General features: G+C 57.9%; 45 protein-coding genes, 3 tRNA genes and 1 pseudogene (1 of these 49 running past the window's edge). 11 read left to right on the forward strand and 38 right to left on the reverse strand.

Annotated elements, in window-relative coordinates:
• The coding region (locus tag FQ185_RS22755) for an IS3 family transposase (RefSeq protein WP_149419500.1) at positions 1 to 79 on the forward strand (79 nt) is incomplete at its 5' end.
• Positions 80 to 455: 376 nt separating this feature from the next.
• The gene (locus FQ185_RS22760; protein ID WP_149419397.1) at positions 456 to 1,619 is read left to right on the forward strand and encodes a type III PLP-dependent enzyme; all 1,164 of its coding nucleotides are present in this window, start codon (positions 456 to 458) and stop codon (positions 1,617 to 1,619) included.
• A gap of 43 nt (positions 1,620 to 1,662) precedes the next feature.
• Here the strand turns inward: FQ185_RS22760 and FQ185_RS22765 are convergent, their stop codons facing one another.
• The 4 genes from FQ185_RS22765 to FQ185_RS22780 all read right to left on the reverse strand — a co-directional run bounded on the left by FQ185_RS22765 (position 1,663) and on the right by FQ185_RS22780 (position 6,636).
• The gene (locus tag FQ185_RS22765) at positions 1,663 to 2,541 is read right to left on the reverse strand and encodes a hypothetical protein (RefSeq protein ID WP_149419398.1); all 879 of its coding nucleotides are present in this window, start codon (positions 2,539 to 2,541) and stop codon (positions 1,663 to 1,665) included.
• A 46-nt stretch (positions 2,542 to 2,587) separates the two neighbouring features.
• The gene (locus FQ185_RS22770) at positions 2,588 to 4,807 is read right to left on the reverse strand and encodes an alpha-xenorhabdolysin family binary toxin subunit A (protein ID WP_149419399.1); all 2,220 of its coding nucleotides are present in this window, start codon (positions 4,805 to 4,807) and stop codon (positions 2,588 to 2,590) included.
• 396 nt (positions 4,808 to 5,203) lie between these two features.
• A complete protein-coding gene (locus FQ185_RS22775) occupies positions 5,204 to 5,959 on the reverse strand; it encodes a tetratricopeptide repeat protein (protein WP_149419400.1) in 756 nt (251 codons plus the stop codon).
• Entirely contained in the window at positions 5,956 to 6,636 is a 681-nt protein-coding gene (locus tag FQ185_RS22780) for a Fe2+-dependent dioxygenase (RefSeq protein ID WP_149419401.1), read from the reverse strand. The genes FQ185_RS22775 and FQ185_RS22780 overlap by 4 nt, the downstream gene beginning before the upstream one ends.
• Positions 6,637 to 6,842: 206 nt before the next feature.
• On the opposite strand from FQ185_RS22780, the gene FQ185_RS22785 reads away from it, so the two are divergent.
• From FQ185_RS22785 to FQ185_RS22795, 3 genes are all read left to right on the forward strand, one after another.
• Positions 6,843 to 9,104 (forward strand): TonB-dependent siderophore receptor, encoded by a 2,262-nt coding sequence (locus FQ185_RS22785; RefSeq protein WP_149419402.1) that lies wholly within the window; start codon positions 6,843 to 6,845, stop codon positions 9,102 to 9,104.
• Between the two features lie 130 nt (positions 9,105 to 9,234).
• A complete protein-coding gene (locus FQ185_RS22790) occupies positions 9,235 to 11,763 on the forward strand; it encodes a sulfite reductase flavoprotein subunit alpha (RefSeq protein WP_149419403.1) in 2,529 nt (842 codons plus the stop codon).
• Between the two features lie 224 nt (positions 11,764 to 11,987).
• Positions 11,988 to 12,422, forward strand: a complete 435-nt coding sequence (locus FQ185_RS22795) for an endonuclease domain-containing protein (RefSeq protein ID WP_149419404.1) — start codon at positions 11,988 to 11,990, stop codon at positions 12,420 to 12,422.
• A 96-nt stretch (positions 12,423 to 12,518) separates the two neighbouring features.
• Here the strand turns inward: FQ185_RS22795 and FQ185_RS22805 are convergent, their stop codons facing one another.
• Positions 12,519 to 14,060, reverse strand: a complete 1,542-nt coding sequence (locus FQ185_RS22805) for an alkaline phosphatase (RefSeq protein ID WP_149419405.1) — start codon at positions 14,058 to 14,060, stop codon at positions 12,519 to 12,521.
• Between the two features lie 268 nt (positions 14,061 to 14,328).
• Between FQ185_RS22805 and FQ185_RS22810 the strand changes: the two genes are divergently transcribed.
• Positions 14,329 to 15,654 (forward strand): S-type pyocin domain-containing protein, encoded by a 1,326-nt coding sequence (locus FQ185_RS22810; RefSeq protein ID WP_149419406.1) that lies wholly within the window; start codon positions 14,329 to 14,331, stop codon positions 15,652 to 15,654.
• Between the two features lie 7 nt (positions 15,655 to 15,661).
• Positions 15,662 to 15,916, forward strand: coding sequence for a bacteriocin immunity protein (locus FQ185_RS22815; protein ID WP_149419407.1), 255 nt, complete (start codon positions 15,662 to 15,664; stop codon positions 15,914 to 15,916).
• Between the two features lie 142 nt (positions 15,917 to 16,058).
• Here FQ185_RS22815 and FQ185_RS22820 read toward each other — a convergent pair whose 3' ends face one another.
• From FQ185_RS22820 to ptsP, 3 genes are read right to left on the reverse strand one after another with little or no spacing between them, the layout of a single operon-like run.
• A complete protein-coding gene (locus tag FQ185_RS22820; RefSeq protein ID WP_149419408.1) occupies positions 16,059 to 17,798 on the reverse strand; it encodes a PTS fructose-like transporter subunit IIB in 1,740 nt (579 codons plus the stop codon).
• 11 nt (positions 17,799 to 17,809) lie between these two features.
• Positions 17,810 to 18,751, reverse strand: a complete 942-nt coding sequence (pfkB, locus tag FQ185_RS22825) for a 1-phosphofructokinase (RefSeq protein WP_149419409.1) — start codon at positions 18,749 to 18,751, stop codon at positions 17,810 to 17,812.
• A complete protein-coding gene (gene ptsP / locus FQ185_RS22830) occupies positions 18,751 to 21,612 on the reverse strand; it encodes a phosphoenolpyruvate--protein phosphotransferase (RefSeq protein WP_149419410.1) in 2,862 nt (953 codons plus the stop codon). The genes pfkB and ptsP overlap by 1 nt, the downstream gene beginning before the upstream one ends.
• Before the next feature lie 302 nt (positions 21,613 to 21,914).
• Here ptsP and cra point away from each other — a divergent pair, with 302 nt between their 5' ends.
• Together cra and FQ185_RS22840 are read left to right on the forward strand one after the other, a co-directional pair.
• Positions 21,915 to 22,910, forward strand: a complete 996-nt coding sequence (cra, locus tag FQ185_RS22835) for a catabolite repressor/activator (RefSeq protein WP_149419411.1) — start codon at positions 21,915 to 21,917, stop codon at positions 22,908 to 22,910.
• A gap of 3 nt (positions 22,911 to 22,913) precedes the next feature.
• Positions 22,914 to 23,690, forward strand: a complete 777-nt coding sequence (locus FQ185_RS22840) for a TatD family hydrolase (RefSeq protein ID WP_149419412.1) — start codon at positions 22,914 to 22,916, stop codon at positions 23,688 to 23,690.
• Positions 23,691 to 23,808: 118 nt separating this feature from the next.
• Here the strand turns inward: FQ185_RS22840 and FQ185_RS31145 are convergent, their stop codons facing one another.
• The 5 genes and pseudogenes from FQ185_RS31145 to FQ185_RS22860 form a co-directional block, all read right to left on the reverse strand.
• Entirely contained in the window at positions 23,809 to 24,738 is a 930-nt protein-coding gene (locus tag FQ185_RS31145) for a methyl-accepting chemotaxis protein (RefSeq protein WP_371926666.1), read from the reverse strand.
• A pseudogene (locus tag FQ185_RS31150) lies at positions 24,715 to 25,806 on the reverse strand (methyl-accepting chemotaxis protein); the annotation flags it as partial. The pseudogene FQ185_RS31150 and the gene FQ185_RS31145, both read right to left, overlap by 24 nt.
• Positions 25,807 to 26,136: 330 nt before the next feature.
• On the reverse strand, positions 26,137 to 26,976 hold the full coding sequence (gene ampE / locus FQ185_RS22850; protein WP_149419414.1) for a regulatory signaling modulator protein AmpE: 840 nt from the start codon (positions 26,974 to 26,976) through the stop codon (positions 26,137 to 26,139).
• On the reverse strand, positions 26,973 to 27,533 hold the full coding sequence (ampD, locus tag FQ185_RS22855; RefSeq protein ID WP_149419415.1) for a 1,6-anhydro-N-acetylmuramyl-L-alanine amidase AmpD: 561 nt from the start codon (positions 27,531 to 27,533) through the stop codon (positions 26,973 to 26,975). Before ampD ends, ampE begins: the two co-directional genes overlap by 4 nt.
• A gap of 64 nt (positions 27,534 to 27,597) precedes the next feature.
• Positions 27,598 to 29,802, reverse strand: coding sequence for a DUF1631 domain-containing protein (locus FQ185_RS22860; protein WP_149419416.1), 2,205 nt, complete (start codon positions 29,800 to 29,802; stop codon positions 27,598 to 27,600).
• Positions 29,803 to 30,106: 304 nt separating this feature from the next.
• Here FQ185_RS22860 and nadC point away from each other — a divergent pair, with 304 nt between their 5' ends.
• The gene (gene nadC, locus FQ185_RS22865) at positions 30,107 to 30,955 is read left to right on the forward strand and encodes a carboxylating nicotinate-nucleotide diphosphorylase (RefSeq protein WP_149419417.1); all 849 of its coding nucleotides are present in this window, start codon (positions 30,107 to 30,109) and stop codon (positions 30,953 to 30,955) included.
• 51 nt (positions 30,956 to 31,006) lie between these two features.
• Here nadC and FQ185_RS22870 read toward each other — a convergent pair whose 3' ends face one another.
• The 17 genes from FQ185_RS22870 to rlmE all read right to left on the reverse strand — a co-directional run bounded on the left by FQ185_RS22870 (position 31,007) and on the right by rlmE (position 46,965).
• The gene (locus FQ185_RS22870) at positions 31,007 to 31,312 is read right to left on the reverse strand and encodes a DUF6388 family protein (protein ID WP_149419418.1); all 306 of its coding nucleotides are present in this window, start codon (positions 31,310 to 31,312) and stop codon (positions 31,007 to 31,009) included.
• A gap of 136 nt (positions 31,313 to 31,448) precedes the next feature.
• Positions 31,449 to 31,521 (reverse strand) — tRNA-Thr (locus tag FQ185_RS22875).
• A 139-nt stretch (positions 31,522 to 31,660) separates the two neighbouring features.
• Positions 31,661 to 33,766, reverse strand: a complete 2,106-nt coding sequence (gene pnp / locus FQ185_RS22880) for a polyribonucleotide nucleotidyltransferase (RefSeq protein WP_149419419.1) — start codon at positions 33,764 to 33,766, stop codon at positions 31,661 to 31,663.
• Between the two features lie 197 nt (positions 33,767 to 33,963).
• A complete protein-coding gene (gene rpsO, locus FQ185_RS22885; protein ID WP_140681637.1) occupies positions 33,964 to 34,233 on the reverse strand; it encodes a 30S ribosomal protein S15 in 270 nt (89 codons plus the stop codon).
• Positions 34,234 to 34,350: 117 nt separating this feature from the next.
• Positions 34,351 to 35,268 (reverse strand): tRNA pseudouridine(55) synthase TruB, encoded by a 918-nt coding sequence (truB, locus tag FQ185_RS22890; RefSeq protein ID WP_149419420.1) that lies wholly within the window; start codon positions 35,266 to 35,268, stop codon positions 34,351 to 34,353.
• A 3-nt stretch (positions 35,269 to 35,271) separates the two neighbouring features.
• The gene (gene rbfA, locus FQ185_RS22895; protein ID WP_008149016.1) at positions 35,272 to 35,673 is read right to left on the reverse strand and encodes a 30S ribosome-binding factor RbfA; all 402 of its coding nucleotides are present in this window, start codon (positions 35,671 to 35,673) and stop codon (positions 35,272 to 35,274) included.
• A 159-nt stretch (positions 35,674 to 35,832) separates the two neighbouring features.
• A complete protein-coding gene (gene infB / locus FQ185_RS22900; protein WP_149419421.1) occupies positions 35,833 to 38,361 on the reverse strand; it encodes a translation initiation factor IF-2 in 2,529 nt (842 codons plus the stop codon).
• Positions 38,362 to 38,388: 27 nt separating this feature from the next.
• Entirely contained in the window at positions 38,389 to 39,870 is a 1,482-nt protein-coding gene (nusA, locus tag FQ185_RS22905; RefSeq protein WP_008024459.1) for a transcription termination factor NusA, read from the reverse strand.
• Positions 39,871 to 39,917: 47 nt separating this feature from the next.
• On the reverse strand, positions 39,918 to 40,376 hold the full coding sequence (gene rimP, locus FQ185_RS22910; protein WP_010463487.1) for a ribosome maturation factor RimP: 459 nt from the start codon (positions 40,374 to 40,376) through the stop codon (positions 39,918 to 39,920).
• A gap of 138 nt (positions 40,377 to 40,514) precedes the next feature.
• A tRNA-Met gene (locus FQ185_RS22915) sits at positions 40,515 to 40,591 on the reverse strand.
• 96 nt (positions 40,592 to 40,687) lie between these two features.
• Positions 40,688 to 40,773 (reverse strand) — tRNA-Leu (locus tag FQ185_RS22920).
• Between the two features lie 22 nt (positions 40,774 to 40,795).
• On the reverse strand, positions 40,796 to 41,179 hold the full coding sequence (gene secG / locus FQ185_RS22925) for a preprotein translocase subunit SecG (RefSeq protein ID WP_010463489.1): 384 nt from the start codon (positions 41,177 to 41,179) through the stop codon (positions 40,796 to 40,798).
• 4 nt (positions 41,180 to 41,183) lie between these two features.
• Positions 41,184 to 41,939, reverse strand: a complete 756-nt coding sequence (gene tpiA, locus FQ185_RS22930) for a triose-phosphate isomerase (RefSeq protein ID WP_149419422.1) — start codon at positions 41,937 to 41,939, stop codon at positions 41,184 to 41,186.
• Positions 41,940 to 42,005: 66 nt separating this feature from the next.
• Positions 42,006 to 43,343, reverse strand: a complete 1,338-nt coding sequence (gene glmM / locus FQ185_RS22935; RefSeq protein ID WP_149419423.1) for a phosphoglucosamine mutase — start codon at positions 43,341 to 43,343, stop codon at positions 42,006 to 42,008.
• Between the two features lie 16 nt (positions 43,344 to 43,359).
• Complete coding sequence (folP, locus tag FQ185_RS22940) at positions 43,360 to 44,211, reverse strand: dihydropteroate synthase (protein WP_149419424.1); 852 nt, start codon at positions 44,209 to 44,211, stop codon at positions 43,360 to 43,362.
• An 8-nt stretch (positions 44,212 to 44,219) separates the two neighbouring features.
• Entirely contained in the window at positions 44,220 to 46,133 is a 1,914-nt protein-coding gene (gene ftsH / locus FQ185_RS22945) for an ATP-dependent zinc metalloprotease FtsH (protein WP_149419425.1), read from the reverse strand.
• A 202-nt stretch (positions 46,134 to 46,335) separates the two neighbouring features.
• Complete coding sequence (gene rlmE, locus FQ185_RS22950) at positions 46,336 to 46,965, reverse strand: 23S rRNA (uridine(2552)-2'-O)-methyltransferase RlmE (RefSeq protein WP_020299918.1); 630 nt, start codon at positions 46,963 to 46,965, stop codon at positions 46,336 to 46,338.
• A gap of 105 nt (positions 46,966 to 47,070) precedes the next feature.
• On the opposite strand from rlmE, the gene FQ185_RS22955 reads away from it, so the two are divergent.
• Positions 47,071 to 47,379, forward strand: a complete 309-nt coding sequence (locus FQ185_RS22955; protein WP_008005472.1) for a YhbY family RNA-binding protein — start codon at positions 47,071 to 47,073, stop codon at positions 47,377 to 47,379.
• Between the two features lie 9 nt (positions 47,380 to 47,388).
• On the opposite strand, the gene FQ185_RS22960 is transcribed toward FQ185_RS22955, so the two are convergent.
• From FQ185_RS22960 to grpE, 8 genes are all read right to left on the reverse strand, one after another.
• On the reverse strand, positions 47,389 to 47,766 hold the full coding sequence (locus tag FQ185_RS22960) for an MFS transporter (protein WP_149419426.1): 378 nt from the start codon (positions 47,764 to 47,766) through the stop codon (positions 47,389 to 47,391).
• Positions 47,767 to 47,794: 28 nt separating this feature from the next.
• Positions 47,795 to 48,271 (reverse strand): transcription elongation factor GreA, encoded by a 477-nt coding sequence (gene greA / locus FQ185_RS22965; protein ID WP_046045786.1) that lies wholly within the window; start codon positions 48,269 to 48,271, stop codon positions 47,795 to 47,797.
• A complete protein-coding gene (gene carB / locus FQ185_RS22970; protein ID WP_149419427.1) occupies positions 48,268 to 51,489 on the reverse strand; it encodes a carbamoyl-phosphate synthase large subunit in 3,222 nt (1,073 codons plus the stop codon). Before carB ends, greA begins: the two co-directional genes overlap by 4 nt.
• 119 nt (positions 51,490 to 51,608) lie before the next feature.
• Positions 51,609 to 52,745: a glutamine-hydrolyzing carbamoyl-phosphate synthase small subunit gene (gene carA, locus FQ185_RS22975; RefSeq protein ID WP_149419428.1), complete on the reverse strand. Its 1,137-nt coding sequence runs from the start codon at positions 52,743 to 52,745 to the stop codon at positions 51,609 to 51,611.
• 258 nt (positions 52,746 to 53,003) lie between these two features.
• Positions 53,004 to 53,810, reverse strand: a complete 807-nt coding sequence (gene dapB, locus FQ185_RS22980) for a 4-hydroxy-tetrahydrodipicolinate reductase (RefSeq protein ID WP_149419429.1) — start codon at positions 53,808 to 53,810, stop codon at positions 53,004 to 53,006.
• Between the two features lie 10 nt (positions 53,811 to 53,820).
• Entirely contained in the window at positions 53,821 to 54,945 is a 1,125-nt protein-coding gene (gene dnaJ / locus FQ185_RS22985; protein ID WP_149419430.1) for a molecular chaperone DnaJ, read from the reverse strand.
• A 297-nt stretch (positions 54,946 to 55,242) separates the two neighbouring features.
• Entirely contained in the window at positions 55,243 to 57,159 is a 1,917-nt protein-coding gene (gene dnaK, locus FQ185_RS22990; protein ID WP_149419431.1) for a molecular chaperone DnaK, read from the reverse strand.
• A gap of 102 nt (positions 57,160 to 57,261) precedes the next feature.
• A protein-coding gene (gene grpE, locus FQ185_RS22995; protein ID WP_149419432.1) for a nucleotide exchange factor GrpE crosses the window boundary here: on the reverse strand, positions 57,262 to 57,671 show its 3' portion. The gene runs 157 nt beyond the window's last position; 410 of the gene's 567 nt are visible here — the last part of the coding sequence; the start codon falls outside the window, past its right edge — the gene reads right to left on this strand; the stop codon is at positions 57,262 to 57,264.

A 57,671-nucleotide genomic window follows, 5' to 3' on the forward strand; every position in this document is an offset into this window, starting at 1 on the left:
TTACAATCACTCGCGTATCAGACTGAAGCTAAACGGCCTGAGTCCTGTTGAATACAGAACTCAGGCCGCTCAGGCATAGATGGGTAAACGTCCAACTTTGTGGGGTCAGTTCAGAGCGTGGGAACGAGCATTGAAGGGAACATCACACTGTCATGCAGGTCGGTTACATCAGTAGCTGTCCGGGACCGCACGACGGATGCGTGCAAAAACGCGACATTTTTTGTTGATCTCAAGCCCCTCACGCCCTAAAGTTCGCGCCGAACGTCCATGCTGGAAACGATCCATCCGGCTCAAGTACTGACGACGAGACAGCAAGGCCAAGGGAAAGCACCGCTTCCCATGGCCTTTTTGCTTTCGGCGACATGCCTTGGGAAGTAGGCGAACCAAAGTGGGGATACGGAGGACGTTCATTTGCACCCATTGTTAATTTCAGTTTGCCAGTAGGAGTTCCCAGCATGTCGATCAACGTCGAAGACTATTTCGCGCGCGATACCTTCAACAAAATGAAGGCGTTCGCCGACAAACAAGAAACCCCGTTCGTGGTGATCGACACCGCGATGATCAGCCAGGCCTATGACGACCTGCGCGCCGGTTTCGAATTTGCCAAGGTCTACTACGCGGTCAAGGCCAACCCGGCCGTGGAAATCATCGACCTGCTCAAAGAGAAAGGCTCGAACTTCGACATCGCCTCGATCTACGAGCTCGATAAAGTGATGAACCAGGGCGTCGGTCCGGATCGCATCAGCTACGGCAACACCATCAAGAAATCCAAAGACATTCGCTACTTCTACGAGAAGGGCGTGCGTCTGTATGCCACCGACTCCGAAGCCGACTTGCGCAACATCGCCAAGGCTGCACCGGGTTCGAAAGTCTACGTGCGCATCCTCACCGAAGGCTCGACCACCGCTGACTGGCCTCTGTCGCGCAAATTCGGCTGCCAGACCGACATGGCCATGGACCTGCTGATCCTCGCTCGCGACCTGGGCCTGGTGCCGTACGGCATCTCGTTCCACGTCGGCTCGCAACAGCGCGATATCAGCGTCTGGGACGCGGCGATCGCCAAGGTCAAAGTGATCTTCGAACGCCTGAAAGAAGAAGACGGCATCGTTCTCAAGCTGATCAACATGGGCGGTGGCTTCCCGGCCAACTACATCACCCGCACCAACAGCCTGGAAACCTACGCTGAAGAAATCATCCGCTTCCTCAAGGAAGACTTCGGTGACGACCTGCCGGAAATCATTCTGGAACCGGGCCGTTCGTTGATCGCCAACGCCGGCATCCTGGTCAGTGAAGTGGTGCTGGTGGCGCGTAAATCCCGTACCGCTGTAGAGCGATGGGTGTACACGGATGTGGGCAAGTTCTCCGGCCTGATCGAAACCATGGACGAAGCCATCAAGTTCCCGATCTGGACCGAAAAGAAAGGCGAGATGGAAGAAGTGGTCATTGCCGGCCCGACCTGCGACAGCGCCGACATCATGTACGAAAACTACAAATACGGTTTGCCGCTGAACCTGGCAATCGGTGATCGTATGTACTGGTTGTCGACCGGTGCTTACACCACCAGTTACAGCGCGGTTGAATTCAATGGCTTCCCGCCGCTGAAATCGTTTTACGTGTAAGCGATATCACAAGATAGAAGGTCCATGAAAACATGGACCTTTTTTATTTCCGCAGCCATGACTCAACGTGGTCCATCATTGCCATACATTCATTAGCGCCCTCAATAGTCGCGCCCAATTTAAAATTCAACTCCCCGAGTCTGGACACACTCTTTGCCCGCAACAGTTCGTTGATCGCGCCCTCTATACGTTGATACATTTCCTCGATGAACAGCCCCATCTGCGAGTTAACAGAAGCGAACCCATCAAATAACACTGCAATATCGGCCTTATATTCTGCTGCCCTGACCACAGCGTCCCTGGAAGAGTAAGCGAGGTCCCAGACAGGTGCAGTATTATTCTCGCGAAACAACTCTTCCGCAACAGTCGGTTGTGGATGGCAATTACAGGTTCGATGGTCCATCGCCCGCGTGAATACTGATTTCAGTCCAAACGACTCAACATACAGCTCCGTGATCGTATATTTCAGTTGTTGTATCGCAGCTTTTAGCTCATCAAATCGAAGAAACAATTCGTGAACCAAGTCTCGTACATCCTTTGGCGGAAATAACTTCCAGGTCGGGGACCTGGACAAACTGTACAACCTGAAATCCACTTGACCAACGGGTTCGTTCCTGGAAGTTCTCCTGGTAGTTTCTAAAGATTCGCGGGCAAACGTTGCGAGATCTTCAACATAAGTGCTGCATAAACGCTTGGCTTCTTCAGTGCGCCCCCAAAGCTCTTGTAGATATCGCGTATTAAACGGTGCATTCTTCAAGCGCGAATCCTTGGCCAGAACCGCCAGTTGATGGCCGCTATTTCTACGGCGCTCAAAAGCAACCGGTATACTGTTGAATGTCGGCTGCAGGGAACCAAGGAAGTTGGTGTAACGATCGAATACACGCCGCTGCGCCGCGGTAAATTCATTGGCAAGTCTATTCATCTTTCATTTTAGAAGGGGTGGGCGTACGGCCCACCCCCTCGACTCCTTATGACTGCTGAATAGTCTTCATGTATTTAACAACGTCTGCGATCCGGGCAATTGCGGTATCCGCTCGCAACTCGACGGGCAGCGACTTATCTTGCTTGAATTCGCGAGAAAACTTTTCAACGTCGGCAACCAGATTTGAAAATTCATTCACGTATTCCCAGCGCCCATCGTCCAGCTTGTCCAGCGTCTGTACCAATTCAATCTTCCCATCAATCTGGGCGATATCTTTAGTGTGTTTTCGCGACTGCACTCTCAGATCGCCCGCTTTATCCTTGAGCCTGTTGTACGCCGCCAGCATGTTGAGATACGAAATGGCCTCACCAATACCAGAGATCATTTTTTTAATCGTATCAACGGCCAACAATGCGACTTGAATCTGTGGCGGCGCCATACCCAGTGCTTTTAGATTTTCCAGTGATAGCTGCGCCTCTTTACCAATTTTTTCGACTCCTGCTTTCCCGATCAAGTCAATCGCCTCGGACACGGACTTCATCTGCTCTGTCAGCTCCGCCAATTTTTCTTCGGATTTGGTTTTTAGCTCTTCAGCGAATGCCCGATCCTGCTGCAGCGAAACAACCCATTTTTCCGAGGCAGTTCTGTCATAGGGAGAGCTGATACTTGCATGAAAACTTTTTAAATCTTCAATTTGTGCGGACATTGCATTGGATACAATTTTGAGTTCCGCTTCCATATCCTCACGAACCTCGTCCACATCGTCCGGATACTCAAGCTCTGCCTGATAGGCCTTCAGTTTTTTCTCCGCACGTTCCAATTTGATACTGCTTGTCTGCGCCTGGCTGCGCAGATCAGACGTTATCTTATTGATAGTCATCGCCAGACTATTCATTGTTCTGACAGTGCCAGGTAAGTAATCGTATTGTTCGACGAGCATTTGTGCAGTGGTGTTCGTTCCTTGCACCGCGGCATCATGGCCACGCAAGTTCGCCATATTGAAAACTGAATTACCCGAATTATCAAATAGCGAAAACATCTGCACCCTACTCCTGAAAGTCAAACGATTATTCCCATATTCCTTATCCGCCTCTGCAAACACAGCCAGCAATTGATCAGAACTTACTTTTATCTGTTCCCAAGGATCAATGATGCTGAGTATCTGATTTTTAAATCGCCGCAAAGAAGTTGCCTCCTCCAGTTTATCGACCTCTTGGACAGATGCATTGATATAAGTAGCCAACGCGTTCCATACCAGCATAAGATTTTGAGTCGCGACTTCAGCCTCGATAGTAACGTAGCTCAGATTCTGAAGGTCATCCCGCACCTTGTTCAAGGAGTTCAGTGTCTGGCTTTTACTGGCCATTTTCTGATTAGCGGCTTGTTGCCCTTCCTTCAGTTTATTTCGTTCACTGCGTATCTTTTCAGCCTTGACACCCTGATAGATGCCGAGAATCAACCCGCCAATATTGAAGGTCGCTGCCGACTTGATCGCTTCCTGTACCAGTTGGTCATATTGCTTATTGAGCTCATCAATCTCTTTCGAGCGTTGGTCAATTTCAGCTTGCAGGACCTGAATATCAGCCTGATACGTATTTTTGGAAACAAACTCTAATCGCAACTTTATTTCCGGCAACACTTCCGCGCGCATATCAGTGCCAAAGCTATCCAGTTCGGCTCTAACCCTCTCGGCCTTGTCATGACATAACTTGACCTTCGCCAGCATGTCATTGAGGTATGCCTTGATGTCTGGAACATCACCCTCAGGCAAGCCAAGATCGGGAAGATTCGGAATCTTGGCTTTAAGTTTCTGATACTCCTCCGGCGTGTTGACATTGTGCTCTTCCAGATATTTCGATGCTTTGAGATCCTCATAGACCTCTACAATTCCTTTGCCAATCCTGATAATGCTACCACCGAAAACTTTAAGGTCGGTGCCTGTCAGCATTATCTTCTCGCGCAATGGCGACCAGCGTTTAGCATGATCATATGTCATTGTGAATGTGCGTAGAAAATCCCTGGACTTAAGTCCCACACCCCCTTCATCACCTGCGCCATAATTTAGATACGCAATAACATCTTGCAGCCGAACAGGAAGAGACAACCCTAAAGTTTCATACTTCCTCAGACTGACAATCTGCTGTGCGGTCAGCTGCATTCCGGGCTCCCGGATATATACCTCACCATCGCCAATTGACGCTTCCACAAATACTTTTGGCGCTTGCGCCGCTGCTTGGACGATCTTATCGTCCACCTTGAATTCCATTAGAGACTCCTTGTCTTCTTCGGACGTATATAAAGTTTATGTTTCCATCGATACTGATGAGTGTTTACTCCACTCAATTACAGATATCGCGCAAAAAGACCTTAATACAGCACCACAGTTATCCACCAGAGTTCAAATATATAAAATTAAGACAAGCCACAAGAGAAACATCGCCCTCACCGACTTGACGTCATAACTTAAAGATGAACCCCACAAACTTACTGACCGAATCACTCACTTAAACAACAACGGCAAAAACCCGGCGGATACTTTATCGCCAGACCTTTATGTCATAGGAACCAAGATAATAAGCCGTGTTGTGCGATGCTCTTTATTGCGCAACCCTGCGTGTCAAGACAACTTCGTTATTAAGAAGATAGAAGTAACGATAAACCGTTACAGCCCGGCCAGCTGGGAAAATCGCTGCCGGTAAGCATCAGCCATCTCACGAATTTGCGGATGATGTGCGTCTAGTAATGACTCACTGCTCACCCGCAAGAAATTCACATTCCCCCCGACCAGCGCCTTGCGCAACCAGCCAAGTGCTTCATAGACTCGCCCCTCATCGGCCAGCACCGCCGCGTAACTGAACTGCCCCCGAAAATCCCCACCTTCGGCAGATCGCTGATACCACTGCCGTGCCGCGAGTGGATCAGCGAGGCAAACCTTGCCATCTTCCAGATAACGCCCCAGCAGGTTCATCGACTTCGCATGGCCCAATTCAGCGGCGCGGCGATAAAGATTCAGCGCTTGCGCCTGATCTTCAACCACGCCGCGCTCAGTGGCCAGCAGGTTGGCGTAGTTGTACATCGCCCAATCCAGTCCGGCTTCGGCGGCCTGGCGATAATGCCCCGCAGCGACCGAAGCATCGGCAACGCAACCCCAGCCATGCTCATGACAACGACCGAGCATGTTGCGCGCCATCAAGTGACCGCACTGGGCGGCGATCTCGAACCAGCGCAAGGCCAGCGGCTGATCCTGCTCGATGCCCTGCCCATCCAGCAGAATCTGCCCGAGCAACGCCTGAGCATCGAGTACACCTTCGCGGGAGGCGATCAAAATCGCCTGTGCCGCGCGCGCCGGGCTTTCGTCGAGCATGGCTTTGAGGCGATCACCGTCGAGGATTTCCTCACGGCGCAATTGATAACTCATACCTCGACCCAGCGACGCAACAAGTTGTGGTACGTACCCGTAAGACGGATCAGCGAAGGGTGATCAGGCATGTCCTGAGTCAGTTGCTGGATCGCCCCGTCCATCTCGAACAGCAGCGCGCGCTGGCTGTCTTCACGCACCAGGCTTTGGGTCCAGAAGAACGAGGCGTAGCGGGTGCCGCGGGTAACGGCGTTGACTTTGTGCAGGCTGCTGCCGGGGTAGAGGACCATGTCGCCGGCGGGCAACTTCACCCGTTGGGTGCCGTAGGTGTCCTGGATTTCCAGTTCGCCGCCGTCGTAGTCCGCAGGTTCGCTGAAGAACAGTGTCGCCGAGAGGTCGGTGCGCACGCGCTCGATGCTGCCCTTGGGCTGGCGCACGGCGTTATCGATGTGGAAATCGAAACTGCCACCGGCCGTGTAACAGTTCAGCAACGGAGGGAAGACCTTATGCGGTAACGCGGCGGACATGAACAGCGGATTTGTCCACAGCCGTTCCAGCATCGCCGCGCCGACCTCCTTGGCCAACGGGTGACCTTCAGGCAGCTGCAGATTGTGTTTGGCCTTGGCTGACTGGTAACCGGCGGTGATTTTGCCGTCGGCCCAATCCGCCTGCTCCAGAGCCTCGCGAATGCGCTGCACTTCTTCTTTCGCGAACACGCCGGGAATGTGCAGCAGCATGGGATGACACCTGAAGGCAAAGGGGCGCCAATGGTATTGATTCTTATTGCCTGTGTAAAACCCCTACGACGAACGAAACAGCAAAAACCGTAAGGACAAATTGTAAAGAATGTAAATTTGTCGCGAATAGTAACGTTTCGCAATTGATACAAATACCTGTTTACCCTATATTCCGCGGCCTCAAATCCTTGGGGAGGGGAATTCTCATGTCACGCCAACAATCACAATTACCGGTCAGTTCACCGCGTTTGCTCGCGTCTGCAATTGGCGTGGCAATCACCGCCGGCTCCGCAAGCCACATGGTTTTCGCCGCTGAGAAAACCGATGAAAAAGCACCGGACAACGTAATTTCCCTTGGCGCTACTGCTATCACCGGCGAAGCTCAGGACGAAACCTCCTACAAGACGGATACCTCGGCCTCCAAGAAATACACGGCCCCCCTGCGCGAAACGCCTAAAAGCGTCACCGTGATTCCGCAACAAGTGATTCGCGACACCGGCGCTACCAGCCTGGTCGACGCGCTGCGTACCACACCCGGTATCACGTTCGGTGCCGGTGAAGGTGGCAACCCGGCCGGCGATCGTCCGATCATTCGCGGCTTCAACGCCGAAAGCGACGTATTCATCGACGGCATGCGCGACCCGGCGTCCCAGAGCCGCGAGATCTTCAACGTCGAATCGATCGAAGTCAGCAAGGGCCCGGGCTCAGCCTTCACCGGCGCCGGCTCCACCGGTGGCAGCCTGAACCTGGTGAGCAAGACCGCCAAGCTGGGCAATGCCTACAACGGCGGTTTCACCTGGGGCTCGGACCAGACCAAGCGCACCACCCTCGATCTGAACCAGCAGATGACCGACACCTCGGCCTTGCGTCTGAACCTGATGAAGCACGAAGCCAATGTCGCTGGCCGTGATGGCGTGGACGTCAGCCGCTGGGGCGTGGCACCCTCCTTCGCGTTTGGCCTGGGCACTGACACCCGCCTGACGATCGGCTACTACCACGTCGAAACCGATGACATGCCGGACTACGGCATTCCGCTGACCCTGAGCCCTAACCGCAGCAAGTACAACGTCGACAAGCCTGTGCATGTCGATCGCGACAACTTCTACGGCGTCACCAGCCGCGACTACCGCAACACCACCAATGACAGCGGCACCATCAAGATCGAGCACGATCTGAATGAAGACCTGACCCTGTCCAACAGCTTCCGCATGTCCCGTTCGACCCTCGACTACATCGTCACCAACCCGGACGACAGCAAGGGCAACGTGGTCAATGGCAGTGTGTACCGTGGCACCAAAAACCGTAACTCGACGTCCAGCGGCTGGATCAACCAGACCGACCTGAGCGCCAAATTCAACACCGGCGCCATCGAGCACAGCCTGGTCACCGGTCTTGAGTTTTCCTATCAAGACACCCACAACCGTCCGTACATCCTGACCTCGGCTGCCCGCGGCACTACCTGCAACCGCGCCCTGTTCAACTCTGGCGACTGCACCAACCTGTACAAGCCGACGCCGGGGGATAACTGGAACGGCACGATCACTGACAGCGCCGCGTTCACCGACACCGACACCAAAACCGCTGCGGCTTATGTGTTCGATACGTTGAAGTTCAACGAGCAATGGTCCCTGAACCTGGGCCTGCGTTACGACAACTACCAGACTCAATCCAGCGGTTTCGCCAACGCCGGCCGTGGCGCACCGGCAGGTAGCTTCGACCGCGAGAACACCAGCGATCTGGTGAACTATCAGATCGGCGTGGTCTACAACCCGTTGCCGAACGGCAGCATCTATGCGGCCTATTCGACCTCCAGCAACCCGGCCGGTGAAACCAGCGGCAACGGTAGTCTGGAACTGGCGGCGAACAACAGCGACCTGGATCCGGAAAAAAACCGCAACTACGAGATCGGTACCAAGTGGGACTTCTTCGGTGACGACCTGTCGCTGACCGCCGCACTGTTCCGCACCGAGAAAACCAACGCCCGTATCGACGATCCGGATGGCGCCACCACGCAAGTGCTGGACGGTGAGCAGCGCGTCAATGGTGTGGAACTGAGCTACAGCGGCAAGCTGACCCGCAACTGGAAGGTCTTCGGCGGCTACACCTACATGGAAAGCGAAGTGGTCAAAACCACCCTCGCGGCCGATGAAGGCAACCACATGCCGAGTACTCCGCGGAACAACTTCACGTTCTGGTCGACCTACGACCTGGTGCCAGACAAATTGACCGTCGGCGCCGGTGCCACTTTCGTCGATTCGCAGTTCGGTAACGTCGCCAACTCGGTGGAGATTCCGTCCTACTGGCGCTACGACGCAATGGCCAGTTACGCGCTGACCAAGAACGTCGACCTGCAACTCAACGTGCAGAACCTGACCGACAAGCGTTACTTCGACCAGGTGTTCCAGACGCACTACGCCCACGTGGCGGCGGGTCGTACCGCCCTGCTGAGTGCCAACTTCCACTTCTGATAGAAGCGTGAATCCAGGGCCCCGTTCATCTACATGAACGGGGCTTTTGTGCGTAAGAAAGAATCTTTCTCGACAACCCACGGCATACTGCGCGCCGTGATGACAATTTCGAACGAACAAGGCGAGCGACGTGTTGAAGAAAACCCTGTTCCAGTTGCACTGGTTTTTCGGCATCAGCGCCGGACTGGTCCTGGCCCTGATGGGCATCACCGGGGCGACGGTGTCGTTTCAGGATGAAATCCTGCGCGCGCTGAATCCCTCTGTGCTGAAGGTCGAGAAGCAGGTCGCCGGCGTCCTGCCGCCCGTTGAGCTGGTGGAGAAAATCGAGGGTGCCTCGGGCAAGAAAGTCTCGATGCTCTGGGTCGAAACCGACAGCGGTAACGCCGCGCGGGTGGTTTTCACCCCGCCGCCGGGCGAGCGCCGCGGACAGATGCGCTACTTCGATCCGTACACCGCCGAGTTCATGGGCGATGCCACCGGCCAGGACTTCTTCCGCCTGATGCTGCAACTGCACCGCTTCCTCGCCATGGGCGATACCGGTCGGCAGATCACCGGTGCCTGCACGCTGATTCTGCTGTTCTTCTGCCTCTCCGGCCTTTACCTGCGCTGGCCTCGTCAGTGGAACAACTGGCGCGCCTGGCTGACGCTCGACTGGAAGAAAAAGGGCCGCAGCTTCAACTGGGATTTGCACTCGGTGGCCGGTACCTGGTGCCTGGTGTTTTATCTCCTGGCAGCGCTCACCGGGTTGTCCTGGTCCTATGAGTGGTACAACAAAGGCCTGACCAGACTGCTTTCCGACTCGCCGCAGAACGAGCGGGTCCGGACGGGTCGTGGCCCTGCGCCAAGCGGTCCGGCGCCCAGCGCCGATTACGCGGCGATGTGGAGCAGCATCTACAGCGCTGCCGGTCCGGCACTGAGCGCCTACAACATCCGCATGCCGCCCGTGGCCGGGCAACCGGCAACCGTGTTTTATCTGTTGGACGGCTCGCCCCATGATCGAGCGCTGAATCAGATCACCCTCGACCCTGCCACCGGCATCATCAAACGGCATGCCCCTTACGCCGACAAAAGCTTCAAGGCGCAACTGCTGACCAGCCTCTATGCGCTGCACGTCGGCAGCTACTTCGGCATCGTCGGGCGGATCATCCTCACGATCAGTGCGCTGACCATGCCGCTGTTTTTCGTCACGGGCTGGTTGCTGTACCTCGATCGTCGACGCAAGAAAAAGCAGATCAAGGACGCTCGCAAAGGTCTCGAACAACCGGGCAGCGATGCACCGGCCTGGTTGATCGGTTTCGCCAGCCAAAGCGGGTTTGCCGAGCAACTGGCCTGGCAGACCGCCGGACAATTGCAGGCTGCCGGCCTGCCGGTGAAGGTTCAGCCGCTGGCGGATGTCAGCGAGCAGGATTTGCGTGATTCCAGCAACGCGTTGTTCGTGGTCAGCACCTTCGGCGATGGCGAAGCGCCGGACAGCGCCCGGGGTTTCGAACGCAAGGTACTGAACCGGTCGCTGAGCCTCGACAGCCTGAACTACGCCGTACTCGGGCTCGGTGACCGGCAGTATCAGCACTTCTGCGGTTTCGCCCGACGTTTGCACACCTGGCTGGGCGAACACGGCGGCAAGACCCTGTTCGCCCCGGTGGAAGTCGACAGCGGCGACCCTTACGCCTTGCGTCACTGGCAGCAGCAACTCGGCCAGCTGACCGGACAGACGCCCGTGGACACCTGGCAAGCGCCACGTTACGACAACTGGACCCTGACCCGCCGCGAATTGCTCAACCCTGACAGCACCAGCTCGGGGGTGTACTTGCTGGGCCTCACCGCCCCGACCACCAGCAGCTGGCTGGCCGGTGATCTGGTTGAAGTGTTGCCGCGCAATTGCCCGTGGGCGATCGAGCATTTCCTCGATGGCCTGGGCATCGCCGGTCGCGCCACGGTGACGCTCGATGACTTGTCACAACCACTGGAGCAAGCCCTCGCCAGTCGACAACTGCCCGAGAACCGCACCCACCTGGTGGGCTTGCATGCGCAAGCGCTGGTGGATGCACTCGTGCCGTTGGCCATGCGCGAATACTCCATCGCCTCGATTGCCGCCGACGGCGTGCTAGAGCTAATCGTGCGGCAAGAGCTGCATTCCGATGGCCGCCTGGGCATCGGTTCCGGTTGGCTGACCGAACACGCGCCCGTGGGCAGCACCATCAGCCTGCGCGTACGACGCAACAGCGGTTTCCACCTCCCGGTTGAACCGGTGCCGATGATTTTGCTGGGCAACGGCACAGGGCTGGCCGGGTTGCGCAGCTTGCTCAAGGCGCGGATTACCGATGGGCAGCAACGTCATTGGTTGCTGTTTGGCGAGCGTCATCGTGAACACGATTACCTGTGCCGCGATGAGCTGGAAGACTGGTTGATTTCGGGGGATCTGGAACGGTTGGATCTGGCGTTCTCGCGGGATCAGGCCGAGAAGATTTATGTGCAGGATCGACTGCGTGAGTCGGCCGATGAGCTGAAGAGATGGTTGGCGGACGGTGCCGTTATTTACATTTGCGGCAGCTTGCAGGGAATGGCTTCAGGGGTGGATCACGCGCTCAACGAAATCCTCGGGATTGAAGAGGTCGACCGGTTGATCGAGCAAGGTCGCTACCGCCGCGACGTCTACTGAAAGAGCCCTCACCCTAGCCCTCTCCCGGAGGGAGAGGGGACTGACCGAGGTGTCTCACGTAATACATCGACCTGAAAAATCGAGTCGAACTCAGGTTCTGAAAGGGCCCCGGTCTGCTCCCTTTCCCCCGTGGGGAGAGGGCTGGGGTGAGGGGTCAATTTCAAATCATCCACAAAATCCCGACTACAGTAAAACCTCCATCCCCCTTCACACGGACGTGAAGCATGCCTATCCGCCCCTCCTCCAACCAACGCCAATTCGCCCGTCATCTGCGCGCCAACCAAACCGACTGCGAACTGCTGCTCTGGCAAAAACTTCGTTCTCGGCAAATCGCCAATCTGAAATTCCGTCGGCAGTTTCCATGCCCGCCGTACGTCCTGGATTTTTATTGCGCGGAACTGAAGTTGGCCATCGAACTGGATGGTGGTCAGCATTACGAGACGGCCGCAAAAATACATGACCAGCGTCGAACGCTTTACCTTCAGCAACAAGGTATTGAGGTTGTGCGGTTTAGCAATCTAGAGGTAATTGAGCGGATGAGTGAAGTGTTTGAGCAGATCCTGAAGATTGCGGCGAATCGAACATCGCCCCCTCACCCTAGCCCTCTCCCAGAGGGAGAGGGGACTGACCGAGGTGTCTCACGTTACACGTCGACCTGAAAAATCGAGTCGAACTCAGGTTTCGAAAACAACACAAATCTGCTCCCTTTCCCCCTCTCCCCTCTGGGGAGAGGGCTGGGGTGAGGGGTGGTTCTATCAGACTGGCTGCAATTTCTGTTCGAAAACAGAAACCCCATCCAGATCCCGCAACACCACACTCATCTCCCCCGTCTGCCCATCAATATTCACCTCGCCAAAAAACTGAAACCCGGCAAACGGCGAGGTGTTCTGCGCTGGCGGAGCCTTCTCGAACACCACTTCAGGACCGAAGGTTTTATCCAACTGATCAGGCCCGAAACTTCCCGCATTCAAAGGCCCGGCAACGAATTCCCAAAACGGTTCGAAGTCCTGGAACGCAGCGCGATCCGGGTGGTAATGGTGCGCCGCGCAGTAGTGCACATCCGCCGTCAACCAGACGAAATTGCGCACTGTTTGCGCCCGCAGAAAACCAAGTAGCTCGGCGATTTCCAGTTCACGTCCCTGGGCCGGCCCCGGGTCGCCGTTGGCCACGGCTTCCCAGCGCGCCACACCGGGGCTGACTTCACCGTCCGATACGCCAAGGCCGATGGGCATGTCGGCGGCAATGACTTTCCATTGCGCACTGGAGGCTTTCAACGAAGCCTTCAGCCAGTCCAGTTGTTCTCGACCGAGGAAGGGTTTGGCGCCGCCAAGATTGTCGTCATTGGCCCCACGATAACTGCGCATGTCGAGCACGAACACATCGAGCAACGGCCCGTAACTGAGCTGGCGATAAATCCTCCCGCCGCTATCGGCGCTCTGCAAACGCATCGGTGCGTATTCAAGCCAGGCCTGGCGCGCGCGGCCCACCAGGCTGTGGATATCTTTGCTTTTGTAGCGTTCATCCAGTTGCTTGCCCGGCGACCAGTTGTTCACTACTTCGTGATCGTCCCACTGCCAGATCTGCGGGACCTCGGCATTGAAGCGGCGGATGTTTTCGTCCATCAGGTTGTAGCGGTAATTGCCGCGATACTCGTCGAGGGTTTCGGCGACTTTGCTTTTGGCTTCAGTGGTGATGTTGCGCCACACGCGGCCGCTCTCGGTGGTGAGCTGCGCAGGTACGGGGCCGTCGGCGTAGATGGAGTCGCCGCTGTGGATAAAGAAGTCTGGCAGGCGCAAACGCATGGCATCGTAGATGCGCATGCCGCCGATGTCCGGGTTGATGCCGAAGCCCTGGCCGACGGTGTCGCCGCTCCAGACGAAACGAATGTTGCGCCGGGTCTGGGGCACGCTGCGCAGGTGGCCAAACCAGGGCTCACTGGCGGCACCACTCTGGGCGTCTTCGAAATGCACACGATAGAAAATCGCCTGGTCGGCGGGCAGGCCAGTGAGTTCGACACGGGCGGTGAAGTCGGTGCGGGCATCGGCCAGAGGCGAGACGAATCGCCGAGGGTTGGTGAACAGGCTGCGGGTGTCCCATTCGACCACCATCCGCGCGGGACGGTCGCTGCGGCTCCAGATCATTGCCCGGTCGCCCAGCAGGTCACCCGACTGCACGCCATCGGTGAGTTGCGGGCGATCCTTGACCGACGCAATCACCGCTGGCGCCAGGCCCGGCAACAACAGCCCCGCACCGACGGCTTGTATGACACGACGGCGGCCGAGATCGAATTCGCTCATGGTGCTCTCCCTGAAAAAGGAAAACTTAAGCATGGCTGGATGACTCAGGCATGACACAGAAATCAGCCAACACCGCAAATCCCTGTGGGAGCGTGGCTTGCCCGCGATGAACGATAACGCGGTCGTGCTGATTCGCCACCACCTCCCCCCCTGCAACACCATGAAATAGGAAATTTCAGCGCCGCTTTTAGGAAACGTCCTAGCGCCAACACCCGAGCGCCCCGGATAGGTTCGAGGCTACTCCGGACACACGCGGAAAAGGACGCCTATGGCACGCGACAAGGACATCCCTCAAGTCTGGGAACATGTAACGGGTGGCGGCGGTAGCGGCATCGGCGTTCGCTTCCTGCGCGACATGACCCCGACCGAAATCGCCGAACGCGAAGCCCGGCAAAAGACCTACGACGACATGCTCGCCCGGCAACAGGCTTATGAAGATCGCATCTTCAAAGAAGTCGAACAGAGCAAACAGTTCGCCACACGAGGCTGCGTATTCGCCAAAAGCTGCAACCTCCCCGACGGCGTCATCAATCACGACAACCCCGCCGGGTTTATCCCCGTCGAGAAACTGGCTGACTACGGGTTGTGGGCCGTGCTTGGCACCGGCGCAGCGATTACCGCCGAAGGTGCACCGCTCAAATGGGCAGCCGGCTCAGCAACGGGCAACATCTTGGCGCAACGTCTTGGCGGTTCGCTCGCCCTTGCCTTGACTGGTTCGGCGGTGACGGCGGGTGCCGCGACAGGAACCGTGGCGCTACTGATGCCGAACACCCTTTCGCCCGACAGCGCTTTCTACAAAAACGAGCAATACGCGCTGTTGGAGAAGGGACGAACTCGCGTCCGTGTGAACGTGAAGACGTTGCCCGACGGTTCCGTCAGCGCTTACGGTTTCTACACTGGAGGGAAGAAGGATTGGGAATTCGTCCCGGTCATCAAGGCCACACAGGAAGGTGAAAAGTTCGTCGCCGACCTCGGCAACGGCATTGGCCTGACCTGGACGCCCGCGGCAGATCCTGACAACGCCCCGAAGGTCCCTGCCCTGGAAGGCGCCCCGCCGCTGCCGACGATCTGGGTCTACCCACCCACCGAGCAGGCTGACCAGATACTGATGAACCCGGAGCATCCGCCCGAGTATCAGGACGCGATCGTCTGGTTTCCTGCGGATGCGGGGCTTGAACCGATTTACATCGTGCTCAACGCTCGGTATGAGCCGGGTGGCGTTACAGGGGTGGGTGAGGATGTGGCAGGGATTTGGCTGGCTGGTGCGAACGCTGGATTAGGTGCACCAATCCCAACACGAATTGCAGATGTACTGCGAGGGCGCGAATTTAAAAACTTCAACCAATTCAGAACTGCATTCTGGACAGCCGTAAGGAATGACCCGGCGCTTTTCAGCCAGTTTAATGAAGACGCTCAAGACCGCTTAATGTCAGGTAATGCCCCCGCTGTTCGTGAGAAAGAGGCCGTTGGAAACCGGGGTACTTTCGAGCTACACCACGTCGAACGAATTGCCGATGGTGGTGCAGTCTACGACGTTGATAACTTGCGAGTGAACACCCCTAAGAACCATATCAACCAGCACAGGACGAAGTAGGCACACCATGCCAAACATTTCCGATTACACCGAGACAGAATTTATTAGCTTCATTCAAAAGATACGTGCCATCAACAAAGTGGGCTCAGACGAAGAGCTTGGCGAGTTGCTGGCGCAGTTCAGAAAGCTAACCGGCCACCCAGATGGCACTGACCTAATGTTCTACCCGGAACCCGGGCAAGATAATTCCGCCGAGGGTGTGACACGGACGGTGAAGGAATGGCGTGCAGCTCAGGGCTTACCAGGATTCAAAGAAAAATGAAGCATGGCGACGTTACCGGGACAGGACAAAGAAATCTGCCAACACAGCAGACCCCTTGCTCGCGATAGCGGTCTAACAGTCACTATTTTCGTTGAATGTTAAACCGTCATCGCGAGCAAGCTCGCTCCCACAGGGTTGGGTGTCAGGCGTTGGCCGGCTCCAGCGCCAGCTCTACGGTTTCAGGCCGTTTGAGCAACGCATACGCCACCGCCGTCAGCAAACTCCCGGCCACAATCGCCAGCAGGTACAACAGCGCATGGTTGATCGCATTCGGGATCGCCAGCACGAACAACCCACCGTGGGGCGCCATCAGTTTGCAGCCGAAATACATCGACAACGCACCGGTCAGCGCACCACCGGCAATGCTCGCCGGGATCACCCGCAGCGGGTCTTTGGCGGCAAAAGGAATCGCCCCTTCGGAGATAAAGCACAGCCCCAAAACCAGCGCCGCTTTACCGGCCTCGCGTTCGGTCTGGGCGAACTTGCGTCGGGCAATAAACGTGGCAATGCCCAAGCCAATCGGCGGCACCATGCCGGCGGCCATGGTCGCGGCCATCGGTGCATAACTTTGCGACGCCAGCAGCCCCACCGAGAACGCATACGCGGCTTTGTTGATCGGCCCGCCAAGGTCCACGCACATCATCCCGCCCAGCAACACACCGAGCAGAATCGCGTTGGTGGTGCCCATGCTGTCGAGGAAGTGCGTGAGGCCTTCGAGCATTCCGGCTACCGGTTTTCCGACTATGTAGATCATCACCAGACCGGTGAACAGGCTCGCCAGCAACGGGATGATCAGGATTGGTTTCAGCGCCTCAAGACTTTGCGGCAAGCGCGCATAACGATTGATCGCCTGCGCCGCGTAACCGGCGATGAAACCGGCAATGATCCCGCCGATAAAACCGGCACCCAGGGTGCTTGCCAACAGACCGCCAATCATCCCCGGCGCCAGGCCCGGACGGTCGGCGATCGAATAGGCGATGTACCCCGCCAACAGCGGCACCATCAGCTTGAACGCGGTCTCGCCGCCGATCTGCATCAATGCCGCCGCGAGGGTGCCTTCCTCCTTGAATGCGGTGATGCCGAACACGAACGACAAGGCGATCATCAGACCGCCCGCCACCACCATCGGCAACATGAACGACACACCGGTCAGCAGGTGTTTGTAGACCCCGGTTTTTTCTTGCTTGACGGGACCTTTGCCGCCAGTCGCAGCTGTTTCCTGCTTGCCTTCGGCCAGGGCTTTGTTCAGCGTGGCTTCAGCTTGTTTCAAAGCGATGCCAGTGCCGCAACGGAAAATCTTCTTGCCCGCAAAACGCTCGGTAGCGACTTCGATATCGCAGGCCAGAAGCACCACGTCAGCGTCAGCAATCGCCGCTGCACTCAGCGGATTGCGGGCACCGACCGAGCCTTGGGTTTCCACTTGCAGGTCGTAGCCCAGACGCTTGGCCGCTTGCTGCAAGGCTTCGGCAGCCATGAAGGTGTGGGCGACGCCGGTTGGGCATGCAGTGATCGCGACCAGGCGCGGAGCACTTTTACTGACAACCGCTGGCTCAACTACAACTTCGGGGGCAACGTAAATCCGTGCTTCTTCAGCACCGCGACGCAGCACCGCTTCAACATTTTGCAGGGCTTGCGCCGGAGTGCTTTGGAACACCCGCTTACCGACAAATCGCGACATATCCACAGGCGTGCTGGTCACCAACAATACCCACTCGGCCGCCTCGATGGTGGCCGCCGATAGTTGACGTTCCGGGTGCGCGGTATCGTTGACTTCGACACTGGTGCTCCAGCCCTGGCGCTGGGCCGCTGCATCGAGCAAACGGGCGCACAGCACACTGGTGACCATGCCGTTCGGGCAGGCCGTAACAATGGCTAACTTCATGACAAACCCTCTTATTGTTCTGTCAGGGTGCGCATGCGCACGCCCTGTTCGAGCTGCGCCAACTGCGCGGCGTCGCCGATGCCGAAACCGATCTGGGTGACCGCCATCGCAGCAATCGCGGTGGCGGTGCGCAGGGTCTGTTCAGGTGTGTCGGCGCTGAGCAAACCGTGGAGCATGCCCGCCAGCAACGAATCACCTGCACCGACCGTGCTGACGACGCTGACTTTGGGCGGCGTGGCGTGCATCGCCGAGCCGACACTGAACCAGTTCACGCCATCGGCACCGTGGGAGATCACCACGTGTTCGATGCCTTGCGCGTGCAAGCGGCTCGCCGCTTCGGCCTGGGCGGTGACCGAAACCACCTCGCAACCCAACGCATCGGCCAGCTCTTCGGTATTGGGTTTGATCAGCCACGGCCCGGCCTTGAGCGCTTCGCGCAACGCTTCGCCGCTGGTGTCCAGCGCCACGTTCAAACCGAGATTTTTCAGGCGCAGGATCAACGCCTGCAACCATTGAGGACTGATGCCTTGAGGCAGGCTGCCGGCAACGACGACTGCATCATGACCGGGAGCAATCTGATCAAGTCGATCAAGCAGTGCCTGCTGCGCCGCCTCATTCACCAAGGGTCCGGGACCGTTGATATCGGTGATGCGACCAACGCTTTCCGCCAGTTTGATGTTGCTGCGAGTCTCGCCGGGCACGCGGATGAACGCGTCGACAAAACCGCGCTTGGCAAACAGGGCTTCGAACGCTTGCAGGTTGTCCTCACCGAGGAAACCGCTGACCGTGACCTGATGCCCGAGGTCTGCCAGCACCTGCGCCACGTTCACACCCTTGCCGGCGGCGTGGGTGTGCATTTCGTCGCTACGGTTGACCTGACCGGGTTCAAGGCGTGGCAACTGAACGGTGAGGTCCAGCGCTGGGTTCAGGGTCAGGGTTAGGATCTTGGCCATTACAGAGCCTCCACTAATGCGCGCACTTCATCCGCGCTGCCCACGGCCAGGGCCTGTTGGGCGAGAATTTGGGTCTGGGTCAGGCTGAGTTCGCGGATGCGCGCCTTGACCTCGGCGATGCTGCGACCTGAGACACTGAGTTCATCCACACCCAGACCGACCAGCACCGGCACCGCCAACGGATCGGCTGCCAGTTCGCCACACACGCCGACCCATTTGCCGTTCGCATGGGCTGCGCGCACGGTGATGTCGATCAGTTGCAACACCGCCGGGTGCAAGCCGTCAGCCTGGGCCGACAAGGTCGGATGACCACGGTCGATGGCCAGGGTGTATTGGGTCAGGTCGTTGGTGCCGACGCTGAAGAAGTCGACTTCTTTGGCCAACACCGGCGCCAGCAATGCCGCCGATGGCACTTCGATCATGATCCCCAGTTGCAAATCCGCAACCGGAATTTCCAGACGCAAACGTTCGGTCATGGCCCGCGCCTGACGCCATTCATCAACGCTGCCAACCATGGGAAACATGATGCGTAACGGACGGTTGTCGGCGGCCCGCAGCAACGCGCGCAATTGCGCTTCCATGATCTGCGGACGTTGCAAGGTCAGACGAATACCGCGCACGCCGAGAAACGGGTTTTCCTCTTTGGCGATCGGCCAATACGGCAGCGGTTTGTCGCCACCGACGTCGAGAGTGCGCACCACCAGCGGGCGTCCGGCCAGGCCATCGAGCACGCGGCGGTATTCGACTTCTTGAGTGGCCTCGTCCGGTGCTTGCGAGTGGGCCATGAAAATCAGTTCGGTGCGCAGCAGGCCGATGCCTTCGGCGCCCTGCTCCACTGCGCTGGTGACACCCGCGCTTTCGCCGATGTTGGCGAACACTTCGACCGCGTGGCCGTCGGTGGTCAGTGCCGGTTGATGGCGTTGTTCGGCAGCCGCTTTCAGACGTTGTTCGCGGGAATCGCGTTCTTCAGTGGCGCGCTGCAAGGTCGCCGCGTCGGCGTCTACGTGCAGACGACCGCGCTGACCATCAATCAGCAACGGCGTGCCCGGGGCCAGCAACAACACTGCCGCGCCAGCGCCGACCAGTGCCGGAATACCGAGGGCGCGGGCCACGATCGCACTGTGAGCGGTAGCACCGCCACGAGCCGTGAGAATACCGGCGACGCGGGTCGGATCGAGACGCGCAACGTCGGACGGACCGACTTCGTCCATCACCAGAATGTACGGTTGCTCAGGCTCGCTCGGGGTTTCGACACCACAGAGCTGTGCCAGCACTCGACGACCGATGTCGCGCAAGTCGGCGGCGCGCTCGGCGAGCAAGGCGTCCTGCAGCGACTCCTGTTGTTTGGCTGCCGCTTCGATCACTGCCATCCATGCCGCCTCGGCGCTTTCGCCTTGCTTGAGGCGGGTGTCGACTTCGTCGGTCAGTTCCGGGTCGTCGAGCATTTCCTGGTGGGTGATGAAAATCTCACGAATCGCCTTGGACTTGCTGCGTTCGATCAGGCCTTCGATGTCGCGACGAACGTCAGTCAATGCTTGCTTGAGACGCTCGCGCTCGATGGCGGCGGACTCACCACGCAGCGGGTAATCGATGGTCTGCAGCACTTGAATATGCGCCGGGCCGATAGCGATGCCCGGCGCGGCGGCGATGGCCTGAACCTGACTGCCGGACGCCGGCGCGAGGAGCACTTCGGCGACATCGGCAAACACTTCGCGCTGTTGGCTCACGGCGGGCAGCGGTTCGACTTCTTCACCGAGCCCTTCTTCGATGGCTGCCAACAAGGCCGGCAATGCATCGGCGGCGATACTGGGTTCGGCGACAAATTCCAGCACCTGACCACGACGGGCCCCGAGGCTCAGCAGTTTGCTCAAGCTCTTCACTGACACTGCGCTGTCTTGGCCGTCGACGATGCGCACGCGAACTTCGCCTTCAAAACTTTTCGCCAGTTGCGCGAGGATTTTTGCCGGGCGCGCATGCAAGCCGTGGGCGTTGGCCAGTGCAATGCGAGCGCTGGGCCAATCGGCCGGCAGTTCACCGCCCAGGACTTCGAGGATTTTACGGCTGCTGGTGGCGCGGCCCAATTCGTGGCCACGCCCTTCGATCAGCAGCGCACAAAGGCGTTCGAGCAGGGCTTGATGAGCTTCACCGAGGCTGGCCAGGCAGAACAGACCGCTGAGCGGTTGGCCGAGGTAGCGCATGGGTTTGTCCGGAGTGACGAAGGCCAGCCCCGGACGTTTCACCGTTTGCTCACTGTGCAACCACCACAAGCCATCGCCCAGGGGCAGCGCATCGACTTGTTGCAACACGGCAGAGAACCCGTTGCTCACGCAATCGGCCTGACGCAGCAAACGCGCACCCCGCCAGACCAGCTCCTCGAAATCATCGGCGGACACCCCGAGGCCAATCATCTGTGCGTCCAGCGCCAATTCCTGCGGCGCGCCTTGCAGCAGTTTCAACAAGGCTTCGGCAGAACTGGCGCGACGCAGTGCCTGGCCCAGATCGGTCTCGCCGAGGGCGCGGGTCAGCAGTTGCAGCAAGCGCAGGTGTTCGTCGGACTTGGCGGCAATGCCGATCGCCAGGTAGACGATCTGACCATCGCCCCAATCCACGCCCTCAGGAAACTGCATCAGCCGCACGCCGGTAGAAAACACCTGATCGCGGGTTTCGGGCGTACCGTGTGGGATGGCAATACCTTGACCGAGAAAGGTCGAGCCCTGGGCTTCGCGCGCCTGCAAACCGGCGAGGTATCCCTCGTCAACCAGGCCATCGGCGACCAGATGCTGGGCCAGCAAGTGCAACGCTGCGGATTTATCCACAGCCGACTGCCCCATGGAAATCTGCTCTATGGTGAGCTCGAGCATGCTTTCTCCTTTTTGGCGCCTTGGGACGCCAGGTATTGTTTTGAATGATTCAGCTTAGGCTCTTAAACAAACCTTTTCAGGAGGCAGTTTTGACGGTTTCGCGGCAGAACCGACAATGGAGCCCGTAACGTAGAAAATACGCTTGCTGAAACGTTTAATCTAGAATGATTGGCACGTTACTCGATAATGTCTCATCCTTGAAGCCCAATTGTCGGATGCGCTGAGACAATGATCGTCCGCCTGAATCGGGTAGGATTGGCGAAAATGTCGGGGCAAGCTCGAAAAAACAAGGAATTCCCGGGTTGAAACTCAGTGATATCGCCCAGTTGGCCGGTGTGTCCGTTACCACCGCCAGCTATGTCATTAATGGCAAGGCAGAACAGCAACGCATCAGCAGTGCCACCGTCGAGCGCGTGCGCGCGGTCGTCGAACAACATGGCTTCACACCCAACCCGCAGGCCGCCGGGCTGCGCAGTCGGCACACCCGCACCTTGGGTTTCATTCTGCCGGACCTGGAAAACCCCAGTTACGCACGAATCGCCAAGTTGCTTGAACAAGGCGCCCGGGCTCGCGGTTATCAACTGCTGATCGCCAGTTCCGATGATGCACCGGACAGCGAACGGCAATTGCTCAAACTATTCCGCGCCAGGCGCTGCGACGCGTTGATCGTCGCCAGTTGCCTGCCGGCCGCTGATGACAGTTACCGTCAGTTGCAAGCCAAGGGCATTCCGATCATCGCCATCGACCGGGTCATGGAACCTGAGCATTTCTGCTCGGTGATCAGCGACGACCGCGAGGCCAGCCTGCAATTGACCCGCAGCCTGTTGGACCCGTTGCCCAAGCAGATCGCGCTGATCGGCGCCCGCCCCGAGCTGAGCATCAGCCAGGAACGGGCCGCCGGTTTCAAAGAGGCATTGGCCGGCTTCAAAGGCGAAATCCTGATCGAACACGGCGAGTCGTTCAGCCGCGAATGCGGTAAACAGTTGATGGAAGAATTGCTACAGCGTCTGGGCCATTTGCCGGATGCGCTGGTGACCACTTCTTATGTGCTGCTTCAAGGCGTGTTCGATGCCTTGCACGACTTCCCGCTTAAAACCCGTCCGCTGCGCCTCGGCACGTTCGGCGACACGCAGTTGCTGGACTTCCTGCCGCTACCGGTAAACGCCATGGCCCAGCAGCATCAGCTGATTGCCGATAAAGCTTTGGCACTGGCGCTGGCCGCCATCGAGCAGTCCGATTACCAACCCGGCGTGCAGGCCATCGCGCGGACCTTCAAGCAGCGTATTCGCCAGGACTGAATCGTGGAGCTGATCGACAGCCACACTCATCTGGATTTTCCGGACTTCGACGAGGATCGACAGGCGCTGCTGACCGAAAGCCGCGCCCTCGGGGTGCGGCGGATGGTGGTGCTGGGGGTTTATCAGGCCAATTGGCAACGGGTCTGGGATTTGGTGCAAAGCGATCCCGATCTGCATGCGGCGCTCGGTTTGCATCCGGTGTATCTGGACGATCATCGCCCTGAAGACCTGGTAGCACTCGGCGACTGGCTGACTCGGTTAGCCGGCCATCGGCAGCTGTGTGCAGTGGGCGAGATCGGTCTGGATTACTTTATCGAAACCCTGGATCGCGAACGTCAACAAACGCTGTTCGATGCGCAGCTACAACTGGCGGCGGACTTCAATCTGCCGGCGTTGATTCACGTTCGACGCAGTCATGCGGCGGTGATTGCGACGCTCAAGCGGTTCAAGTTGAAACGCGCGGGCATCATCCACGCCTTCGCCGGCAGCAAGGAAGAGGCTCGCGAGTACATCAAGCTTGGTTTCAAACTGGGTTTGGGCGGCGCCGCGACCTGGCCGCAGGCGTTGCGCATGCACCGCGTTCTTGCTGAACTGCCGCTTGAATCGGTGGTGCTGGAAACCGACTCGCCGGACATGGCGCCCGCCATGTTTCCCGGTCAACGCAACAGCCCGGCTCACTTGCCGGCAATCTGCTCGGCACTGGCCGGGATCATGGCGATCAGCCCCGGGCAATTGGCCGACGCCAGCACGGCCAATGCCTGTGAGTTGTTCAACTGGTAACACGGACTCCTGTGGGAGCGAGCCTGCTCGCGAAGGCTGTCTAACATTCAGCATCCATGTCGACTGTTATGCCGCCGTCGCGAGCAGGCTCGCTCCCACATTTGCCTCGGGGTGTTTTTCAGACCCGGAACGCGCTGATCATCTGTTTGAGCTCCACCACCTGAGCTGACAACGCACGACTGGCATCCTCGGTCTGGTGTGCGCCTTCGGCGGTTCGCTCACCGGCGCGGTTGATCTCGACGATGTTCTGGTCAATGTCGTGCGCCACAGCCGTCTGTTGTTCCACCGCCGCGGCGATCTGCTGGTTCTGGTCGACGATCATGCCGACTGCGCCGAGGATATTTTCCAGCGCCTGCTGGACCTTTTCCGACTGCCCCACGGTACCGTTGGCCATCTGATGGCTGGTGCCCATGGCCTTCACCGCAGCACCGACACCGCTGTGCAGCTTGGCGATCATCTGCTCGATTTCTTCGGTCGATTGCTGGGTACGCTTGGCCAGGGTCCGGACCTCGTCCGCCACCACCGCGAAACCACGGCCCTGCTCACCGGCCCTCGCGGCTTCGATGGCCGCATTGAGCGCCAGCAGGTTAGTCTGCTCGGCGATGCTCTTGATCACTTCCAGCACGCGACTGATGGACTGGCTGTCGCTGGCCAGTTGATTAATGACCAACACCGACTGATCGATCTCACTGGCAAGCGCAGCGATGCTGCCCTGCTGGGACGCCACCAGCCCGCGACCGCTGATGGTCTCGTCGTTGACGCTGTGGGCACTGCTCACCGCTGCGGCGGCACTGCGCGCCACCTCAAGGGAGGTGGCCGACATCTGGTTCATGGCAGTGGCGACCTGCTCGATCTGCGAGCGCTGCCCCGCCACGGCCTGGTTGCTTTGGGCGGAGACGTTCTGCACCTGCCCGGCCTGGCGCTCGACCTCGCCGACGGTCTGCCCCACTCGCTCGATCAGGTCATGGATTTTCTTTACGGTGCCGTTGAACACCTCGCCCAATTCGCCCAGTTCATCACGGCTGTTGGCGCTGAAAGTCTGCGTCATGTCACCCGCCGCCACCTTGTCCATCACCGCGCCAAGGCGCTTGAGGGTGGTGCGGGTCGAGGCGTAGAAGCCGCCGTAGAGGTAAAAAATCAACACAAACACCACCGACAGCGCCACCGCCTGCAAGACCATATGCGTGCGGTTCTGCTCCAGTCGCTGCTGCAACTGGGTGCCGAGAAACTTCAGGGTAGCTTCGTTGAGTTGGTAGGTCTGGTCCATCAGACCCGTGACCTGATCGTAAAAGCCCTGCCATGGCGCATCCAGCGTGTCGGCCATCACTACCTGCTCTTCGAACAGTTCGCTGGCCTTTTTCAACGATGCCTTGCTGCTATCGGCCTGAGCGGCCAGGGTTTCCCGTGCCGCTTTGCTGGAGCCCAGCGCGTCCTGCAACTTCAGGGCATATTCGGCCTGCAGTTTTTCGATCTGCGCCAGCAACTCATCAAAACGGGTACTCGACGACGAATTGAGAAACCCTTGCCCCAGGGAAAAAGAGCCCATCGCCCGCCCGTCGCCCAGAAGCTGGGTCACGGGCGGCGTGACGTTGGTGATGAGTTCGCTGAGCTGACGCATGTCGCTCTGAGTGTCGCGGCTCAGGCCGGCCTGACTGGCGATGATCTGGCTGAAAATCTGGGCGTTGCCGAGCAACTTGCCGATCATTGCGCTTTTGCTTTGCAGGGAATTTTCCGCTTGCTGGGCCTTGAAAGCGGCGATCATTTCATCGCGCTTGGCATCGAAAACAGCGATCTGTTCCGGGTCGGTGGTCATCGCCGTCAGCCCTTGCAACCGGCTCAACACACGTTGCCCCAGGCTGCTGATCTGCGACTCGACATTGCCGGCCTTGCCCGATTGACCGAGCGTGACGTTGATCTGCACCAGGTTGTTCAGGGTTTCCAGATCGCGCCGTAACATCAGGCTGCTGCCCAACAGGTCGAGACTCTGCAGTTCGACCTGGGTGCCCTGGAATTCACGATAGGAATCGCGCACCAGATAGAAGTTGGTCACCAGCATCGGCACAAGGAACAGCACGCTGATCAGGCTGAACTTCATGCCGAAGCTCAGGCGGTTCATCAGCGCGACGGCGGGATAGAGCAAGCTCTTCACTGGAAGTCTCCCTTTGATTTCTTATTTTTATTGGCAGGCGCGGGTCGACAGCAGATAGCCACTATTCGGCGCCAGCTCTGTATAACGTAAATCGGCGGGAGGTTTTGTAACTTAAGGTTAACGGCGAGATGCCCGCGACGGGTAGCAGCAGCCGAAGGCTGCGTTCGGCGGCGAAGCAGTCGTTAGCTCAGGCATTGTGGTTTGTCAGGCTCACCGCGCAATCAGGATTTACGACTGCTGCGCAGCTGAACGCAGCCTTCGGCAGCTACATGAACCGACCGCTGGCTGCTACGAGGGTTAGCGCATCAGGACGGTCCACAACGCAAACCCGGCATACCAGAGCACTGCCGCGCGCAGCAACAATTCCCAGATCCGGTCGAGGTCGTTGATGCCATCCGGGCCGACCACCGGGGCCGGGATCTCACCGGCCACCAGCCCGACCTTTTCGATCAGCTGAGCAGCGCTGATGTTCCAATTCAGCAGCTCGTGCACCATTACCCGGCCGACCGCAACAAAGTTGCCGACCAATGCAAAACTCGCCGCCAACAGGCGCACCGGCACCCAATCGAACGCATGACGCAGTTGTGCGGCGCGCTCGACCACGGCCGGGTTCTGCCCGTGTTCTTCGGCCAGAGCCAGCAGTCGATAGCTCAGCGCCGCGACCGGTCCGAGCAGGAAGTACCAGAAAATCACCGCAAAAAAACTCTGATAAGCCTCCCACAACAGGTGCAGCTCGACCCGTTCGAGCAATTGCTCGCCGCTGTCGGCGCAGATGTCGACGTCGCGTTTGGCCACATGGGCGGCGGCTTGCAGATCTTCCCGACGCCAGGCATCACGAAACGGCCCGAGACCGGCCAGCAGATCGCCACGGCCCAGGCTGTAAATCACCACCAGCAGGTGCACCGGCAACGCCAGCAGACCATAGGCCACCGGGTCCAGCACCAGCAACAGCAAACCCAGCAGCGCCACCGGCAACAACACCAGCACCACCAAAACCAGCCACGGGCTTTTCGCCAGGCGCGCACTGGATTCAAGCTTGTGCAGCTCGCGGACCCAACCGCCATCACGTTGGACCCGATGGCGCAGGGCCGAGAACTTCTCGATCCAGACAGCCAACAGCAACACCAGAAAACTCATTGTTGTTCCTCTTTTGCCAGAGCGGCGCGATAGCGGGCCCAGTCGAACGCGGGCCCCGGATCGGTTTTACGTCCGGGTGCGATGTCGCTATGCCCGCAAATGCGCTGTGCGGTGATGGCCTTGAAAACGTTTTGTAGCTGGAGGGTCAGCGCCGTCAACGCTTGATATTGAGCGTCGGTGAACGGCAGATCATCCGTGCCTTCAAGCTCGATGCCCACGGAAAAATCGTTACAGGTTTCGCGCCCTTCAAAACTCGAGACACCGGCGTGCCAGGCACGCTCAAGACAAGAGACAAACTGAGTGACAGTGCCGTCACGCTCTATCAGAAAATGCGCAGATACCCGCAGGTCAGCAATCCCTTCAAAGTAGGGATGCTCCGTGACATCCAGACGATTCTGGAAAAACTCCTGCACCTTGCCGGTGGCGAACTGTGCCGGCGGCAGGCTGATGTTGTGGATCACCAGCAGGGAAATTTCGCCCGTGGGGCGCGCATTGAAGTTGGGTGAGTGGCATAAACGCACGCCCTGACACCAACCACTCGCGGGGTCCAACTGCATACAGGTTCCTTCGACGACGACTGTGTTGGTGCCCAGTATGCCGCGATAGACCCTCGGGGCGCGATCACTTGCCGTGATTGAGACGCCGCAGGTTGTCGATCACCGACTCCAGGGCCCGGTCGAACAACAACGTGTTATCGAGGGTGCGCACCGCACCACTGCGCAATTCCAGGGCCAGCCCGGTGCGGCTTCGTTCAAGCACTTTCATCCCGGTGCGGTCGACGAAAATGTATTTGCCGGTGGCTTCAATGATCGCCGCCAGTTTGCAGCGCAAAGTATTTTCCTCGTCTTCCTGAAACTCGACCCAGCAACCCGGGCGCAGCTGATCGACTTGAAGCAGACACGCTTCATCGGCAGGCAAACGAACAGAGGTCGTCTCGACCGGCCCTTCGTCGGCAGTGCGCAGAATGATTTCTTCCAAAACTTCGACCATCATCGGCGCATCGCCAGGCTGTTCATTTTTCTGCCCCGCACGCTCGAACAACTGAACGTGCAGGGCCTCCAGCTCACTGAAGAACTCGCTGGTGGCGAACGGATCGAATGCCGAACTGCTCAACCCGTCGCGCAAGGACTTGAGCAACCCCGGAACCAGTGCCAATAAACGCAGACTGGCGTCGGGTTCGTCGTGACGCTGCACACTCCAGATCAATTGCTCCATGGTCTGCACATCGGCGTGCCACTCGGCCGACTGATCGCCGTGCTTCAAACACGTCAGCAGCAGCACTTTGCTCCAGGCGTCCTGGACAAACACCACGACCCCTTGCGGCAGCAGTTTGCCCAGCAACGCCTGGTTCAGTACCTGCTCAACGCGCTGACGAGCCAGTTCGGTCCGGGCGCGCCCCTCCTCGGCATCACGGGTACGCTGCTCCAGCAGGTCGCTGCGACGACGCTCGTCGCTGGTGAATGCGAGAAAATCCGCCAACAGTTCGGAAAAGATCGCCGGGTCATCGACAAAGTCGTTCAACAAGCGCTGCACAACCTGCTCGATGCGCAGGTACAGACTGTCACGCTCATGGTCATCGCACTCGCCCCACCCCATGGCAGCGGTGGCGATTTCGTTGAGCAGCCGTCGGGCCGGATGGGTGCTACGGCTGAAGAAGCTCTTGTCGAGAACCGCCACTTTCAGCATCGGGATCTGCAATCGACCGATTAATGCCTTGAGTGAATCCGGCAGGTTACGGTCATCGAGAATGCATTCGAAGAGCATGGCGATCAGATTGATCACGTCTTCGTCAGCCACCCCGACCACGCGCGACTTGCCGCTTTTGACGCTGACGCGGGTCAGCAGTTGTTCGAGCTGGTTTCGCAGGTCGAAGTCGTCTTGAGCCTGCGGCGCCGGCACATATTGCTGCAAGTGCGAGAGCAGGCGCATCAGGTCGCGCGTGGATATCGGTTGAGTTTGGGCACTGATTTCCAACGTCGGCGCAACACTGCCGCGAACGTGCAACAGCAGTTCCTGCAACGCGGCGAAGACTTCTTGCACGTTGTCGTCGATCTGCACGCCGTTGGCGCGAGTGTCAGCCTCGGTAGTTTCGGCACGGACACTGGCGGCCGCATGATCGGAAGCCCGGCGTGCGGGGGCGGGCTTGAGATCGGGCAGCACGCCCGAGGCGATCAGCAGTTGGTTGGCTTCGGCGTAGAGTTGATCGGCGTCGCTGAGTACGTAGCGTTCGAACAGTTTGAGGATGATCAACTTGACCTTGATCTCTACGCCCAGGTTGCGTCCCGCCTGCAAGAAGTACTCGCAGAGCAGCGCCGGTCCCACGGGGTTGTGTTGATCGACCAGCTCCCTGCCCAGCAGCGCGCTGAGTCGTGCCGTCAGTTGACCGAGCGCGAAACCGTCGCGGCTCAACACTTTGCTGACCATGGCGTCCACCGCCACGTTGCGTTCCAGATCGTCATTGGGCTGCGGCGCCGAAGCGTCGAAGGCCTGGGGCAAGGCCGCTTGTGTGACGTCGTATTGGGTGAGGCTGACAAAAGCCTCAAAGAATTGCTCGAGAAAAACCCGTTCGATGCTTTTGCGTTTGAGGCGCAAGTCGCGCATGGCTTCGAAGAAGATGTTTTGTTCAACGTCGTTACGGGCCCGATCGGCCATTTCGAACAGAGTGTCGTCGGCGTTATCAAACAGTTCCTGCAAACCCTGCCTGAGTTGCTGAGCGACCTTGTCGCGAACCTGAAGCAGAATCACCGGCAAGCGGGCGAGCGGCGAGTGAGTTGCCTGGTCGGTAGACGCCTTGTGCAAAGGCACTACATTCCCGTCGTTGTGCATCCAGCCTCCTGAAACGGTGAGTCTTCGGTTCGGTAAGAAAGATCGAATGCGCAAGCCAAAAAGCAATCGCGTCAAAGTCATGACGTCAAATGCAAGGCGGATTATCTTGCAAAAAGTAACCCCCGCACCAGCAGACTCTGCGCTTTCCATTCAAATAGACGTTTCTAAGAGACCCATGCTGAGTGTCGATTGCTCCAGCGAATCGACCAAATGCAGGTTTCGCAGCGATGGAAAGGTCTCTGATGCCTTGGGTTGCCCCGCGCCATGGCCCTATAATCGGGCCACTTTGTTTGTGGAGTCCGTTATGCCGAATCTACGTCTCGCCGATTTGACCGCCGAAATCGAAGCCAACGTGCGCCGCGCGTTACTCGAAGACATCGGCAGCGGCGACATCACCGCACAGCTGATCCCGGCCGAACGCCTGGCCAAAGCCACCATCATCACCCGCGACGCCGCCGTCATCAGCGGCACAGCCTGGGTGGATGCAGTGTTTCGGCAGCTGGACCCGCGAGTTGCGGTGCACTGGCAAGTGCGCGATGGCGAACGGGTGAAACCTAATCAGGTACTGTTTCACCTCGAAGGCCCGGCTCGCTCGCTGTTGAGCGGCGAACGCTGTGCGCTGAATTTCCTGCAATTGCTCTCTGGGGTGGCCACTCGCGCGCAGTATCTGGCGGATTTCGTTGCCAAGACTCAGGTGAAGTTGCTCGACACCCGCAAAACCCTGCCGGGGCTGCGCTTGGCCCAGAAGTACGCCGTTACCTGCGGCGGTTGCCACAACCACCGCATCGGCTTATATGACGCCTTCCTGATCAAGGAAAACCATATCGCGGCCTGCGGTGGCATCCCTGAAGCGATCAAGGCTGCGCACAAGATTGCCCCGGGCAAACCGGTGGAGATCGAAGTGGAAAGCCTGGCAGAGCTGAAAGAGGCCCTGGCGGCCGGTGCCGATATCATCATGCTCGATGAACTGAGCCTGGAGGACATGCGTGAAGCGGTGCGCCTGAACGACGGCAAGGCAAAACTGGAGGCCAGCGGCGGTATCAACGAAAGCACGTTGCTGCCGATTGCCGAAACCGGGGTGGACTACATTTCGATCGGTGCGATGACCAAGGATGTGAAGGCAGTGGATCTGTCGATGCGCCTGAGCCTTTGATCGTGCTTCGTTGAATGAAAAACGCCAGCCTCACGAAGGCTGGCGTTTTTATCAGACTACCAGATTATTCATCTCGCAGTACTCTTCCCACTCGACGCCCAACACCTCGGCAGCCTCCTTGTGCAGAACAAGGCGCGCAGCCTCGAACTCTTCAGGGGTTGAGGTGTACTTGAGCGACAGCTCCCACGGCTGCAAGCCCTGAGACTCTGCCTCATCCTCGAATGCCCACTGGATCTGGTCTTTTTGATCGTCGGCGGGCAAGTCCTTGATCTCTTCGGCTAGCTGGGGCGACTCCAGCAAATACTTCTTCAGCGCTTCTGCGTGTCTGGCTTCTTGGGTCAATTCTTTAACGGTCATGGCGTTCTCTTTGATCTGGGGAATGGAAGATGGATCTGGATCATCAAGGATCTCTCTGACGCAAAAAACCGTTTGAAGCCCGGTTTATCTGGCCTTCAGAACCATTCGGGATCATTTGAAAACAACGTGTCGCTCGTGCCCGAGACAGGAATCGAACCTGCGACCTTCGCGTTACGAGTGCGCTGCTCTACCGACTGAGCTACACGGGCAGTGGGCTAAACCTAGCACTGACTTTAGGGTCAGGCAACTTCATGACTCGTCTCATTTTTTCGCAGACAAAAAAATGCCCCGCAGCTTTCACTGCGGGGCATTTTTTATAACGTTGAAGCAGTCAGGCGCGGGGAGTGATTAAACGCCCGAAGCCTTGGCTGCTGCTACGTCTTTGATGGACAGCTTGATACGGCCGCGGTTGTCCACGTCCAGTACCAGTACTTCCACTTCCTGGCCTTCTTTCAGGATGTCAGTCACTTTCTCAACGCGAGCATCGCTCAGCATCGAGATGTGAACCAGACCGTCCTTGCCCGGCAGGATGTTGACGAATGCGCCGAAGTCGACGATGCGCTCAACCTTACCGACGTAGATCTTGCCGATTTCAGCTTCTGCGGTGATGCCCAGAACGCGCTGACGTGCAGCTTCAGCCGCTTCCTTGGTTTCGCCGAAGATCTTGATCGAGCCGTCGTCTTCGATGTCGATCGAAGCCTTGGTCTCTTCACAGATCGCACGAATGGTCGCGCCGCCTTTACCGATGACATCACGGATTTTGTCGGTGTCGATTTTCATCGCGATCATGGTCGGAGCGTTTTCCGACAGTTCGGTACGCGACTGGCCAATGATCTGGTTCATCTGACCGAGGATGTTCAGGCGCGCTTCCAGGGCTTGGCCCAGAGCGATCTCCATGATTTCTTCGGTGATGCCTTTGATCTTGATGTCCATCTGCAGCGCGGTCACACCTTTGGCGGTACCGGCTACTTTGAAGTCCATGTCGCCCAAGTGGTCTTCGTCACCCAGGATGTCGGTCAGGACGGCGAATTTCTCGCCTTCTTTAACCAGACCCATGGCGATACCGGCAACCGGTGCCTTCATTGGAACGCCGGCATCCATCAGAGCCAGGGAAGCGCCGCAGACCGAAGCCATGGAGCTCGAACCGTTGGACTCGGTGATTTCCGACACAACACGGATGGTGTACGGGAACACGTCGGCAGCAGGCAGCATGGCTGCAATCGAACGACGGGCCAGACGGCCGTGACCGATTTCACGACGACCAGCGCCACCCATGCGACCACACTCACCTACCGAGAACGGAGGGAAGTTGTAGTGCAGCATGAACGGGTCTTTTTTCTCGCCTTCCAGGGTGTCCAGCAGCTGTGCGTCACGGGCGGTGCCCAGTGTTGCAACAACCAGAGCCTGGGTTTCGCCACGGGTGAACAGAGCCGAACCGTGGGTCTTTGGCAGAACACCGACTTCGATGTTCAAAGGACGTACGGTCTTGGTGTCGCGGCCGTCGATACGTGGCTTGCCGTTAACGATGTTTTCGCGAACGGTGCGGTATTCGATTTCGCCGAAAGCAGCTTTGACTTCAGCGGAAGTCGGCTGGCCTTCTTCACCGGACAGCTTGGCAACCACCTGGTCTTTCAGTTCGCCCAGACGAGCGTAACGGTCGGCCTTGATGGTGATGGTGTAAGCCTGGGAGATCGCGTCGCCGAACTGGGCGCGGATATCACCCAGCAGAGCGGTGGCTTCAGGCTGTGGAGCCCAGGTCCAGGTTGGTTTGGCAGCTTCGGCAGCCAGTTCTTTAACAGCGTTGATCACAACCTGGAACTCGTCGTGAGCAAACAGTACCGCGCCCAGCATCTGGTCTTCGGTCAGCTCTTTGGCTTCCGATTCAACCATCAACACGGCTTCCGAAGTACCGGCAACGACCATGTCCAGGCTCGAAGCTTTCTGTTGTTCGTAAGTCGGGTTCAGCAGGTAGCCGGTGTTTTCGTGGAACGCAACGCGGGCAGCGCCGATCGGGCCATCGAAAGGAATGCCGGAGATGGCCAGGGCAGCCGAAGTACCGATCATCGCAGCGATGTCCGGATCGGTCTTCTTGCTGGTGGAAACGACGGTGCAGACAACCTGCACTTCGTTCATGAAGCCTTCTGGGAACAGCGGACGGATCGGACGGTCGATCAGTCGGGAAGTCAGGGTTTCTTTCTCGGAAGGACGGCCTTCACGCTTGAAGAAACCGCCAGGGATCTTACCGGCAGCGTAAGTCTTTTCCTGGTAGTGAACGGACAGAGGGAAGAAGCCCTTGCCTGGATCGGCTTGCTTGGCGCCGACCACAGTCACCAATACGCTGACGTCGTCGTCAACGGTGACCAATACTGCGCCGGAGGCCTGACGGGCGATACGGCCAGTCTCGAGGGTAACGGTCGACTGACCGAACTGGAATTTTTTGATTACCGGGTTCACGGTGTCCTACCTTCTTTTGTGGCTCTTGGGGAACTTGTCTTCTTGCGAAATTCTTGGGCAACGTCGGGAATCGGCCCGACTGTCATTGTCCAGGTAAAGCGGGTGTCCAGATAAAACTTGAGGCTGGGAGCCTGCCATACGCCAGCGGGAAACCCACTGACGTACGACAGACAACCAACCTCTAGCGCAATCGCTTATTAGCGACGCAGACCCAGGCGACCGATCAGAGCCTGGTAACGGCCCAGATCCTTGCCTTTCAGGTAGTCCAGCAGCTTACGACGCTGGTTTACCATGCGGATCAGACCACGACGGGAGTGGTGATCTTTACCGTTGATCTTGAAGTGACCTTGCAGCTTGTTGATGTTGTGGGTCAGCAGTGCAACTTGCACTTCTGGCGAACCAGTGTCACCAACAGCTTGCTGGTAGTCAGCTACGATTTGAGCTTTTTCTTGAACGTCGAGAGCCATGAGGCAATCCTTTTATCAGGAAACTGTTTCAAAGAAACAGCTTCAACAGGCCAGGGACAAATCCCTGTATCTAAAAATGAGGAGTGACCGTGCCTGTTAACAGCCACCCTCGTCCGGTCATTCTGACCGAATCAGTCGACGTGGCGCGATGCGCCCGTCTTCGCTCACTTCACCGATACCGATGAAGCGACCGTTGTGATCCTGTACCCGTACCATGCCGAACTTCGGTGCATCCGGGGCTCGCACCGGTTGGCCGTTGAGCCAGTAGAACGAGCTGTGCTCCGAGAACTGCAACAGCGGCCAATCCAGCAGGCCGCTGTCCGATGGCATCAGGAAGCGATCGACCGCTTCATTGCCGCCTTCGGCATGTACCGCTTCCAACTCTTCAAGCGTGACAGTCTGCGCCAGCGTGAAAGGCCCGGCCTGGGTACGTCGCAGTTCAGCAACGTAAGCGCCACAACCGAGTTGCTCACCGATATCCTCCACCAGGGTGCGGATATAGGTGCCTTTGCTGCAATCCACCGCAAGCCGCGCAGTATCACCCTCAAAGGCCAGCAATTCCAAGCGCGCAATAGTAACAGAACGCGGTTCGCGCTCCACTACTTCGCCTGCACGGGCCAGCTTGTACAGCGGCTGGCCGTCACGCTTGAGCGCCGAGTACATCGGCGGTATCTGACTGATTTGCCCACGAAAACCGGGTAAAACAGCTTCGACATCAGTGCGACCAACGGTCACCGGGCGCTCCAGCAAAACTTCACCTTCGGCATCCGCCGTGGTGGTGGTCTTGCCCAGTTGCGCCAAGGTTTCATAAGCTTTGTCGGAATCGAGCAGGTATTGCGAAAACTTGGTGGCCTCACCGAAGCACAACGGCAGCACGCCGGTGGCCAGCGGATCGAGACTGCCGGTGTGCCCGGCCTTCTCGGCGTTCAGCAACCAGCGGACCTTCTGCAACGCCGCGTTGGAGGTGAACCCCAACGGCTTATCGAGCAGGATGATGCCGCTGACATTACGACGGATACGTTTGACCTGAGCCACCGATTACTCCTTGGTGTCTTCGGCTTCTGCCGCAACCGGATGCTGATTGTCTTCAGCTACCGCACGTTCGATCAATGCCGACAGATGAGCACCACGCACGACGCTTTCGTCGTAATGGAAGTGCAACTGTGGAACGCTGCGCAACTTCATTTCGCGAGCCAACTGCATGCGCAGGAAACCGGCGGCGGAGTTGAGCACCTTGATGCTTTGCGCGATGTCTTCGGCATTGTCCTGCCCCATCACCGTGATGAAGATCTTGGCGTGACCAACGTCGCGACTGACTTCAACAGCGGTAATGGTGACCAGGCCGACGCGCGGGTCTTTGACTTCACGACGGATCAGCTGTGCCAGCTCACGCTGCATCTGATCGCCGATACGTTGGGTACGGCTGTATTCTTTTGCCATGTCTTGTTACCTGTTACTGCCACACGGTGAAACCCGTGGGGTCTGAAAGCGGCAAACGCCCGGCCTGACAAAAGCCAGACCGGGCGTTGCGTTTAGAGTCCTGACGCTGTGCCGCGCATTTGCATGCAGCGGCTCATCGTGGCCCTTGAAGTGCGCGAGTTAGAGGCTGCGAGCAACCTGAACCTTCTCGTAGACTTCGATCTTGTCGCCAGCCTTGACGTCGTTGTAGCTCTTGACGCCAATACCGCATTCCATGCCGGCACGTACTTCGGAAGCGTCATCCTTGAAGCGGCGCAGGGATTCCAGCTCGCCTTCGAAGATAACGATGTCGTCACGCAGTACACGGATTGGACGGTTACGGTGCACAACACCTTCGATAACCATGCAACCGGCGATCGCGCCAAACTTCGGCGAACGGAACACGTCGCGCACTTCAGCGGTACCCAGGATGTTCTCGCGAACATCGCTGCCCAGCATACCGGTGAGGGCTTTCTTGACGTCTTCGATGATGTCGTAGATCACGTTGTAATAACGCATATCCAGACCTTCCTGCTCGACGATCTTGCGAGCGCCAGCATCGGCACGCACGTTGAAGCCGAACAGTACAGCGTTGGAGGCCAGTGCCAGATTGGCGTCGGACTCGGTGATACCACCGACACCGCCACCGACAACACGCACTTGCACTTCGTCGTTACCCAGGCCGTTCAAGGCACCGTTCAACGCTTCCAGCGAACCACGGACGTCGGATTTGAGGACGATGTTGAGCGTCTTCTTCTCTGCCTGACCCATGTTTTCGAAGATGTTTTCCAGCTTGCCGGCGTGAGCGCGAGCCAGTTTGACTTCGCGGAACTTGCCTTGACGGAACAGAGCCACTTCACGGGCTTTCTTCTCGTCCGACAGCACGCTCATCTCGTCGCCAGCGTCCGGGGTACCGTCCAGGCCGAGGATCTCGACAGGGATGGAAGGACCGGCTTCCTTGATTGGCTTGCCGTTCTCGTCGAGCATGGCACGTACACGGCCATAGTTCGAACCGACCAGCACCATGTCGCCTTGGCGCAGGGTACCGTCTTGAACCAGAACGGTAGCAACCGGGCCACGACCTTTGTCGAGACGCGATTCAACCACGACGCCACGGCCAGGAGCCGAAGGAGTCGCTTTCAGTTCCAGAACTTCAGCTTGCAGCAGAACAGCTTCGAGCAACTCGTCCACGCCAGTACCGACTTTCGCCGAAACCGATACGAACGGGGTGTCGCCGCCCCACTCTTCCGAAGTCACGCCGTGAACCGACAGTTCGCTACGGATGCGATCAAGATCAGCGCCCGGCTTGTCGATTTTGTTCACGGCAACAACCAGTGGAACACCGGCCGCCTTGGCGTGCTGGACCGCTTCAATGGTCTGCGGCATCACGCCGTCGTCCGCTGCAACGACCAGGATCACGATGTCAGTCGCCTTGGCACCACGGGCACGCATTGCGGTAAACGCGGCGTGACCAGGGGTGTCGAGGAAAGTGACCATGCCGCGATCAGTTTCAACGTGGTACGCACCGATGTGCTGGGTGATACCGCCGGCTTCGCCAGCAGCTACCTTGGCACGACGGATATAGTCGAGCAGCGACGTCTTACCGTGGTCAACGTGGCCCATTACGGTCACGACCGGCGCACGGGAGAACGTCTCACCTTCAAACTTCAGGGACTCGGCCAGGGAATCTTCCAGGGCGGTGTCGCTGACCAGGGTCACTTTGTGGCCCAACTCCTCAGCCACAAGCTGAGCAGTTTCCTGATCAAGCACCTGGTTGATGGTCGCTGGAGTACCCAGCTTGAACATGAACTTGATGATTTCAGCAGCCTTGACCGACATCTGATTGGCGAGATCGCCAACAGTGATGGTCTCGCCGATCTGCACATCACGCACGACAGGGCCGGTTGGGCTCTGGAAACCGTGAGCGTTGCGCTTTTTCAGCTTGGCCTTGCCGCGACCACCACGACGGAAGCCATCGCTTTCTTCGTCGGTAGTACGTGGGGCAACGCGTGGAGCAGGCGCTTTCTCTTTGACCGAAGCACGATGTGGAGCGTTTTTACGCTCACCATCACCACTGCCACGACGACTGTTATCGTCGGCACGTGGTTTGTCCGGACGGCGCTGTTCGTTCTGCTTGTTGCGAACGTCAGCAGAAGGTGCCGGTGCAGCCGCCACAACCGGAGCGCTTTCACGTACTGGCTCGGCAACCGCAGCAGGAGCTGCGACAGCGTCGTTAGTAGCGTTTTGCGCAGTAGCAGGCTGGCGACGCGCTTCTTCTTCGGCGCGACGCTTGGCTTCTTCTTCAGCCTTCTGACGAGCAGCATTTTCTACTGCGCGACGTTCTTCCAGTTCGCGTTTGCGCTCGGCTTCGATTTCTTCCGGGCTGCGCTGTACGAAGACTTTCTTCTTGCGTACTTCAACGCTGATGCTTTTGCTGCCAGCAACACGCAGGGTGCTGGTGGTTTTGCGCTGCAATGTAATCTTGCGCGGTTCTTCCACTTTCGCCTTGTGGCTGCTCTTCAAGTGAGTCAGCAAAGACTGCTTCTCACTATCGCTCACACCTTCATCGGCGGCGGTGTGCGGCAGACCTGCCTCACGCATCTGCTGCAACAGGCGCTCTACCGGTGTTTTGACCTCATCGGCCAGTTGTTTCACCGTGACTTGCGTCATGCACTTCTCTCCTCAGGCCGCGCCTAATTACTCGAACCAGTGGGCTCGGGCGGCCATGATCAACTTGCCGGCACGATCATCGTCAATGCCGTCGATGTCGAGCAGATCGTCAATAGACTGCTCGGCCAGGTCTTCGCGGGTAATTACGCCGCGCACCGCCAGTTCCATCGCCAAATCCTTGTCCATACCCTCAAGCGAGAGCAGGTCTTCGGCCGGATGGGCGTCTGCCAGCTTTTCCTCAGTAGCGATGGCTTTGGTCAACAAACGATCCTTGGCGCGAGCGCGAAGCTCGTTGACGGTTTCTTCGTCAAAGCCGTCGATGTTGAGCATTTCTTCCAACGGTACGTAGGCAATCTCTTCCAGGCTGGTGAAGCCCTCATCTACCAGCACCTGTGCCAGGTCTTCGTCGACTTCCAGCTCGTCGATGAAGTTGCGCAGGATATCGCCGGTTTCTGCTTGCTGCTTAGCCTGGATGTCCGATTCGGTCATCACGTTCAGGGTCCAGCCAGTCAACTGGCTAGCCAGACGCACGTTCTGACCACCGCGACCGATGGCCTGAGCCAGATTGTCTGCGCCAACGGCGATGTCCATTGCATGGGCATCTTCGTCAACGATAATTGCCGCCACTTCAGCCGGCGACATTGCATTGATCACGAACTGAGCCGGGTTGTCGTCCCACAGGACGATGTCCACACGCTCACCGCCCAACTCACCCGACACTGCCTGGACGCGCGAACCGCGCATACCGATGCAAGCGCCTTGCGGGTCGATGCGTTTGTCCTTGGAGCGGACCGCGATCTTGGCACGCGATCCCGGGTCACGGGACGCAGCCATTACTTCGATCAGGCCTTCAGCGATTTCCGGCACTTCGATGCGGAACAACTCGATCAGCATTTCCGGCGCGGTACGCGACAGGATCAGCTGCGGGCCGCGGTTCTCGGTGCGGATTTCCTTGAGCAGCGCACGCAGACGTACGCCGACCCGGAAAGTTTCGCGAGAGATGATGTCTTCACGAGCGAGCAACGCTTCAGCGTTGTTGCCCAGATCGACGATCACATTGTCGCGGGTAACTTTCTTCACGGTGCCGGAGATGATTTCTCCCAGGCGCTCGCGATAGGCATCAACAACTTGAGCGCGCTCGGCTTCGCGAACCTTCTGCACGATGACTTGCTTGGCAGTCTGTGCAGCGATGCGGCCGAACTCGATGGATTCGATCTTTTCTTCGACTACATCACCAACCTGGGCACCAGGATGCGTTTCGGCAACCTTGCTCGGCCAGGTTTCGATGGCCGGATCGTCCAGGTCTGCTTCTTCGACGACCGTCCAGCGACGGAATGTCTCGTAAGCACCGGTGTGGCGATTGATTTCCACACGCAGATCGACTTCGTCCTCGAAACGCTTTTTGGTAGCAGTGGCCAAGGCCAGCTCCAGCGCTTCAAAAATTACGTTTGCCGGTACGCCCTTTTCATTGGATACCGACTCAACAACCAGCAGTACTTCTTTGCTCATCGTACGCCTCGCCTTTCGCAAGCCATTGGATCCGCGGGATCCGCGTCTCAGTCAAAACTGGGAATAATGTTGGCCTTGTCGATCATATCGATCGGCAACAGGAACTCATGGTCTTCAACCTGCACCACGACGTCCTGCTCTTCTACACCGCGCAGAAGGCCCTGAAAGTTGCGTCGTCCTTCAAAGGGCGAGCGCAGCTTGATCTTCACTTGTTCACCGGCAAATTTTGCAAACTGCTCAATAGTGAACAGTGGGCGTTCCATGCCAGGCGAGGAAACTTCAAGGGTATATTCAACGGCGATTGGATCTTCAACGTCCAGGACACCACTGATCTGACGGCTGACGATGGCACAATCGTCCACCAGCACTCCGCCTTCTTTATCAATATAAACGCGCAACATTGAGTGGCGACCTTGAGCCGAGAACTCAATACCCCAGCATTCATAGCCTAGGGCCACGACCACCGGGGCCAGCAAGGCCTGCAACTCTTCTAGCTTGCTCGACACCTGAACCCCCTCGTGCATGTATGTGCATGCTGTGCAAAATAAAAAAATGGGCGAAACGCCCATCCTTGAAACGCCGTCGAATAGTGGCGTTGAAAGTGTCCAGCTAACAAAAAGCCCCTTAAAAGGGGCTCCTTAAACTGGTTGCGGGGGCCGGATTTGAACCGACGACCTTCGGGTTATGAGCCCGACGAGCTACCAGACTGCTCCACCCCGCGACAAAGCTGGGGCGGAAGTATACGACCGATCCCTGACAGGGTCAATGTAACCTTCCACCTACAAGAAAGCCCGCAACAGCGGGCTCTCCTGATAATTGGTACCGAGAAGGGGACTCGAACCCCTACACCCTATGGGCACAACCACCTCAAGGTTGCGTGTCTACCAATTCCACCACCTCGGCAATACTACGTTTGAAACCCTTCTTACTTTTGCTCTTGAGCTGGAGGCACGTCAGTCGCTGGAGTAGCCGACTTTTGCTCTTGAAGCACCGGGACATCATCAGAAGCCGGTTGTTGCTTTGGAACCTCCAACACTGCCGGGTTTGGCAAACCTACTTGAGTCAGCTGTTGAGCTTTCTCTTTAGCAAAGTAACCTAACCCTAAGCTGGTTATGAAGAAACCGGCGGCAAGTATAGCAGTAAACTTACTAAGAAAGGTAGAGGAACCTTGGCTTCCGAACACAGTATTTGAAGCACCTGCTCCGAAAGACGCACCAGCATCCGCACCTTTACCCTGCTGCAGCAATACTAGAGCAACTACGCCCAATGCACCCAGCAGATGAAAAACGACTACGACTGTTTCCAGCATTTTTTCAGTTTCCCGCGGCGCGAAAAATCGCACCGAACTCATCTGCATTCAGGGAAGCTCCACCAATGAGCCCCCCATCGATATCCGGCATGCCGAACAGTTCGACCGCATTGGCCGCCTTCACGCTGCCGCCGTATAGAAGCCGCACACCTTGTGCGACTTCAGAATTCTCTGCCGCCAACTGCGCGCGAATGGCTGCGTGCACATCCTGCGCCTGTTGCGGCGAAGCAGTCAGCCCGGTACCAATGGCCCAGACTGGCTCGTAAGCGATTACTGCCTTTGCAAAGACACCAACACCCAGCGCCTCTATGATACTGCCTAGCTGATGCCCGACAACCTCAAGAGTTTTACCGGCTTCGCGCTGCTCAAGGGTTTCCCCTATGCACAACACCGGAATCAAGCCACATGCCTGTGCCGCTGCGAACTTGCGAATGAGTGTTTCATCATTCTCGCCGATGACCTGGCGGCGTTCGGAATGCCCGACGAGCACCAGGGAGCAACCTTCATCAGCCAACTGACTCGGTGCAATCTCACCGGTCAATGCACCTTGTTTGGATTCCACCGCAGCATTCTGCGCGCCGACCTTGATCGACTTGCCTTCCAGACCATCAATCACTTGATTGACATGCAAGAAAGACGGGAATACCGCTACATCAACACCGCTCGGCAAGGCCAGATGACGAAGGCCGTTAATCAGCTCAGCGACGCTGGCGCGGGTACCGTGCATCTTCCAGTTACCAGCTACCATAGGGCGACGCATGCTGTACCTCGTCGGTCAAAGTGGGCGCAGATGTTACCCAACACAATCAAGGCTGGCAAGCCGAAATCAGGCAGAAACTTCAGTAACCAGTTTCGCCAGCTCTTCGGCGTAGCCGCGGACCTGTGTTTCGTCCTCGCCTTCGACCATCACGCGCACCAATGGCTCCGTCCCCGACTTGCGCAACAGCACGCGTCCACGACCTGCCATAGCCTGGGTAACGCGCTCGCCGGCCTCTTTGACCGACGGATGATCGAGGGGGCTTGCACCACCGCCAAAACGCACATTGATCAATACCTGGGGGCACTTTCGCAGTGCCTGACGGGACTGAGCCAGCCCTTCAGAACGCGTCTTCAGCGCCATCAGCACTTGCAGCGCCGCAATAATCGCATCACCGGTGGTGGTGTGATTGAAGCAGACGATGTGCCCGGAGTTCTCGCCACCCAACAGCCAATTACGCTCCAGCAGGTCAGCAATGACATAACGGTCGCCAACGTTGGCGCGCACAAAAGGAATCGATAGATCAGCCAGGGCCAGTTCCAGCCCCAGGTTACTCATCAATGTGCCGACTACACCGCCCTGCAATTTGCCACGCTCATGCAGATCGCGTGCAATGATGAACAGCAATTCGTCACCGTCGACAATAACGCCGGTGTGATCGACCATCAGGACCCGATCACCATCACCGTCAAACGCAATACCCAGATCAGCGTGCTCGGCCAGTACGGCCGCCTGAAGCTGGCCCATATGGGTCGAACCGCAATTGTCATTGATGTTCAGACCGTTTGGTTGCGCCGACAGAACGACAACTTCAGCACCCAGTTCACGGAACACGCTAGGCGCCACCTTGTAGGTCGCACCGTGAGCGCAGTCGATCACGATCTTCAGGCCCGCGAAGCTGGTGCCGGTCGGAACGCTGCTCTTGCAGAACTCAATGTAACGACCCGAGGCGTCGTTGATCCGCGATACCTTGCCGATCTTGCTCGACTCGACCACCGTCATCGGGGTGTCGAGCAACTCTTCGATCATGTGCTCGACTTCATCCGGAAGCTTGGTGCCCTTTCCGGAGAAAAACTTGATGCCGTTGTCATCGTGAGGATTGTGCGAGGCACTGATCACAATGCCGGCTTCGGCATGAAAGGTACGGGTCAGGTACGCAATTGCCGGCGTCGGCATCGGGCCCAGGAGCATTACGTCAGCCCCTGCCGACGTCAACCCGGCCTCGAGCGCCGATTCGAACATGTAGCCGGAAATCCGGGTGTCCTTGCCTACCAATACCTTGCAGGCGCCCATTTTGCGGAATGCCATGCCCGCAGCCCAACCGAGCTTGAGCATGAAGTCAGGAGTAATCGGGTATTCACCGACCCGACCACGAATGCCGTCAGTGCCAAAGTATTTCTTAGTCATAAGTGCTCCATCATTCTTATTCGGCTGATTCCACTGCGGCGATCATCCGCATCACGTCCACTGTTTCCGCTACATCATGGACGCGCAATATACGCGCCCCCTTGAGCGAAGCCAGCGCAGCGAGCGCCAGACCGCCATACAGGCGCTCTCCGACCGGGCGATTCAATGCCTGACCGATCATGCTCTTTCGCGAAACCCCAACCAACAGGGGCCGCCCCAAGGCATGCAAGGCTTCCATATGCTTGAACAAGCTTAGATTGTGCTGCAAGGTTTTGGCGAAGCCGAAGCCCGGATCAAGAATGATCCGCTCAACCGGAATCCCTACCGAAGCACAAGCAGCCATGCGCTCGACCAGAAACTCACCCACTTCCCTCGTAACGTCCTGATACTGGGGATTGTCCTGCATATCGCCCGGCTCACCGAGCATATGCATCAGACAGACCGGCAGACCAGTGGCCGCGGCTGCATCCAGGGCGCCATCGCGGCGAAGCGAACGCACATCATTGATCAACCCTGCCCCAAGCCGAGCGGTTTCACGCATGACGGCTGGCGTGGAGGTATCAACCGAGATAATCACGTCCAGTTCGCGATGAATTCGTTCGACGATGGGTGCTACGCGCTCCAGCTCTTCCAACGGGGAAACCGCCCTGGCGCCAGGCCGGGTCGACTCACCACCGACATCGATCAGCGTCGCGCCAGCCGCCACCATAGCCTCAGCATGGCGCAAGGCCGCATCTAGCTGGCTGTATTGGCCGCCGTCAGAGAATGAATCAGGAGTGACATTGAGAATACCCATGACATGCGTCTGGGCCAAATCAAGAACCCGGCTGCTACAAGGCAACCGGGTTGAGGACTGAACAAAAGTCATTTCAAACCTTAAACGTCAGCAGCTGGACCGCCGATAGGTGTTTCCGGACGCTCATCCTGCACCTTCGGAGGTGTTCCGGAAGTACCGGTGCCGTCTCCTGACCAGTCGCGAGGCTCGCGAGGCGTACGACCCGCCATGATGTCGTCGATCTGTTCAGCATCGATCGTTTCGTACTTCATCAAGGCATCAGCCATTGCGTCGAGCTTGTCGCGGTTATCCGTGAGGATCTGCTTCGCCGTGCCATAGCACTGATCAATGATGCTGCGCACTTCGGAGTCGATCAGCTTGGCTGTCTCACCGGAGAAACTTGCACCTTGCCCACCACCGCCGCGACCAAGGAACACTTCACCCTCTTCTTCGGCGTACATCAACGGACCGAGTTTTTCCGACAGGCCCCACTTGGTCACCATGTTCCGTGCAATCTGGCTGGCACGCATGATGTCGTTTGACGCACCGGTGGTGACGCCGTCGAAGCCCAAGGTCATCTCTTCAGCAATACGGCCGCCGTACAACGAGCAGATCTGGCTGATCAATGCACGCTTGGACAGGCTGTAGCGATCTTCTTCCGGCAGGAACATGGTCACACCCAGCGCACGACCGCGCGGAATGATGGAGACCTTGTAGACCGGGTCATGCTCAGGCACGACACGACCGACGATAGCGTGGCCAGCCTCGTGATAAGCGGTGTTCTGCTTCTCTTTCTCGGACATGACCATCGATTTGCGCTCAGCGCCCATCATGATCTTGTCTTTGGCCAGCTCGAATTCTTTCATCTCGACGATGCGCTTGCCGGTACGAGCAGCGAACAACGAGGCTTCGTTCACCAGGTTGGCGAGGTCGGCGCCGGAGAAGCCAGGGGTACCACGAGCAATCACCGCTGGAGCGACGTCGTCACCCATTGGCACTTTGCGCATGTGAACCTTGAGAATCTGCTCACGACCACGGATGTCCGGCAAGCCGACGACAACCTGACGGTCGAAACGGCCCGGACGCAGCAACGCAGGGTCCAGTACGTCCGGACGGTTGGTCGCAGCGATCACGATGATACCGTCGTTCATTTCAAAGCCATCCATCTCTACCAGCAACTGGTTGAGAGTCTGTTCGCGCTCGTCATGACCGCCGCCCATGCCGGCGCCACGGTGGCGACCGACGGCGTCGATTTCATCGATGAAGATGATGCACGGCGCGTGCTTCTTGGCTTGTTCGAACATGTCGCGAACACGGCTTGCACCGACACCCACAAACATTTCAACGAAGTCGGAGCCGGAAATGGTGAAGAACGGCACCTTGGCTTCGCCGGCAATTGCCTTGGCGAGCAAGGTCTTACCGGTACCCGGAGGACCGACCATCAGCACGCCGCGAGGAATACGGCCACCCAGACGCTGGAACTTGCCCGGATCGCGCAGGAACTCGACCAACTCGCCGACTTCTTCCTTGGCTTCGTCGCAACCGGCAACGTCACCCAAGGTTGTTTTTACCTGATCTTCGGAGAGCAGGCGCGCCTTGCTCTTGCCGAAGCTCATCGGTCCGCCCTTGCCGCCCGCACCGCCCTGCATCTGGCGCATGAAGAACATGAAAACGGCGATGATCACCAGGATCGGGAAGCTTGCGACCAGGAGTTGAGTCCAGATGCTTTGCTGCTCAGGCTGCTTGCCTTCGACCACGACGTGGTTGTCCACGAGATCGCCGATCAGGCCATTGTCCTGGATTGCCGGACGAATGGTCTTGAAGCTGTCGCCATCGTTGCGCTTGCCGGTAATCACATAGCCATCCACGGCTACGCGCTCGACCTTCCCATCCTTGACCTGCTGGATGAAGTCGGAATAGTTGAGGGTCTGCGGCTCGTTAGGGCTGGAGAAGTTGTTCATCACCGTCACAAGGACAGCCGCGATGATCAACCACAGGATCAGATTCTTTGCCATATCGTTCAATTAACTACCCTCTGAAGCAAGCTCCGCTACTGGCGCGCGCTTCGCATGATATTCACCGGCCTAACTTACTACATTACCTACGGCTCTGGCAGGCGCCGTCTGTAACCCTTTGTGAAACACTTTCTACACAATATTCGCTAATGCTCACGGGGCGAAATACGAAAATCCTATCGACCCGCTAAAAAACCTCGATTTACTCACTACGGCCGCGGTAGCCCCAAGCCAGCATGTATTGCTCGCGGGAACTGCCACGGGAAGAGTCCGGCTTGATCATCTGGACCTTGTCGAATTTCTGACGAGCGTCCTTCACGTAAGCATCAAACCCTTCGCCCTGAAACACCTTGATCACGAAATTACCACCCGGCTTGAGTATCCGAGCCGCCAGATCAAGAGCCAGCTCACATAGAAACATGGCTTTCGGCATGTCCACCTCAGGCGTACCACTCATATTGGGGGCCATATCGGAAATCACAAGGTCCACCTGCGAATTACCAACGGCTTCAAGGATCTGAGCGAGCACGTCGTCCCGGGTGAAGTCCCCCTGGATGAAAGTCACGTCCGGAATGCTGTCCATTTCCAGGATGTCCGAGGCGATCAGACGCCCCTGACCACCGATCAGCCGACTAGTGACCTGCGACCAGCCGCCGGGCGCCGCTCCCAGGTCGACAACACTCATACCTGGACGGATCAGTTTGTATTTCTCCTGGACCTCCAGAAGCTTGTAACTCGCACGCGAGCGGTAACCATCCTTCTGCGCCTGCTTCACATAGGGATCATTGACATGTCTTTGCAGCCACTTAAGGCTTGTCTTGGAACGGGCCACAGGCCACCTCGAAAATAAAACGGGTCGTGATTAACTGGGCGGTCCCGGACTCGCTCGGGTAAACTGGCCGCCGCTTTTTACAAGATCAGACGCAGGGGTCAGATTATGCCGCTCACTCAAGAGCAGAAGAAACAGTACAAATCCATTGGCCACCATCTGAAACCAGTTTTGACTGTGGCTGACAACGGTTTGACTGAAGGTGTGTTAGCCGAACTTGAACGCGCTTTGGCGGATCACGAGCTAATTAAAATCAAGCTCAACATCCTCGATCGCGAGTCACGCCTGGCGAACATTGCAGAACTGTGCAAGGTCGGCAAAGCGGACCTTGTTCAGGTCATCGGCAAGATGGCACTGATTTACCGCAAGAACTTCAGCGTCAACAAGCAGCTGTCGAACGTTCATCGCTTCAAGTGATGGCAAGGGTCAAGGGTGTGCTTCGCGCACCCTGCCGCTCCATCCAGGCACCGGCTGCAACACCAGCACCAGCCCGGAAAACCCCAGAATCAGGTAACTGAACACCTGCCAACGCACTGCATCCGGCCAACCGAAGCGCACGGCGAAAAACATCGCACACGCATACAGCGCCATCATTAGCAGTTGCCCACGAATATCGCGCCATAGACTGGCGAGGCCCTCGGCCTGAACCAGCACCAAAGCCTGAAAAATCACACACGCTGCGGCAAATACCACCATCAGCGCATCCAGCATGCCTGCAATTTCGTCGATCAGCACCGGCAGCAGACCAATGTGTAGCAGCCACAGGCCGCCAACCCACAATATCAGAGTCAGCTGCCAAAGCATGGCGCCCGCACGTAGCGGGCGCCTGCGTTTAGATGTGGCGAACTTCGACAATCTCGTACTCGATAACGCCACCGGGCGTTTTCACGGCAACCACGTCACCCTCTTCCTTGGCGATCAAGGCGCGGGCCAGTGGTGAGCCGACCGAAATCTTGCCGAGTTTGAAGTCAGCCTCATCCTCACCAACGATGTGGTAAGTGACGCTTTCATCGGTTTCGACGTTGGCGATTTCAACGGTGGTGCCGAAGATCACTTTGCCGGTGTGAGGAATGGTCGTGACATCAATGATCACCGCGTTTTGCATGCGGCCTTCGATGTCGCGGATCCGCGCCTCGACCATACCTTGCTGCTCGCGAGCAGCATGGTATTCGGCGTTTTCCTTCAGGTCACCCAACTCGCGGGCCGTGCCGATGTCCTGGCTGAGCTTCGGGCGGACGACCTTGGTCAGGTGAGCGTGTTCTTCTTCCAGGGCTTTCGCGCCCTTGACGGTCATTGGGTACTTGATCATGCCTTCAATCCTGCGTGTAGGTCCTGCAAGCGGCGCACGGTCTTCTCGGGGCCGAACTTCAGCGCTTCGCAGATGGCTTCGCCAGCAGCAATGGTAGTGGTGCAGTAGATCTTGTGCTGCAAGGCATTACGACGAATGGAATAGGAGTCAGCGATCGACTGACGACCTTCGGTGGTGTTGATGATCAGGGTGACTTCGTCATTCTTGATCATGTCGACCACGTGCGGACGACCTTCAGTCACCTTGTTCACACGACGCACTTTCAGGCCCGCGGCTTCGATCAGCTTGGCAGTACCGGCAGTGGCGACCACTTCGAAGCCCAAGTTGATCAGATCACGGGCCACGCCTGCAACCAGTGGCTTGTCGTCATCACGCACGCTGATGAATGCGGTACCGCCGGTCGGCAGCACTTCGCTGGCGCCCATTTGGGCCTTGGCGAACGCTTCGCCGAAGGTGTCGCCCACGCCCATCACTTCACCGGTGGACTTCATCTCTGGACCCAGGATCGGGTCCACTCCAGGGAATTTGGCGAATGGGAACACCGCCTCTTTCACACTATAGAAGTTCGGAATGATTTCTTTGGTGAAGCCAATTTCCTTCAAGGTTTTACCGGCCATCACGCGAGCCGCGATCATGGCCAGGGAAACACCGATGCACTTGGACACGAACGGTACGGTACGGGAAGCGCGCGGGTTGACTTCGATGACGTAGATGTCTTCGCCTTGCAGCGCCAATTGCACGTTCATCAGGCCGACAACGCCCAGCTCCAGGGCCATTTTCTTGACCTGTTCGCGCATCTCGTCCTGGATGTGCCCAGGCAGCGAGTACGGCGGCAGGGAGCACGCGGAGTCACCAGAGTGAACGCCGGCCTGCTCGATGTGCTGCATGATCGCGCCGATCACCACGTCGGTGCCGTCGCAAACTGCATCCACGTCCATTTCGATGGCGCAGTTGAGGAAGTGGTCGAGCAGCACCGGGCTGTCGTTGGACACTTTCACCGCGTCACGCAGGTAGCGCTTGAGTTCTTCTTCTTCGTAGACGATTTCCATCGCGCGGCCGCCCAGTACGTAGGACGGACGAACCACCAGCGGGTAACCGATCTTGCTTGCAGCACGAATCGCTTCGTCTTCGCTGCGCACGGTGGCGTTCGGCGGCTGACGCAGGTTCAGGCGCTCAACCATTTGCTGGAAGCGCTCACGGTCTTCGGCACGGTCGATGGCGTCAGGGCTGGTGCCGATGATCGGCACGCCAGCTTCTTCCAGGGCGCGAGCCAGTTTCAGAGGGGTTTGGCCGCCGTACTGGACAATCACACCTTTTGGCTTCTCGACGCGGCAGATTTCCAGCACGTCTTCCAGGGTCACTGGCTCGAAGTACAGGCGATCAGAGGTGTCGTAGTCGGTGGATACGGTTTCCGGGTTGCAGTTGACCATGATGGTCTCGTATCCGTCTTCGCGCAGCGCCAGTGCCGCATGAACGCAGCAGTAGTCGAACTCGATGCCTTGGCCGATACGGTTAGGACCGCCGCCGAGGATCATGATCTTGTCGCGGCCCGAAGGCGCGGCTTCGCACTCTTCCTCGTAAGTCGAGTACATGTAGGCGGTGTCGGTGGCGAACTCGGCCGCGCATGTATCAACGCGCTTGTAGACCGGGAACACCTCGAGCTTGTGACGATGGCGACGCAGGTTTTTCTCGGTCACACCCAGCAGCTTGGCCAGACGCATGTCGGAGAAGCCCTTGCGCTTGAGCTTGAACATCATGTCGCGGTCGATGCTGGCCAGACCCAGGGTCTTGACCTTCTCTTCTTCCTTGATCAGATCTTCGATCTGCACCAGGAACCACGGATCGATCATGTTCATGCCGAAGATGTCTTCGACCGACAGGCCGGCGCGAAAGGCATCAGCCACGTACCAGATGCGCTCGGCACCCGGCACGGTCAGTTCGCGCTTGAGGATGCTCATGCTTTCCGGATTGCTCAGGTCGAGCTTCTCGTCCAGGCCGCAAACGCCCACTTCCAGACCGCGCAGGGCTTTCTGCAGGGATTCCTGGAAGGTCCGACCGATGGCCATGACTTCACCGACCGACTTCATTTGAGTGGTCAGGCGCGCATCGGCTTTCGGGAATTTTTCGAAGGCGAAGCGTGGCAGCTTGGTGACGACGTAGTCGATCGACGGTTCAAAGGACGCAGGAGTAGCGCCGCCGGTGATTTCGTTCTGCAACTCGTCCAGGGTGTAGCCGATCGCCAGCTTGGCAGCGATACGCGCGATCGGGAAACCAGTGGCTTTCGAGGCCAGGGCCGAAGAGCGGGATACACGCGGGTTCATCTCGATCACGACCATACGGCCAGTGTCGGGGCAGATGCCGAACTGGACGTTGGAGCCGCCGGTTTCCACGCCGATTTCACGCAGTACCGCCAACGAGGCGTTACGCATGATCTGGTATTCCTTGTCCGTCAGGGTTTGTGCCGGAGCCACGGTGATCGAGTCACCGGTATGCACGCCCATCGGGTCAAAGTTTTCGATCGAGCAGACGATGATGCAGTTGTCCTTCTTATCGCGGACAACCTCCATTTCGTATTCTTTCCAGCCGATCAGGGATTCGTCGATCAGCAGCTCTTTGGTCGGCGACAGGTCGAGACCGCGGGCGCAGATTTCTTCGAACTCTTCACGGTTGTAAGCGATACCGCCACCGGTGCCGCCCATGGTGAAGGACGGACGGATGATGCACGGGAAGCCAAGCTTCTCGAGAACCACGTTGGCCTCTTCCATGCTGTGGGCGATACCCGAGCGCGGGCAGTCCAGGCCGATGGATTTCATTGCCTTGTCGAAGCGCGAACGGTCTTCAGCCTTGTCGATGGTGTCAGCGTTGGCGCCGATCATCTCTACGCCAAACTTCTCCAGAACGCCTTCGCGCTCCAGGTCCAGTGCGCAGTTCAGAGCGGTCTGGCCACCCATGGTTGGCAACAGCGCGTCCGGGCGCTCTTTCTCGATGATCTTGGCAACGGTCTGCCACTTGATCGGCTCGATGTACGTCGCGTCGGCCATGTCCGGGTCGGTCATGATGGTCGCAGGGTTGGAGTTCACCAGGATGACGCGGTAACCCTCCTCGCGCAGGGCTTTGCAGGCCTGGGCGCCGGAGTAGTCGAATTCGCAGGCCTGGCCGATCACGATCGGGCCAGCGCCGAGAATCAGGATGCTTTTAATGTCTGTACGTTTTGGCATGGGTTTGTCACTCAAATCCGCAGGTCAGTCGGCAAGCCGTCTTGTTCAATCTTTGAAGACCTGAGAGGGCCACCGTGTGTCGGGGCCGCCCTCAAGCTTTGCTACATCAAGGCGAGCGATTAGCGTCGCTTGGCCATTTCATTGATGAAGCGATCAAACAGTGGTGCTACGTCGTTCGGGCCAGGGCTGGCTTCAGGGTGTCCCTGGAAGCTGAAGGCACTCTTGTCGGCAAGTTCGATGCCTTGCAGGGTGCCGTCGAACAGCGATTTGTGAATCGCCCGGACGTTGGCTGGCAAGGTCGCTTCATCTACCGCAAAACCGTGGTTCTGGCTGGTGATCATCACCACACCGCTGTCCAGATCCTGGACCGGGTGGTTGGCGCCGTGGTGGCCGTGACCCATTTTCAGAGTCTTGGCGCCAGCGGCCAGGGCCAGCAGTTGGTGACCGAGGCAGATACCGAACACCGGAATGTCGGTTTCCAGCACGTCCTTGATCGCCTGGATCGCGTAGTCGCATGGCTCCGGGTCACCAGGGCCGTTGGACAGGAACACGCCGTCCGGCTTCAATGCCAACGCTTCAGCAGCTGGCGTCTGTGCAGGCACCACGGTCACACGGCAACCGCGCTCGACCAGCATGCGCAGGATGTTCAGCTTGACTCCGTAGTCGTAGGCAACCACGTGGTACGGAAGTTCGGAGGCTTCGATGGTCGCGTGGCTGTCGGTTTTCAAGTCCCAGACAGTCGAGCGCCACTCGTACTTCTCTTTGGTGCTGACGACTTTCGCCAGATCCATGCCCTTGAGGCCAGGGAAACCCTGAGCGGCGGCAATGGCGGCTTCTTCGGAAATATTGTCACCGGCCATGATGCAGCCGTTCTGCGCGCCCTTTTCACGCAGGATGCGTGTCAGGCGGCGGGTGTCGATACCGGCGATTGCCACAACGTTGTTGGCTTTCAGGTAGTCAGACAGGGACATCGTGTTACGCCAGTTGCTCGCAACCAGCGGCAGGTCACGGATGACCAGGCCAGCGGACCAGACTTGGTTGGACTCGGCGTCTTCCGGTGTGGTGCCGGTGTTGCCGATGTGCGGGTAAGTCAGGGTAACAATCTGTTGGGCGTAGGAAGGATCGGTAAGGATTTCCTGATAGCCGGTCATTGCGGTGTTGAACACCACCTCACCAACGGTTTGACCGTCGGCTCCAATGGCTTCGCCGCGAAAAATGCTGCCATCAGCAAGGGCGAGTATGGCTGGCTTAGTCAAGAAGACCTCCCGTAAATAAAGCCTGAAAGGGCGATCGCAGGTTGTAAAAAAGCGGAGTGACGTATGGACACGTCACCCCGCTTCTTCACCGAATAATTCTGCGCGCTTTTAGTGGACACACTAAAGCTGTAGCTTACAGAAAAAGGCATTTTTGGTCTACCGCCAATGAGCCTTAAAGGCCGGAGAATGCGACAGGACGTCGCTTGGCGGAGTAAAACCGGGCTCAAACCTGGGTTTGAACCCGATTTCGGGCACATCTTAACGCAGATCGAGCACGTCTTGCATGTCGTAGAGACCTGGCTCACGGCCGTCTAGCCACAATGCGGCACGCACCGCACCCTTGGCGAAGGTCATGCGACTGGAAGCCTTGTGGGTGATTTCCAGACGCTCGCCTTCGCAGGCGAACAGCACCGTATGATCGCCGACCACATCACCACCGCGAACGGTAGCGAAGCCAATGGTTTCCCGCTCGCGGGCACCGGTATGGCCTTCACGACCATAAACCGCCACCTTCTGCAGATCACGATCCAGTGCACTGGCGATCACTTCACCCATGCGCAGAGCCGTACCTGAAGGCGCATCGATCTTGTGCCGATGATGCGCTTCGATGATTTCGATATCCGCCTCATCACCCAGCACACGAGCCGCCATATCGAGCAGTTTCAGCGACAGGTTCACACCGACACTGAAATTGGCCGCGAACACGATCGGAATATCCTTGCCCGCCTCGGCCAGCAACTGCTTCTGTGCCGCATCCAGCCCGGTCGTACCGATGACCATGGCTTTGCCCGCTTTACGGCAGAACGCCAGGTTTTTCAGCATGACTTCCGGGAGCGTGAAGTCGATCAACACATCAAACTCTTCAGCCACCGCCTCCACGTGACCGGACAGAGTCACGCCGATACGCCCCAACGAGGCCAGCTCACCGGCATCCACGCCAATCAGCGTGCTGCCGGGGCGCACGATGGCCGCCGTCAGCCCGGTCAGCGGCGCGCGTTGCTGCACCGCCTCGACCAGAATCTTGCCCATGCGCCCGGCAGCGCCCATCACCGCAATACGTCGCATGCCTGCCTCCTTACAAATCGCCGAAGAAGCGCTTCACGCCTTCGAACCAACCAGTGGTTTTCGGCGAATGGCTGTTGTCATCCGCCAGCGAGCTGCGGAACTCTTCCAGCAATTCACGCTGACGACGACCCAGGTTGACCGGGGTTTCGACCGCCACGCGGCACATCAAATCACCGGCGCCGCCACCACGTACTGGCGCAACGCCTTTGCCACGAACACGGAACTGCTTGCCGGTCTGAGTCCCCTCAGGGATCTTCAGTTTGACTCGACCATCAAGGGTCGGAATCTCCAGCTCGCCGCCCAACGCCGCATCGACAAAGCTGATCGGCACTTCGCAGAACAGGTGCTTGCCGTCACGCTGGAAGATCGCGTGCTCACGCACATTGATCACCACGTACAGGTCGCCGGTCGGGCCACCCTGGGCGCCCGCCTCGCCTTCGCCAGACAGGCGAATGCGGTCACCGGTATCGACACCGGCCGGCACTTTCACCGACAGGGTCTTGTACTCTTCGACACGCCCTTCGCCGTGGCAGGAATCGCACGGATCGGAAATGATCTTGCCTTGGCCATGGCAACGCGGGCAGGTCTGCTGCACCGAGAAGAAGCCCTGCTGCATGCGCACCTGACCGATACCGCCGCACGTCGGGCAAGTGATCGGCGAGGAGCCTTTCTTGGCACCCGAACCGTCGCACGGCTTGCAATTGACCAGTGTCGGAACGCGGATATTCACGGTGGTACCGCGCACCGCTTCTTCCAGGTTCAGCTCCAGGGTGTAACGCAAATCGCTACCGCGCTGAGCGCCGCCACGAGCACCGCCGCGACCGCCACCGAAGAAGTCACTGAATACATCGCCAAAGATATCGGAGAAGTTCTGACCGCCAAACCCGGCACCGCCGCCACCCATGCTCGGGTCGACACCGGCATGACCGTACTGGTCGTACGCCGCGCGCTTGCTGGAATCGGACAGTACTTCGTAGGCCTCGTTGGCCTCTTTGAACATGTCTTCCGATGCTTTGTCATCGGGATTACGGTCCGGGTGGTGCTTCATCGCCAGGCGACGGTAGGCCTTTTTCAGGTCTGTTTCGCTTGAGCCACGCTCAACACCCAATACTTCGTAATAGTCACGCTTTGCCATAAGTCTTTGCACTCTTAAGGACGTTCGGCAAACCCCTCCTGAGCTTCGCCAAACTCGTTGAGCCCCAATACAGGCCCGGACCCAACTCACGTCAATTCAACGATCCTGGTCTTTGATTCGATGCGGTACTTTCGGCTCGAAAAGCAGGAGCATTCCCGGCCATACCGCCAACACACGAGCCTTGTCGCACGCTGTAAAAATTCGCTAACTCCAGACACGCCAACGCGGGAGCAAGCTCCCGCGCGGCGACATCCTACCAGTCACCGCCTGAAGGCAGTCAACCGGGCGACCAACAACTTACTTGTGGTCTTTGACTTCTTCGAACTCGGCATCGACAACGTCGTCAGCCTTCTCAGCCGATTCGCCTTGCGGTGCAGCGCCTTCAGCAGGCTGAGCCTGTTCGGCGTACATCTTCTGCGCCACTGGAGCGGAGACTTTCGACAGTTCTTCAACCTTGGCTTCGATTGCAGCTTTGTCGTCGCCTTTAACAGCGGCTTCCAGAGCAACAACAGCCGCTTCGATTGCAGTCTTCTCTTCAGCAGTCACTTTATCGCCAGCGTCTGCGACCATTTTGCGAGTCGAGTGAACCAGCGCATCGCCCTGGTTGCGAGCGGTAGCCAGCTCTTCGAACTGGCGATCTGCGTCGACGTTGGCTTCAGCATCGCGAATCATCTGCTGAATCTCTTCCTCGGACAGACCGGAGTTGGCCTTGATCACGATCGACTGAGTCTTGCCAGTAGCCTTGTCTTTGGCGCCTACGTGCAGGATGCCGTTGGCGTCGATATCGAAGGTCACTTCAATCTGTGGCACGCCACGTGGTGCTGGTGGAATCTCGGCCAGGTCGAACTTGCCCAAGGACTTGTTCTGTGCGGCTTGCTTACGCTCACCTTGCAGCACGTGAATGGTCACGGCGCCCTGGTTGTCGTCGGCAGTCGAGAACACTTGCGATTTCTTGGTAGGAATCGTGGTGTTTTTCTCGATCAGCGCAGTCATCACGCCGCCCATGGTTTCGATACCCAGAGTCAGCGGGCTGACGTCGAGCAGCAGGACGTCTTTCACATCACCGGCCAATACTGCGCCCTGGATAGCAGCACCCATGGCAACGGCTTCGTCCGGGTTCACATCTTTACGTGCTTCTTTACCGAAGAACTCGGTCACCAGCTTCTGAACCAGGGGCATACGGGTCTGACCGCCAACCAGGATCACGTCGTTGATGGCACCAACGTCGATACCGGAGTCTTTCAGAGCGATGCGGCAAGGTTCGATGGTGCGCTGAACCAGGTCTTCAACCAGCGCTTCGAGCTTGGCGCGGGAGATTTTCACGTTCAAGTGCTTAGGACCAGTGGCGTCTGCCGTGATGTACGGCAGGTTCACGTCGGTCTGCAGGCTCGAAGACAGCTCGATCTTGGCTTTCTCGGCAGCTTCTTTCAGGCGCTGCATGGCCAGCGGGTCACCTTTAAGGTTCATGCCGCTTTCTTTCTTGAATTCGTCAACGAGGTAGTCGATCAGACGAATGTCAAAGTCTTCACCGCCCAGGAACGTGTCGCCGTTGGTGGCCAACACTTCAAACTGGTGCTCGCCATCGACTTCAGCGATTTCGATAACCGAAACGTCGAAAGTACCGCCGCCCAAGTCGTAAACGATCACGGTGTGATCGCCTTTCGCCTTGTCCATACCGTAAGCCAGAGCGGCCGCGGTTGGTTCGTTGATGATACGTTTTACGTCCAGGCCCGCGATGCGGCCGGCGTCTTTGGTGGCTTGACGCTGGCTGTCGTTGAAGTAAGCCGGAACGGTGATCACCGCCTCAGTCACTGGCTCGCCGAGGTAGTCTTCGGCGGTTTTCTTCATTTTTTTCAGAATTTCAGCCGAGATTTGTGGCGGCGACATTTTCTGGCCGTTCACTTCAACCCAGGCGTCGTTGTTATCAGCCTTGACAATCTTGTAAGGGACCATCTGGATGTCTTTCTGAACCACTTCTTCATCAAAGCGACGACCGATCAGACGCTTCACCGCGTACAGGGTGTTATGCGGATTGGTCACAGCCTGACGCTTGGCCGACTGGCCAACGAGGATCTCGCCATCGCTGGCGTAAGCGACGATCGACGGCGTGGTACGCGCGCCTTCAGCGTTTTCAATAACTTTGGCTTTGCCGTTTTCAAGCACGGAGACGCAGGAGTTGGTAGTCCCCAGGTCGATACCGATAATTTTGCCCATGTTCACTCTCCCGAAACTTTGGATTTGGTTGCCGCAGCAGTGGTGGCTAACTGCGGTAGCACTTAAACGCTTGACTTCTAAATGGGGGCCTTGCGGCTAATTTCAAGCCTGCTCGTCAATCGAAGGCGAAACTGGTGCAGGGGCCTTGCTGACCACGACCATGGCCGGGCGCAGCAGGCGACCATTGAGCTGGTAGCCCTTCTGGAACACCTTGAGCACGCTATTAGGCTCGACGTCGGCGCTTTCCTGCATGGCCATCGCCTGGTGATGAACGGCGTTGAACGGTTCGCCATGCGGATCGATCGCTTCCAGCTGATAACGCTTCAGGGTGTCCTGGAACATTTTCAGGGTCAGTTCGATGCCTTCGCGCATTGGGCGGATGCTTTCGTCATCCGGATTGGACAACTCCAGACCACGCTCCAGGCTGTCGATGATCGGCAGCAAGTCGCCGGCGAATTTTTCCAGCGCGAATTTGTGAGCCTTTTCTACATCCTGCTCGGCGCGGCGGCGGA

The sequence above is a fragment of the Pseudomonas sp. ANT_H12B genome (genome assembly GCF_008369325.1).
Taxonomy (GTDB): domain Bacteria; phylum Pseudomonadota; class Gammaproteobacteria; order Pseudomonadales; family Pseudomonadaceae; genus Aquipseudomonas.

What these genes read in the sequence shown, in the direction of transcription:
- ampE (WP_149419414.1), bottom strand. Translation starts at nt 26,976, where the DNA reads ATGAGTTTTCTGGTGTTGCTGTTGGCTGTCTGGATCGAGAAGTTCTCG.
- infB (WP_149419421.1), bottom strand. Translation starts at nt 38,361, where the DNA reads ATGACGCAAGTCACGGTGAAACAACTGGCCGATGAGGTCAAAACACCG.
- FQ185_RS22770 (WP_149419399.1), bottom strand. Translation starts at nt 4,807, where the DNA reads ATGGAATTCAAGGTGGACGATAAGATCGTCCAAGCAGCGGCGCAAGCG.
- carB (WP_149419427.1), bottom strand. Translation starts at nt 51,489, where the DNA reads ATGCCAAAACGTACAGACATTAAAAGCATCCTGATTCTCGGCGCTGGC.
- FQ185_RS22780 (WP_149419401.1), bottom strand. Translation starts at nt 6,636, where the DNA reads ATGCTGCTGCACATTCCCGGCGTGTTCGCGAAAGAAGAAGTGCAGCGC.
- greA (WP_046045786.1), bottom strand. Translation starts at nt 48,271, where the DNA reads ATGATCAAGTACCCAATGACCGTCAAGGGCGCGAAAGCCCTGGAAGAA.
- FQ185_RS22805 (WP_149419405.1), bottom strand. Translation starts at nt 14,060, where the DNA reads ATGAGCGAATTCGATCTCGGCCGCCGTCGTGTCATACAAGCCGTCGGT.
- FQ185_RS22765 (WP_149419398.1), bottom strand. Translation starts at nt 2,541, where the DNA reads ATGAATAGACTTGCCAATGAATTTACCGCGGCGCAGCGGCGTGTATTC.
- FQ185_RS22775 (WP_149419400.1), bottom strand. Translation starts at nt 5,959, where the DNA reads ATGAGTTATCAATTGCGCCGTGAGGAAATCCTCGACGGTGATCGCCTC.
- tpiA (WP_149419422.1), bottom strand. Translation starts at nt 41,939, where the DNA reads ATGCGTCGCCCTATGGTAGCTGGTAACTGGAAGATGCACGGTACCCGC.
- folP (WP_149419424.1), bottom strand. Translation starts at nt 44,211, where the DNA reads ATGACTTTTGTTCAGTCCTCAACCCGGTTGCCTTGTAGCAGCCGGGTT.
- FQ185_RS31145 (WP_371926666.1), bottom strand. Translation starts at nt 24,738, where the DNA reads ATGACGCAGACTTTCAGCGCCAACAGCCGTGATGAACTGGGCGAATTG.
- FQ185_RS22820 (WP_149419408.1), bottom strand. Translation starts at nt 17,798, where the DNA reads ATGAAGTTAGCCATTGTTACGGCCTGCCCGAACGGCATGGTCACCAGT.
- FQ185_RS22760 (WP_149419397.1), top strand. Translation starts at nt 456, where the DNA reads ATGTCGATCAACGTCGAAGACTATTTCGCGCGCGATACCTTCAACAAA.
- FQ185_RS22795 (WP_149419404.1), top strand. Translation starts at nt 11,988, where the DNA reads ATGCCTATCCGCCCCTCCTCCAACCAACGCCAATTCGCCCGTCATCTG.
- dnaK (WP_149419431.1), bottom strand. Translation starts at nt 57,159, where the DNA reads ATGGGCAAAATTATCGGTATCGACCTGGGGACTACCAACTCCTGCGTC.
- nadC (WP_149419417.1), top strand. Translation starts at nt 30,107, where the DNA reads ATGCCGAATCTACGTCTCGCCGATTTGACCGCCGAAATCGAAGCCAAC.
- ftsH (WP_149419425.1), bottom strand. Translation starts at nt 46,133, where the DNA reads ATGGCAAAGAATCTGATCCTGTGGTTGATCATCGCGGCTGTCCTTGTG.
- glmM (WP_149419423.1), bottom strand. Translation starts at nt 43,343, where the DNA reads ATGACTAAGAAATACTTTGGCACTGACGGCATTCGTGGTCGGGTCGGT.
- rbfA (WP_008149016.1), bottom strand. Translation starts at nt 35,673, where the DNA reads ATGGCAAAAGAATACAGCCGTACCCAACGTATCGGCGATCAGATGCAG.
- dapB (WP_149419429.1), bottom strand. Translation starts at nt 53,810, where the DNA reads ATGCGACGTATTGCGGTGATGGGCGCTGCCGGGCGCATGGGCAAGATT.
- ampD (WP_149419415.1), bottom strand. Translation starts at nt 27,533, where the DNA reads ATGCAGTTGGACCCCGCGAGTGGTTGGTGTCAGGGCGTGCGTTTATGC.
- pfkB (WP_149419409.1), bottom strand. Translation starts at nt 18,751, where the DNA reads ATGGCCAAGATCCTAACCCTGACCCTGAACCCAGCGCTGGACCTCACC.
- FQ185_RS22960 (WP_149419426.1), bottom strand. Translation starts at nt 47,766, where the DNA reads ATGCTTTGGCAGCTGACTCTGATATTGTGGGTTGGCGGCCTGTGGCTG.
- FQ185_RS22810 (WP_149419406.1), top strand. Translation starts at nt 14,329, where the DNA reads ATGGCACGCGACAAGGACATCCCTCAAGTCTGGGAACATGTAACGGGT.
- FQ185_RS22955 (WP_008005472.1), top strand. Translation starts at nt 47,071, where the DNA reads ATGCCGCTCACTCAAGAGCAGAAGAAACAGTACAAATCCATTGGCCAC.
- secG (WP_010463489.1), bottom strand. Translation starts at nt 41,179, where the DNA reads ATGCTGGAAACAGTCGTAGTCGTTTTTCATCTGCTGGGTGCATTGGGC.
- rpsO (WP_140681637.1), bottom strand. Translation starts at nt 34,233, where the DNA reads ATGGCTCTCGACGTTCAAGAAAAAGCTCAAATCGTAGCTGACTACCAG.
- FQ185_RS22815 (WP_149419407.1), top strand. Translation starts at nt 15,662, where the DNA reads ATGCCAAACATTTCCGATTACACCGAGACAGAATTTATTAGCTTCATT.
- ptsP (WP_149419410.1), bottom strand. Translation starts at nt 21,612, where the DNA reads ATGCTCGAGCTCACCATAGAGCAGATTTCCATGGGGCAGTCGGCTGTG.
- nusA (WP_008024459.1), bottom strand. Translation starts at nt 39,870, where the DNA reads ATGAGCAAAGAAGTACTGCTGGTTGTTGAGTCGGTATCCAATGAAAAG.
- FQ185_RS22870 (WP_149419418.1), bottom strand. Translation starts at nt 31,312, where the DNA reads ATGACCGTTAAAGAATTGACCCAAGAAGCCAGACACGCAGAAGCGCTG.
- dnaJ (WP_149419430.1), bottom strand. Translation starts at nt 54,945, where the DNA reads ATGGCAAAGCGTGACTATTACGAAGTATTGGGTGTTGAGCGTGGCTCA.
- FQ185_RS22860 (WP_149419416.1), bottom strand. Translation starts at nt 29,802, where the DNA reads ATGCACAACGACGGGAATGTAGTGCCTTTGCACAAGGCGTCTACCGAC.
- FQ185_RS22785 (WP_149419402.1), top strand. Translation starts at nt 6,843, where the DNA reads ATGTCACGCCAACAATCACAATTACCGGTCAGTTCACCGCGTTTGCTC.